The following is a 50562-nucleotide window of genomic DNA, read 5'->3' as shown; positions in this document are numbered from 1 at the left end:
GTTAAAAACTGTTACCTATGTGCTTGAACTGTTTTGTTACCTATGTGGGTGAGTCATACCGGCGAGACCTTTTGGTTCCTTTTGGGGCGTTTGCCAAAAGGGACTCGCCGTAAGGGCGAAACCATAAGCCGCCGTTACCGCAGCAACGGATATGTACACCACCCACAAGAACATGGTCGGCCCAAAGGCCGCCAAGACCAAAGGAATCAGCAACAACCAAAGGAGGTCCAAACTGACAGCGCCGTCAGTTACCAGTCACGCTCCTGACCGGCGAACAGGTTTATAAAGGAAGGTATAAACCTGACAAAACCAGACCACTCAGCCCGGCGCCCCACTCGCATGCGAATTCAGAAAAAAACCGCCCTGCTCGCCGCCCTTCTGATCGCCCTGGCAGCGACGGGCGTTTGGTACGCCACCAAACCCGCCACCACCAAACTGGTCGCCCCCACCGCCATTCCCGTGCGGGTGGTCAGCGTCGTCGAAAAAGATGTGCCCCGCTACGTCAGCGGCATCGGCTCGGTGTTGTCCTTGCACAGCGTGGTCGTGCGCCCGCAAATCGACGGCATCCTCACCAAACTGCTGGTCAAGGAAGGCCAACTGGTGAACCAGGGTGACCTGCTGGCCACCCTCGATGACCGCTCGATCCGCGCCAGCCTCGACCAGGCCCGGGCGCAACTGGGCGAAAGCCAGGCGCAACTGCAAGTGGCCCAGGTCAACCTCAAGCGCTACAAATTGCTGAGGGTCGACGACGGCGTGTCCAAGCAGACCTACGACCAGCAACAAGCCCTGGTCAACCAACTCAAAGCCACCGCCCAAGGCAATCAGGCATCCATCGACGCCGCTCTGGTGCAGCTTTCCTACACACAGATTCGCTCGCCAGTCACCGGTCGCGTTGGTATTCGCACAGTCGATGAAGGCAACTTCCTGCGCATGACCGACACCCAAGGTCTGTTCACGGTGACCCAGATCGACCCGATCGCCGTGGAGTTTTCCCTGCCGCAGCAAATGCTGCCGACCCTGCAAGGCCTGATCAACAATCCACAGCAAGCACCGGTCAAGGCTTACATCGGCGCCGACACTGACGGTGAAACCGGCAACCTGCTGGGCGAAGGTCACCTGACCCTGATCGACAACCAGATCAACGCCAACACCGGCACCATCCGCGCCAAGGCCGAATTCGCCAACCCCGCACAGAAACTCTGGCCGGGCCTGCTGGTGACGGTAAAGATTCAGACGGCGCTGGATAAAAATGCGCTGGTGGTGCCGCCCACGGTCGTACAACGCGGGCTCGATCAACATTTCGTGTACAGGGTCAACGGCGACAAGGTCGAAGCCGTGCAGGTGCAAATGGTCTATCAAGGCAGCGGCCAGGACATTATCAAAGGCGTTAAACCGGGCGACGTGCTGGTCAGCGACGGCCAATCGAGGCTCAAGCCCGGCTCGACGGTTCAGGTACTGAGCGAGCCACCGCAAGTGGTCCAATCGGAGCCAAAACCATGAAGGGCCACGGTTCCATTTCCGCGTGGTGCATCGATCATCCGGTGGCGACGGTCCTGCTGACCTTTGCCCTTATATTGCTCGGCGTCATCGCCTTCCCGCGACTGTCGATTGCGCCACTGCCGGAAGCGGAATTCCCGACCATTCAGGTGGCCGCGCAACTGCCCGGCGCCAACCCGGAGACCATGGCCTCATCGGTGGCCACGCCGCTTGAAGTGCAATTCAGCGCCATCCCCGGCGTGACCCAGATGACCTCGAGCAGCGCCCTGGGCTCGACCATCCTGACCCTGCAATTCACCCTCGACAAAAGCATCGACACCGCCGCCCAAGAGGTCCAGGCCGCGATCAACACCGCCGCCGGCAAACTGCCCAAAGATATGCCCAACCTGCCAACCTGGCGCAAGGTCAACCCGGCTGACAGTCCGGTGCTGATTCTCAGCATCAATTCACCGCAAATGCCCGGCACCGAACTCAGCGATCTGGTAGAAACCCTGCTCGCCCGTCAGATCAGCCAGATCGACGGTGTAGGCCAAGTGAACATCACCGGTCAGCAACGTCCGGCGATTCGCGTGCAGGCCTCGGCGGACAAACTCGCCGCCATTGGCCTGACCCTGGCGGACATTCGCCTGGCGATCCAGAAAACCAGCCTCAACCAGGCCAAAGGTGCGTTGTACGGCGAGTCGAGCATCTCGACCCTGTCCACCAACGACCAGTTGTTCCACCCCGAGGATTACAGCCAACTCATCGTTTCCTACAAGAACGGTGCCCCAGTTCATCTCAAGGACGTGGCCAAAGTGGTCAACGGTTCAGAAGATGCCTACATCCAGGCCTGGGCTGACGGCCAGCCGGGGGTGAACCTGGTGATTTTCCGGCAACCGAGCGCCAACATCGTCGAGACCGTTGATCGAATTCAAGCGGCCCTGCCGACACTGAATGCCATGTTGCCGGCTTCGGTGCAGGTCAAGGTGTTGATCGACCGCACCCAGACCATCCGCGCCTCGCTGCATGAAGTGGAAGTCACCCTGCTGATCGCGATCCTGCTGGTGGTGGCGGTGATGGCGCTGTTCCTGCGGCAACTGTCGGCGACCCTGATCGTGACAGCGGTGCTCGGTGTGTCGCTGACTGCCAGTTTCGCCCTGATGTACATCATGGGCTTCAGCCTGAATAACCTGACGCTGGTGGCGATCGTGGTGTCCGTCGGGTTTGTGGTCGACGATGCGATTGTGGTAGTGGAAAACATTCACCGGCACCTGGAGGCCGGCGACGGCATGCGCGAGGCGGCGATCAAAGGCGCCGGCGAGATCGGTTTTACCGTGGTCTCGATCAGTTTCTCGCTGGTGGCGGCGTTCATTCCGCTGCTGTTCATGGGCGGCGTGGTCGGGCGGCTGTTCAAGGAGTTCGCCTTGACCGCGACCTCGACCATCCTGATTTCGGTGGTGGTGTCCCTGACCCTGGCACCGACGCTGGCCGCGCTGTTCATGCGCGCACCGGCGCATCATGCCCACAGCAAACCAGGTTTCGGCGAGCGCTTGCTGGCGCTGTACGACAAAGGCCTGCGCCGCGCCCTCGCCCATCAGACATTGATGATCGGTGTGTTCGGCCTGTCGCTGGGGCTGGCCATTGCCGGTTACATTTTCATCCCCAAAGGCTTCTTCCCGGTACAGGACACCGGATTCGTCCTCGGCACCACCGAAGCAGCTGCAGATATTTCCTACGGCGACATGGTGAAAAAACACTTGGCGATGGCCGAAATCGTCGCCGCCGACCCCGCCGTCGAGACGTTCTCGCACTCGGTCGGCGTTTCGGGCAGCAACCAGACCATCGCCAACGGCCGCTTCTGGATTTCGCTGAAAAAGCGTGGCGACCGCGATGTGTCCGCCAGCCAGTTCATCGACCGGATTCGCCCGCAACTGATGAAAGTCCCGGGCATCGTGCTGTACCTGCGCGCCGGGCAAGACATCAACCTCAGTTCCGGCCCGAGCCGCGCCCAGTACCAATACGTGCTCAAGAGCAACGACGGTGCCCTCCTGAGTACCTGGACCCAGCGCCTGACGGAAAAACTGCGCAGCAACCCGGCGTTCCGCGACATTTCCAACGACTTGCAACTGGGCGGCAGCATCACCCACATCAGCATCGACCGCAGCGCGGCGGCACGTTTCGGCCTGACCGCCAGCGATGTCGACGAAGCGCTGTACGACGCCTTCGGCCAGCGGCAGATCAATGAATTCCAGACCCAGACCAACCAGTACAACGTGATTCTGGAACTGGACACCAAACAGCGCGGCAAGGCCGAAAGCCTCAACTATTTCTACCTGCGCTCGCCGCTGAGTGGGGAAATGGTGCCGCTGTCGGCCCTGGCGAAATTCGATGCGCCGACCATCGGCCCGTTGTCCATCGCTCACGACGGAATGTTCCCGGCGGCCAACCTGTCATTCAACCTGGCTTCCGGCGTGGCGTTGGGTGATGCGGTGATCATGCTCAACCAGGCCAAGGCTGACATCGGTATGCCGGCCGCCATCAGCGGTAACTTCCAGGGCGCGGCCCAGGCGTTCCAGAGTTCGCTGGCCAGCCAGCCGTGGTTGATTCTGGCGGCGTTGGTGGCGGTGTACATCATTCTCGGCGTGCTGTACGAAAGCTTCGTGCATCCACTGACGATCATTTCGACCCTGCCTTCGGCGGGGCTCGGGGCGGTGATCATGCTGTGGATCTGCGGCCAGGACTTTTCGATCATGGCGCTGATCGGGCTGGTGCTGCTGATCGGTATCGTCAAGAAGAACGGTATCCTGATGATCGACTTCGCGCTGGATGCCCAGCGCAACCGTGGCCTGCCACCGCTGGAGGCAATCCATGAGGCCTGCCTCACACGGTTCCGGCCGATCATCATGACCACGCTTGCCGCCCTGCTCGGCGCCTTGCCGTTGATGATCGGCTACGGCACCGGCGCCGAACTGCGCCAGCCATTGGGCATCGCGGTGGTCGGCGGTTTGCTGGTGAGTCAGGCGCTGACGCTGTTCACTACGCCGGTCATATACTTGTGGCTTGAGCGGATATTCCATAGACCCACACCAGCACAGCAGCCGGTGCTGGCGACCACAGACTGAGGCGGGGTCATGCGCGTTCTGATTATCGAAGACGAGGAAAAAACCGCGGATTATCTGCACCGCGGTCTGACGGAACAGGGTTACACCGTGGACGTGGCCCGCGATGGCGTCGAAGGCCTGCACCTGGCGCTGGAAAATGACTACGCGGTGATTGTCCTCGACGTCATGCTGCCGGGCCTCGACGGTTTCGGCGTGCTGCGCGCATTGCGTGCGCGCAAGCAAACCCCGGTGATCATGCTCACCGCCCGCGAGCGGGTGGAAGACCGCATCAAAGGCCTGCGCGATGGCGCCGACGATTACCTCGGCAAACCGTTTTCCTTCCTCGAACTGGTGGCGCGCCTGCAAGCGCTGACCCGTCGCAGCGGTGGCCACGAGCCGGTGCAGGTGAGCATCGCCGACCTGTGGATAGATTTGATCAGCCGCAAAGCCACCCGCGCCGGCACCCGCCTGGACCTGACCGCCAAGGAGTTCTCACTGTTGAGTGTGTTGGCGCGCAGACAGGGTGAAATCCTCTCGAAAACCGCCATCGCCGAGATGGTCTGGGACATTAATTTCGACAGCGACGCCAACGTGGTCGAAGTCGCGATCAAACGCCTGCGGGCCAAGCTCGACGGGCCGTTCGACGAGAAATTGCTGCACACCATTCGGGGCATGGGTTATGTGCTGGAGAGCCGTGGTGTCCAGTAATTCCATCGCGCTGCGCCTGAGCGGGATGTTTACGCTGGTGGCGCTGCTGGTGTTTCTGTTGATCGGCGGCGCGCTGTATCAACAGGTCGACAAGGGTTTGGGCCTGCTGCCCGAAGCCGAGCTCGATGCCCGCTATAGCGTGCTCGAATCGGCGCTCAACCGTTACGGCACGCCCGAGCATTGGGTGAAGATCAACGCCAAGCTCAAACTGCTGAGCGAAGAAGACAAGCGCATTCGCTTTTGGGTGGTCAGCGGTAATCCCGGTTATGAATACGGCCAACCCGACGCGTCGATCCGCGCGTTCGCCCAAGGCCCATTGGGCATGCGCGACATGGAATTGCCCGACCATCCGTACCCGCTGAAAGTGCTGCTAACCGAGTTGCCGGCCAAGGACCAGCGCCCACCGCTGCGCTTCATGATCGGCATCGACACCGAAACCTTTTACGAGACGCAGCACCACTTGCTGATCGCCCTGATCAGCCTGGCGATCATTGGGGTATTGCTGGCCTCGCTACTCGGTTATTGGGTGGCGCGGATCGGCCTCAAACCGCTGATCAAGTTGTCGCAGGAAGCCCAGCGCCTGGCACCACCGAGGCTGTCCGGGCGCCTGCAATTATCGCCATTGCCCCCGGAGCTCGATCAGTTCGTCAGTTCGTTCAACGCCACCCTGGAACGGGTGGAACAGGCCTACTCGCGGCTGGAATCGTTCAATGCCGATGTGGCCCATGAACTGCGCTCGCCGCTGACCAACCTGATCGGTCAGACCCAGGTTGCACTGACACGCGGGCGCTCCGCCGAACACTATTTCGAAGTGCTGCAATCGAACCTCGAAGAGCTGGAGCGGCTGCGCTCGATCATCAACGACATGCTGTTCCTCGCCAGCGCCGACCAAGGCAGCAAGGCCACCCAACTGACGTCCACCTCACTGGCTGATGAAGTGGCGACGACGCTGGAATATCTGGATTTCATTCTTGAGGATGCGCAGGTTCAGGTCGAGGTCAGTGGCGATGCGCAGGTGCGAATCGAGATCGCACATCTGCGCCGGGCGTTGATCAACCTGCTGAGCAACGCGGTGCAGCACACCGCGCCTGGGCAAGTGATTCAGGTGCGGATCGAAGTCGAGGAGCACCAAGTGAGCATCGGCGTCGCCAACCCGGGGTCGCCGATTGCCAGTGACCATCTGCCGCGCCTGTTCGAACGCTTCTACCGGGTCGATGCGTCACGCAGTAACAGTGGCAACAACCATGGCCTGGGGTTGGCGATCGTCAAGGCGATTGCGCTGATGCATGGCGGGGATGTGTTTGTGCGCACTGATCATGGGATGAATACCTTCGGCATTCACCTTCCAGTCTGATAGGACGGAACCCTGTGGCGAGGGGGCTTGTCGGAGCGCCGCATCGCCCCGTTGGGCTGCGAAGCGGCCCCTGAAACATCCAACCGCATTTCGTCATACACACCACACAAACCGGTTTTACGACTGCTTCGCAGCCGAACGGGGGCAAGCCCCCTCGCCACAGGACGTCCTTCTGCGCTCAAGGACTGTTACTTTTAGCGCAACAGTCCTTTATGCAATCCACTCTTTTTCCCCTCGCCCAAGCCCCTTATCGTTGCCCCATCAAACAGCACTTGCCAAGCAAGAAGGTTCAAAAGATGTCCAACAGTATGGGTATTGCCAGCGCTTTCGTTTTGTCGTCCCTGTTCCTGTCTCCGTTCGCCATGGCTGAAGAGTCGCAGACATTCGTCGCACAAAATGCCGAACGCGCCAAGGCCTACGAACAGTATCAAAACGAACTGACAGCCAAGGCCCAAGAGGCTGCGCAAACCCCTCAAGCGTCGAGCACTCAAGCCCTGCCACGGGTTGAGAAAGACAGCTGATCCATACGTATCGCTCTGTTTCCCTCGACACTTTTCATCGGCTCTTCCCTTTGAAAAGTTGTCTTCAAAGCCGCTGCTATCAGCGGCTTTTTTTCGTGGTGGTTTTCAACCCCTTCAGTTCATCTTCCCTGACAACAAACATCCGCACTTCAAAACAATGAAGTACTTAGTTGACCCAAGGAGCTTTACCGCACGTGCGTTTCCCTCTCAGATTCAGTCCGCTGTTCATTGCAATCACTGCAACGATGGCCAACAACGCGCAGGCCGACGACGAATCCAGCCGCGAAGGCTTTGTCGATGGGGCGAGCCTCAACCTCAATGCCCGCAACTACTACATGAACCGCAATCGCCTGCAAAAGGCTGATGACAACATCGAGTGGGGTCAGGGCTTTCTTGGCCGCTTCGAATCGGGATTCAGCCAGGGCACCATCGGTTTCGGCGTTGATGCCCACGCGATGCTCGGGCTCAAGCTCGACGGCGGTGGTGGCACCGACGGGTCGAGCATCCTGCCGATCAGCGATGGCAACGGCAAGGCACCGGGCTCGTTTTCCACCGCTGGCGGCACCCTGAAAATGCGTGCCTTCGATACCGAATTGAAGGCCGGCGACCTGTTCCTTGCCAACCCGGTGATCGCCGGTGGCGAAACCCGCATGCTGCCGCAGACCTTTCGCGGCGTCAGCCTGACCAACCACAGTGTCGACGGGTTGATGATCGAGGGCGGTCAGGCCAGCTTCACCAAACTCTACAACCAGAGCGGCCACACCCGCATCGGCACGTCCTATGGCAGCCTGGCCGATGGCGATGAAAGCCGGCATTTGAATTGGGCCGGCGTGGCCTGGAGCGGCCTGCCGGGCCTGACCAGCAGCCTGTATGCGGCCGAACTCAAGGACATCTGGAACCAGTACTACTACGACCTGGACTACACCTATTCGCTGAATGACTTGGTCAGCCTCAACCCGGGCCTGCACTTCTATCACACGCAAGACACCGGCGATGCACTGCTGGGCAACATCGACAACAACACCTACAGCCTGCATTTCACCGTCGACGTGGGCCATCACAGCGTCACCGCCGCCTACCAGCGGGTCAACGGCAACACGCCGTTCGATTACATCAGCCAGGGCGACAGCATTTATCTCGACAACTCCCAGCAGTATTCGGACTTCAACGGTCCGAATGAGCGCTCGTGGAAACTCAAGTACGCCTACGACTTTGCTGGCCTCGACATGCCCGGCCTGACCTCGGCGGTGTCCTACTCACGGGGTGAACTGGACCTGACCAAGGTCGATCCGGACAGCCGCGGTTACGCCTCGTGGTACAGCGCCGACGGCAGAAACGCCAGGCATCGGGAACGAGACATCGAGCTCAAGTACGTGGTCCAGGGTAGCAAGGCCAAAGACCTGGCGATGCGTCTGCAATGGGCGTCTAACCGTGGCGGCAACGGTTACGGTGCGCTGGATCAGGACACGGATGAATACCGGGTAATTGTCGACTACCCGGTGAATGTCTTCTAAGCTTCAATTAGCAAAAGGCCAGCATGTTTTGCTGGCCTTTTTATTATCCGGGATTTATATAGGCGCGCAGGACGCGACCGGTTTCTGGGACTCTGCCCGATTCTTGTAAAAGCACTTTCATAACGCCTTATTTGCAGAAGTCAGAACCATGAGTGTGAACAGTGCGAAATCCGGTGATCCGATCCGTTCGACACGCTCGGAGCGGCTTCTGGTTCTCAGTAGTGTGTTGTTGGTGATCGCAATACTGAGCATCGTCGCGTTCCTGCTGATCCGCGAACACGCCAATGCCAAATTGTCCGCCGCTCGCGCCGCCAACAATATCGTGCAATTGATCGACGCCGACGTGCTGCGCAATGTCGAACTCTATGACGTGTCCCTGCTGGGTTTGATCGCTGCCTCCCAGCGGGAAGACCTCAAGAGCGTTTCCCCGGCCATTCGTCACCTGGCCTATTTCGACCGCGCCACTGCCGCGCCGTACAAGGGCAACATCTTGTTGCTCGACAACAAGGGCTATGTGATCGCCGACTCGGCCTCGGTGGAGCCCAGAAAGGGCAACTTTGCCGATCGCGAATACTTCCAGGCCCACATCAACAATCCGGACCCGGGCATGTTCATCAGTCGCCCTTTCAAGGCCCGGCCGCCGGAACAGGATTGGCGGATCAGTTTCAGCCGCCGGGTGAACGGCACCCAGGGTGAGTTCCTCGGCGTGGCCGAGGCCGCCATGCATTTGAGCTACTTCGATCAGTTGTTCAACAGCTTGAGCATCGGCCGCGACAGTACGGTCAGCCTGATCAGCAAGGACGGGATTCTCCTGGCCCACCAACCCCACCTGGCCGAAGAGCTGATCGGCAAGGATTTCAGCAACCGCCCCAATTTCCAGCGCATCGTCAAAGAAGGCAACGGCAGCTTCACCGGCATGTCCAGTCGATACAACGATGAGCGCTTGTACACCTTCTCCAAGGTCGGGAATTTGCCGTTGATCGTCATCGTTGCGCTGTCCAGCGATGAAGTCTTTGCGGCCTGGAAGCGCACCGCGGTGGTAGTCACTTCTGCGACCGTTGCCCTGTGCGTGAGCCTGCTGTGGCTGACCTGGTTGCTCTGCCGGGAGCTGCGTCGACGCCAAAGCGCCGAGCAGGAACTGGCACAACTGGCCGCCACCGACCCCTTGACCGGTCTGGCCAATCGCCGAAGCCTGGATCAGGCTCTGCACCATGAATGGTTTCGTGCCCAGCGTTCCGGTCAGCCGTTGTCGCTGTTGATGATCGATATCGATCACTTCAAGGCGTTCAATGATCGCCACGGCCACCGAGGGGGCGACGATGCCTTGCGCTCGGTGGCCAAGGTGATCGACACCCATGTTCGACGGCCGGCGGACCTGGTCGCCCGGTATGGTGGCGAGGAGTTTTCAGTGATCCTGGCTGAAACCGACAGCGCCGGAGCCCGACAGATTGCCGAAAAAATCCGTATGGCGGTGGAGCAATTGCCGTTGGTGGGAGGTGATGTGTCACCGATTACTGTCAGTATTGGTATCAGTACCTGGACGACAGCAACCGACATCAGCCTGGAACAGTTGCTGTTTGCAGCGGACAAGGCGCTGTATCAGGCCAAGGAAAACGGGCGGAACCGGGTGGTCGCTGCGGATTGATCGTTCCCGCTGGCATAAAAAAAGGCCACCCGAAGGTAGCCTTTAAAAAACTAGAGAGGTTTTTTGCTTACACGGCCGCAACAGGACGCATGTAAGAGATCGGTGCGGTGCTGGCGTCTTCGAACGTCACGACTTCCCAAGCATCTGTCTGCTCAATCAACTTGCGCAGCAGCTGGTTGTTCAATGCGTGTCCGGACTTGAAGCCCTTGAACTCACCAATCAGGCTATTGCCCAGCAGGTAGAGGTCACCAATCGCATCGAGGATTTTGTGCTTCACGAATTCGTCTTCATAGCGAAGGCCGTCTTCGTTCAGTACACCATCCGCGTCGACCACAATTGCGTTTTCAACGCTGCCGCCGAGTGCGAGGTTGTGCTTGCGCAGGTACTCGATATCACTCATGAAACCAAAGGTACGCGCGCGGCTGACTTCTTTTACGAACGAAGTGCTGGAAAAATCCACGCTTGCACTTTGTGTGCGGTCACGGAAAACCGGGTGATCGAAATCGATCTCGAAGCTCACTTTGAAACCTTCGAAAGGGACGAAAGTGGCGCGCTTGTCGCCGTCTTCCACTGTCACTTCCCGCAGGATCCGGATGAACTTCTTGGCGGCGTCCTGCTCTTCCAGGCCGGCCGATTGAATCAGGAATACGAAGGGTCCAGCGCTACCATCCATGATCGGGACTTCGGACGCGGAGAGCTCGACGTAGGCGTTATCGATGCCCAGGCCAGCCATGGCCGAGAGCAGGTGCTCCACCGTGTCCACTTTGACGTCACCGTTAACAAGCGTGGTCGACATAGTGGTTTCGCCAACGTTTTCCGCGCGGGCAGGAATCTGCACCACAGGGTCGAGGTCAGCACGACAAAACACAATGCCGGTGTCGACAGGCGCTGGCTTGAGGGTCAGGTAGACCTTCTCCCCGGAGTGCAGGCCGACACCTGTGGCACGGATAATATTCTTCAGGGTGCGTTGTTTAATCATGGCATGGGCCGCTTCAGCGCAAATTGCGAACTGGTATCAACAAAGGCTGGCGATGATAGCAGACCAGACCTTTGCTGAACACCAATCACCCTAATACCCCTGATACATTTCATCAATCGGCCTGACGACGCAGGAAAGCCGGGATGTCCAGGTAGTCCAGATCATCTTGCGGGTTCATCTTCGCGGCAGTCGCAGCACCGGCCTGAGCCTGGTTGCGCATGACGGTCGGACGGTCCAGGTCACGGTAATTCACCGCTGGCTGTTCCTGACGAACAGGGGCTTGTTGTTGTGGCTGGGAGGCCATCGAGGTGTGAACGGTATTGTCGATGACCTTCACAGGCTTCTCGATTTTAGCGCCCAGACCAGTGGCAACCACGGTCACGTGCAGTTCGTCGCGCATGTCCGGATCGATAACGGTACCGACCTTGACCATTGCGTGCTCGGAAGCGAAAGCTTCGATGATGCTACCCACGTCGGAGTACTCACCCAGAGACAGGTCAGGACCGGCGGTGATGTTCACCAGGATGCCGCGTGCACCTTGCAGGTTCACGTCTTCGAGCAGCGGGTTGCGAATGGCCGCTTCGGTCGCTTCACGTGCACGGTTCGGACCGCTGGCGCAGCCAGTGCCCATCATCGCCATGCCCATTTCGCTCATCACGGTACGTACGTCGGCGAAGTCGACGTTGATCATGCCCGGACGCTTGATGATGTCGGAGATACCGCGAACGGCACCGGCCAGTACATCGTCGGCCTTGGCGAAAGCCGACAAGAGGCTTGCGTCTTTACCGAGGATGGTCAGCAGCTTCTCGTTGGGAATGGTGATCAACGAGTCGACGCTTTCAGACAGCAGACGGATACCTTCGTCGGCGAGCTGCATGCGCTTGCGGCCTTCGAACGGGAACGGACGGGTCACCACCGCAACGGTGAGGATCCCCATTTCCTTGGCCACTTCAGCAATGATTGGCGCTGCACCGGTACCGGTACCGCCGCCCATGCCGGTAGTGATGAACACCATGTTGGTGCCCTGCAGGACTTCGGCAATGCGCTCACGGTCTTCGAGAGCGGCCTGACGACCTACTTCAGGGTTGGCGCCAGCGCCCAGACCTTTGGTCACGCTGGTACCCAGTTGCAGAATGGTGCGCGCGCTGATGCTTTTCAGCGCCTGGGCATCAGTGTTGGCGCAGATGAATTCAACGCCTTCAATGTTGCTCTTGACCATGTGATTGACAGCGTTGCCGCCGCCTCCGCCAACACCGATAACTTTAATAACCGGGCTTGCGGGGATGTTGTCTACGAGTTCGAACATTTTCCCTCTCCTTACATTCTCTAGTTTTTTCGCCTACTGCTTTTGAAGCGGTGTTGCGGTAAAGCTTTAGAAATTGCCTTGTACCCAGCTCTTGATGCGATCGAGCAGAGCGGCTTTCGGTTCGTCATTGCTGTAGCTGTCGCGGCTGCCGATGCCCGAGAACGAAATCCCGTCGGACTGCTTCTGCAGGCCGTACATCAACAGGCCAACGCCGGTGGAATAGATCGGGTTGCGGACCACGTCGTCCAGACCCTTGACGCCATGGGGCACGCCCAGGCGAACCGGCATGTGGAAGATCTCTTCGGCCAGTTCGACCGCGCCTTCCATCTTCGAGGTACCGCCGGTCAGCACGATGCCGGCCGGGATCAGGTCTTCATAGCCGCTGCGACGCAGTTCGGCCTGGATCAGGGTGAACAGCTCGTCGTAACGCGGCTCGACCACTTCGGCCAGGGCCTGGCGGGACAGTTCGCGCGGTGGACGGTCGCCGACACTCGGCACCTTGATGGTTTCGCCGGCACCGGCCAGTTTGGCCAGGGCGCAGGCATAGCGAATCTTGATTTCTTCGGCGTACTGGGTCGGGGTGCGTAACGCCATCGCGATGTCGTTGGTCACCTGGTCGCCCGCAATCGGGATCACTGCGGTGTGGCGGATCGCGCCTTCGGTGAAGATCGCGATGTCGGTGGTACCGCCGCCGATGTCCACCAGGCACACGCCCAGTTCTTTCTCGTCGTCGGTCAGCACCGAATACGCCGAAGCCAGTTGCTCGAGAATGATGTCGTCGATTTCCAGGCCGCAGCGACGCACGCACTTTTCAATGTTCTGTGCGGCGTTGACGGCGCAGGTGACCACGTGAACCTTGGCTTCCAGACGCACGCCGGACATGCCCAGCGGCTCGCGCACGCCTTCCTGGTTATCGATCACATAATCCTGCGGCAGGGTGTGCAGCACGCGCTGGTCAGCCGGGATTGCCACAGCCTGGGCGGCGTCGAGGACGCGTTCAAGGTCGGCGGAGCTGACTTCGCGATCACGAATCGCCACGATACCGTGGGAGTTCAGGCTGCGGATGTGATTGCCGGCCACGCCGACGAACGCCGAGTGGATCCGGCAACCGGCCATCAGCTGCGCTTCTTCGATAGCGCGCTGGATCGACTGGACGGTGGACTCGATGTTCACCACTACGCCTTTTTTCAGGCCGCGGGACGGATGTGTACCGATCCCGACGATTTCGAGCGTGCCGTCGTCCGCGACCTCGCCGACCAGCGCCACCACCTTGGAGGTGCCGATATCGAGACCGACGATCATTTTGCCGCTTTGCACGTTTGCCATGGGTCCTGCCTCTTCTTAATTCTTTGCGACAGCGGGTTGGGCTGTCGTCGGCGCTACAGGTTCCCGCCAGCCAACGGCAAGGCCGTTGGCGTAGCGCAGATCGATGCGCGCAATGTTCGTAATCTGCTCTTTGAGCGTCTTGTCATAGATGGCAATGAAGCGGCGCATCTTTTCCACCAGGTTGCCGCGTCCCAGCAGCAGTTCGATTCCGGGACCCGCGCTGCCTGCGCCGGTGGTCAGGAACCAGCTGCCTCGTTCACGCAACTCCAGGCGTGCAATCGAGAAGCCCAATGGCCTGAGCATCTGGCTCAGCACCTGGTATTGCTGCATCACTTGCTGCTGGGCCCGCTGCGGGCCGAACAGCTGTGGCAAGTGTTCGTAGTTCGCCAGCTCGCGCGGGGTGAACGCCTGTCCCTGGTTGTTCAACAGCGACTCATCGCCCCAACGGGCCACCGGCAGTTGTTCTTCCAGGCGAATCACTACCTGATCCGGCCACACCCGACGCACTTCGGCGTGGGCAATCCATGGCATCTGTTCCAGCTCGGTGCGCATGCTCGCCAGGTCGATGGTGAAGAAGCTCGACGCCACGTACGGGGCGATCCGCTGCTGCACCGCTTGCTGGCTGATGTAACTCAAGTCGCCCTGCACGGCGATTTTGGTGATCGGCCGGTCGGCGTACGGCAGCAAACGCTGTGCGCCTTCGTAAGTACCGAACCCCAACGCCACCAGCAGCACGGGCCAGAACAAGCTTTTCAGAAAGCCGAAGTTGGCTTTCGGCAGGCGCACGGACATCGGCTCTTTGGCCACCATTCGGCTGGCACCCCGCGGCACCGGCTTGCGGCCGGGTGGTGCGGAGGGCTGATGTCTCAGCTGTGCGCCTTGCATGGTCTTACCCTCGTGGCTCGATGCTTGCGGCCAGAATCGCCAGAACCAGTTGCTGGAAATCCAGGCCGGCGGCACGGGCCGCCATTGGCACCAGACTGTGATCGGTCATGCCCGGTGCGGTGTTGACTTCCAGGAACCAGAACTGCCCGTCGGCGTCCTGCATCACGTCCGCCCTGCCCCAACCGGCGATACCCAGCGCCTCACAGGCTTTGGCCGTGAGGTCCATGAGTTCCTTTTCTTTGTCGCTGTCCAGGCCGCACGGAATGCGGTACTGGGTATCGTTGGCGATGTACTTGGCGTCGTAGTCGTAGAAACTGTGCGTCGTGCCCAGGGCAATCGGTGGCAACACCTGGTCACGCAGGGTGGCGATGGTGAACTCCGGACCGTGAATCCATTGCTCTACCAACACTTGCGAATCGTAGGTACTGGCCGCTTTCCATGCCTCGATCAACTCGGGCGCGGTCGTCACTTTGGCCATCCCGATACTGGAACCTTCATGGGCCGGTTTGACGATCAACGGGAAGCCCAGTTCCGTGGCCGCCGAAATACAATCGGCCTCGGAGCGCAGTACCGCGTGGCGTGGCGTTGGAATGCCGAGACTGTGCCAGACCTGCTTGGTACGCAGTTTGTCCATGGCCAGTGCCGAGGCCAGAATGCCGCTGCCGGTGTACGGAATTCCTGCGCATTCGAGCAGGCCCTGCATGCTGCCGTCTTCACCGCCACGACCGTGGAGGATGATGAAGGCGCGGTCGATTTTTTCGTTCAGCAAGCGTTGCAGCAGGTCATCGCCTACATCAATACCGAACGCGTCCACGCCGGCGCTTTGCAGTGCTTCGAGCACCGCGTTACCCGACTTCAGGGACACTTCACGCTCGGCACTCTTGCCGCCGAACAGCACGGCAACGCGACCGAAATCCTTCGGCGCTACAGTGGAGACGAGGTTGGCGTAAGCAGCAGTCATTTCAACTTCCCCTCTACCGGTGCGGCAACGGCCCCGGCGAACAACGGACTGTTCAACAGTTTGGGTGCGAGACCGCCGATATCACCGGCGCCCTGGCACAGCAGAATGTCGCCGGCACGCAGCAGCGGCTTGACGATCGGCGCGAGATCGATGCCGCGCTCGATGTAGATCGGGTCGAGCTGACCGCGCTGACGAATGCTGTTGCACAGTTTGCGGCTGTCGGCGCCCGGAATCGGCTCTTCGCCGGCCGGATAGACTTCCATCAGCAGCAGCACGTTGGCGTCGGCCAGCACATTGACGAAGTCGTCGTACAGGTCGCGGGTGCGGCTGTAACGGTGCGGCTGGTAGACCATCACCAGACGGCGCTCCGGCCAGCCACCGCGCACGGCTTTGATCACGGCCGCGACTTCGGTCGGGTGGTGACCGTAGTCGTCCACCAGCATCACGTTGCCGCCTTCGACCGGCAGTTCGCCGTACACCTGGAAGCGACGGCCAACACCCTGGAAGCCGGACAGGCCCTGGACGATGGCTTCATCGCTGACGCCTTCGTCGGTGGCGATGCAAATGGTCGCCAGCGCGTTCAACACGTTGTGGTTGCCCGGCATGTTCACCGAGACATCCAGCGGCTCGCGATCAGGGCGCAGCACGGTGAAGAAAGTCTGCATGCCTTGTTGGCGTACGTTGATGGCGCGTACGTCGGCGTCATCGCCGAAGCCGTAAGTGACCGTCGGACGCTTCACCAGCGGGAGGATTTCACGCACCACCGGATCGTCCAGGCACACCACCGCCAAACCGTAGAACGGCAGGTTGTGCAGGAACTCGACGAAGGTTTTCTTCAGCTTGTTGAAGTCGCCGTCGTAGGTCGCCATGTGGTCGGCGTCGATGTTGGTGACCACGGCCACCAGCGGCTGCAAGTGCAGGAAGCTGGCATCGCTTTCGTCGGCTTCGGCGATCAGGTAGCGGCTGGTGCCAAGCTGAGCATTGGTGCCCGCGGCATTCAGGCGGCCACCGATGACGAACGTCGGGTCCAGGCCACCGGCGGCGAACACCGAAGCGATCAGACTGGTGGTGGTGGTTTTGCCGTGGGTACCGGCGACGGCGATGCCGTGGCGGTAGCGCATCAGCTCGGCGAGCATCTCGGCACGCGGCACCACCGGAATCCGGCGTTCCAGCGCGGTCGCGACTTCCGGGTTGGACGTGTTGACGGCGCTCGACACCACCAGCACGTCGGCGGCTGCGGCATTCTCGGCACGGTGGCCGATGAAAATATGCGCACCAAAAGATTCCAGGCGCTCGGTCACCGGCGAAGCTTTCAGGTCGGAACCGGACACTTGATAGCCCAGGTTCAGCAACACTTCGGCGATACCGCACATACCCACGCCGCCAATTCCGACGAAGTGGATACGACGGATACGGCGCATTTCCGGTTGTGGCATGGCTTTCTTGTTCTCAACCATGGGCCACCTCAAGGCAAGTATCGACCACGTTACGAGTGGCATCGGGTTTGGCCAGGCGGCGTGCCGCGCTGGCCATGTCGTTGAGTCGTTGCGGTTGCATCAAGACCTCTGTCAGGCGAGCGGCAAGGTCCGCTGCGCCAGTCGTTCTTTGCGGCATCAGGAAGGCAGCGCCTTCACGGGCCAAATAATCGGCGTTGCGGGTCTGGTGATCGTCGATCGCGTGGGGCAAAGGCACCAGCATCGAGGGCAGACCGGCGGCCGCCAGTTCACTGATGGTCAGCGCTCCTGCGCGGCACACCACCAGGTCGGCCCAGCCATAGGCTTGGGCCATGTCTTTGATGAATGGCTGCACTTGCGCCTCGACGCCAGCCGCGCGATAGCGCTCTGCAGTCACTTCATCGTGGTTTTTGCCGGCCTGATGGAACACGTCCGGGCGCAGGTCGGGGGCGACTTGCGACAGGGCTTCAGGCAGCAACTTGTTCAACGGCTCTGCGCCCAGGCTTCCGCCCAGGATCAGCAAACGCGCCTTGCGACCGGCCAGGGCAGGTCGCGGTGTTTCGAGGAACAGCTCGGTGCGCACTGGGTTACCGGTGGTCCGACGGCTGTCCGACAGGGTAAAGGTGTCGGGGAACGCTTCACAGACTCGGGCGGCCAACGGCACCAGCAACCGATTGGCGGTACCGGCCACGGCGTTCTGCTCGTGAACGATGACCGGCACGCCGGCCAGTCTGGCTGCAACGCCGCCAGGGCCAGTCACAAAACCACCAAAGCCGACCACACAGACTGGCCGCAGCTGACGAATGATCGCCCGCGCCTGCCAGATCGACTTGAGCAACATGACCGGCGCCTTGAGCAGGGACAATTTGCCCTTGCCGCGCAAACCGCTGGCGTGGATCCGATGCAATTCAATACCGGCCGCCGGCACCAGATCGTTTTCGATCCCGCGGGGCGTGCCGAGCCAGTGCACGGTGTAGCCGCGGGCCTGGAACTCACGCGCACAGGAAAGTGCCGGGAACACATGGCCCCCGGTGCCGCCAGCCATGATCAGTACGTTAGCGCCCATGGTTCGGCTCCTCGGCGAAGTCGCTCTCATGGAATTCCATTTCTTCGCTGCCCAAATGGGTTCGACTCTCCCACTCGATGCGCAGCAACAAGCCAAGACAGGCACAGCAGATCACCAACGAACTGCCGCCATAACTGAGGAATGGCAGGGTCAGACCTTTGGTCGGCAACAGGCCGACGTTCACGCCGATGTTGATCAGGAACTGGCCGATCCACAGGAACGACAAGCCGTAAGCAACGTAGGCGGCAAAAAACTGTTTGGCTTTCTCGGCCCACAGGCCGATGTACATGCCACGAATACACACGAAGACGAACAGCGCCACCGTGCACAAGGAACCCACGGCCCCCAGCTCTTCAGCCAGCACCGAAAACACGAAGTCGGTATGGGCTTCCGGCAGGTAGAACTGTTTCTGCACGCTGTTGCCCAGGCCGACGCCCAGCCATTCGCCGCGACCGAAAGCGATCAAGGCCTGGGAGAGCTGATAGCCGGCACCGAACTGGTCGGCCCACGGATCGGCAAAGTTGGTCAGACGCGCCATTCGATACGGCTGCATCTGAATCAACAACACCACCGCCGCGACGGCCAGGACCACCATCAGGGAAAACCGGAACAGCCCGACCCCGCCGAGGAACAGCATCGCCGCAGCTGCCCCCATCATCACGACGGTGGCACCAAAGTCCGGCTCCATCAGCAACAGACCCGCCATTGGCAACAGCACGATGAACGGCTTGAAGAAGCCCATCCAGCTTTCACGCACTTCTTTCTGGCGACGCACCAGATAACCGGCGAGGTAGATCACCACGAACACTTTGGCGATCTCGGAAGGCTGAACGTTGAAGAAACTGAAGCCGATCCAGCGCATCGAACCGTTCACTTCCCGGCCGATCCCCGGGATGATCACCATCACCAGCAAGCCGAATGCACCAATCAACATCAGCCAGCCCAAGCGTTGCCAGGTGGCAATCGGAATCATCATGGTGACGACGCAGGCACCCAGGCCCAGCACAACGTAAACAAGGTGGCGAATCATGTAGTACAGGGCGCTGCCCGACTGCACCGCCCCCACCTCGGTCGATGCCGAGGCAATCATGATCAGCCCCAGGCCGAGCAGTGCCAGGCAACCGGCGAGCATCGGGAAATCGAGGTCGATACCGCGCCCGGTGATCAGCGGCGATGGATACGGCTTGATGATGTTTCTCAAGCTCATGCCAGATCCTCCACGGCGCGGACGAACTGGTGACCACGGTCTTCATAGTTCTTGAACATGTCGAAGCTGGCGCAGGCCGGCGACAGCAGCACCGCGTCGCCCTTTTCGGCGATGGCGCGGCATTGCTCGACCGCTTCGATCAGCGAGCCGACGCGAATCAGTGGCACGGCATCGCCGATGGCCTCATCGATCTTGTCGGAATCACGGCCCATCAAAATGACGGCGCGGCAGTTGGCCGCCACCGGATCATGCAAATCCTTGAATTCGGCGCCCTTGCCATCGCCACCGGCGATCAGCACAAGCTTGCCGTCGATGTCCGCCCCCAGGCCCTCGATGGCCGCCAATGCGGCGCCGACGTTGGTGGCTTTGGAATCGTTGTAGTAGCTCACGCCATCAAGGTCGCGGACCCACTGGCAGCGATGCTCGAGCCCGGCGAAATTGCGCAGGGCTGAAAGCATGGCGTCGAACGGCAGGCCGACGGCGTGGCCGAGCGCCAATGCCGCGAGGGCGTTGGACTGGTTATGCGCACCACGAACTTTCAGCTCGCGTACCGGCATCAGGTTCTGGAACTCGAAGGCCAGGTATTTCTCGCCGTTCTCTTCTCGAATGCCGAAGGCCTTGAAGTCGGGTTTGTTCAAACCGAAGGTCCAGCACGGCTGACCTTCACCCATCAGCGGACGGCTCAGGGCGTCCTGACGGTTGACCACAAACTGCCTGGCGCCCCGGAAGATCCGGTGCTTGGCCAAGTGATAGGCCGGCAGACCGCTGTAGCGGTCCATGTGGTCTTCACTGATGTTGAGCACGGTCGCCACTTCGGCGTTGAGCTGATCGGTGGTTTCGAGCTGGAAGCTCGACAGTTCCATCACGTACAGCTCGATGTCGTCGCTGAGCAAATCCAGCGCCGGCGTGCCGAGGTTGCCACCAACGGCAACACGCTTGCCGGCCGCAGCCGCCATCTCGCCGACCAGGCTGGTGACGGTACTTTTGGCGTTGGAACCGGTAATGGCGACAATCGGCGCTTTCGCGTTACGCGCGAACAGCTCGATGTCTCCGGACATTTTCACGCCACGGGCGGCGGCAGCCTGCAGGGCCGGGGTCGCCAGCGCCAGGCCGGGGCTCACGTAGAGCTCGTCGGCACGGCACAGGAATTCGACGTCCAGCTCGCCACAACGCACTTCCACGTGCGGATAGTCACGCTTGAGCGTGGCCAGTTCCGGTGGAGTTTCCCGCGTATCGGCGACAGCAAACGACACGCCCCGGTTCGCCAGGAAGCGAACCAGGGACATGCCGCTCTTGCCGAGGCCGACAACGATGCGGAAGTGGTCAGAAGCGATCAGAGACACTCGTTCTACCTCAGCTTCAGGGTGGCAAGGCCGATCAACACGAGAATCACGGTGATGATCCAGAAACGGACGATCACGCGCGGCTCGGGCCAGCCCTTGAGTTCAAAGTGGTGGTGAATCGGTGCCATGCGGAACACACGGCGACCGGTCAGCTTAAAGGAGGCAACCTGAATGACGACTGACAGGGTCTCCATCACGAACACACCGCCCATGATGAACAGGACGATTTCCTGACGGACGATCACTGCGATGGTGCCCAGGGCCGCACCCAGCGCCAGCGCGCCAACGTCGCCCATGAAGACTTGTGCCGGATAGGTGTTGAACCAGAGGAAGCCCAGGCCAGCACCGATCAAGGCGCCGCAGAACACAATCAGCTCGCCCGCGCCCGGTACGTAAGGAATCAGCAGGTATTCGGCGAACTTCACGTTACCCGACAGGTAGCAGAAGATCCCCAGGCCGCCGCCGACCATCACGGTGGGCATGATCGCCAGACCGTCGAGGCCGTCGGTCAGGTTGACCGCGTTGCTCGAGCCGACAATCACGAAATAGGTCAGGACGATGAAACCTGCGCCCAGCGGAATGCTGTAGTCCTTGAGCATCGGCAGGATCAGGGTGGTTTCCACCGGCGTCGCGGCAGTCATATAAAGGAAGATCGCCGCGCCCAGGCCGAACACCGACTGCCAGAAATACTTCCAGCGGCTCGGAAGGCCGCGGGAGTTTTTCTCGATGACTTTGCGATAGTCGTCAACCCAGCCGATGGCGCCGAACAGCAGGGTCACCAACAACACGACCCAAACGTAACGATTGGTCAGGTCAGCCCAAAGCAAGGTGCTGACGCCGATGGAGGAAAGAATCAGCGCGCCGCCCATGGTCGGGGTGCCCGACTTCGACAGGTGCGATTGCGGGCCGTCGTTGCGAACGGATTGACCGATCTGACGGTTCTGCAGAGTGCGGATCATCCACGGGCCATAGCACAGCGACAAGACCAGCGCGGTCAGTACACCGAGAATCCCGCGCAGGGTCAGGTACTGAAAGACCGCGAAGCCTTTGTAGAACTGTTGCAGATACTCCGCTAGCAGCAGCAGCATTAATGTTTCTCCAGACTGGTCCCGCACAAAGCGGCAACGATGTTTTCCATCGCAGCGCTGCGCGAGCCCTTGATCAAAAAGGTAGTGTTTGTGTCCTGCTCGGCTTCCAGGGCCTTGATCAGTTCAGCCTGTGTGCTGAAGTGAAAGGCCTGCTCGCCGAAAGCGTTCACGGCGTGAGCCATCATTGGCCCGACGGCGTAAAGCGCGGAAACCTTGCCGCGGGCGTAATCGCCCACATCGCGGTGCCCCTGCTCTGCCCACGCGCCCAACTCGCCGATATCCCCGAGCACCAAAACGGTGCGGCCGGAAAAGCCGGCGAGTATATCAACGGCGGCGCACATAGAGGTGGGGTTCGCGTTGTATGTGTCATCGATTACGCGCATGCCGTTAGGCGCCAGTTGCGCGACGGTGCGTCCCTTGACCGGTTGCACCGCGCCAAGGCCGGTGGCGATGCCGAACAGCGACACACCCAAAGCATGCGCGGCAGCGGCAGCGGCCATGGCATTGGCGACGTTATGGGTGCCGAGCAGATTCAGCTGAACCCGCTCCACACCTTCAGGGCTGTGCAGGTTGAACGCCGGGCAACCGCGGGCATCGCGATCCAGGTCGCTGGCATGGAAATCGGCGTTGACGTTGCTCAGGGCAAAAGTCAGCACTTTTCGACCGGCGGCACGGGTCTTCCAGATGTCGAAGGCCTTGTCGTCGAGATTCAGCACGGCGATGCCATCGGCATCCAGCCCTTCGAGAATCTCGCCCTTGGCTTCGACGATTTTTTCCGGCCCGCCGAACTCACCAACGTGGGCAGTCCCGGCGTTGTTGATGATGGCCACGTGGGGTTTGGTCATGGCGACGGTGTAGGCAATCTCGCCGATTCGCGAAGCGCCGAGTTCGATCACGGCGGCGGTGTGTTCCGGTGCCAGTTCGAGCAGGGTCAGCGGAGCACCGAGGTCATTGTTCAGGTTGCCACGGGTCGCCAGCACCGGACCGCGTGTGCGCAGGATGCTCGCCAGCATTTCCTTGACCGTGGTCTTGCCGCTGGAGCCGGTAACGGCCGCGACCGGCTGAGTGAACGCGGCACGGTTGATCGCACCCAACTGGCCGAGGGCCTGGCGGGTGTCCTTGACCAGCAGTTGCGGCAGCGAGCTGTCGGCCACTTCGCGCTCGACCAGTGCACCCACGGCGCCTTTGGCGGCGACGTCATTCAGGTAGTCATGGCCATCGAAACGCGGACCGGCCAGAGCAATAAACAGCTGGCCGGGCTTGATCGCGCGGCTGTCGATGCTGACACCATCGAAGCTGGCATCGACGGAGATCAGACGGGCATTCAGTGCGCCGGTCAGTTCGCTCAGTTTCAAGGCTTTAAGCATGGGCCACCTCCCACGCGGTCAGGGCATGATCGGCCTCGACCAGATCGGAGAAAGCGAGACGCTCACCGTTGATTTCCTGATAGTCCTCATGACCTTTACCGGCCAGGACAATCACGTCATCCGCCGAAGCGCTGGCGATCAACTGGGCAATCGCCTGGCCACGACCGGCGACGAAGGTGACTTTATCCACAGCGGTGAAACCGGCGCGGATGTCGTCGAAAATAGCGGCGGGGTCTTCGGTGCGCGGGTTGTCGTCGGTGACCAGCACACCATCGGCCAGGCGCTCGACCACTTCAGCCATCAGCGGACGCTTGCCGCGATCGCGATCACCGCCGCAACCGAACAGGCACAGCAACCGGCCTTTGGCGTGAGGACGCAGGGCCATCAAGACTTTTTCCAGCGCATCCGGTGTGTGGGCGTAATCGACCACCACCAACGGCTGAGTGCCGCCGCCCAGACGCTGCATGCGACCGGCCGGGCCTTCGAGTTTCGGCAGCACGTTGAGGATTTCGTCCAGCGTGTAGTCCAGACCGAGCAAGGCACCGACCGCGGCCAACACGTTGCTCAGGTTGAAACGGCCGAGCAAGGTGCTGCGCAAATGGTGTTCGCCCTGCGGCGTAACCAGCGTGGCGCGCACGCCTTCGTCACTGAACTGCGCTTCGCGGCAATACAGGTAAGCGCGGGAGTCTTCCAGGCTGTAAGTGATCAACCGCGACTCACCCTCATCAGCCGCCAGTTGCCGGCCAAAATCGTCGTCGAGGTTGACCACCCGGCACTTCAGATCATTCCAGGCAAACAACTTGGCCTTGGTTTCGCCATAGGCCTGCATGGTGCCGTGGTAATCCAGATGATCGCGCGACAGGTTGGTCATCACCGCCACATCGAAGGCCAGCGCGGTTACGCGGCCCTGATCCAGCCCATGGGAAGAGACTTCCATGGCCACGGCTTTGGCACCGGCCTTTTTCAGGTCGGCGAGGGTTGCTTGCAGCGCAATCGGGTTCGGCGTGGTGTGCAAGCCGCTTTCCAGCGCGCCATGGAAACCGGAGCCCAAAGTGCCAACGATACCGCAGTGTTGACCGAGCAAATCCAAGGCTTGCGCGACCAACTGGGTCACGCTGGTTTTACCGTTGGTGCCGGTCACGCCGATCAGGTTCATGTGACGGCTCGGGTCGCCGTAAAAGCGCCCGGCGATATCCGACAGCTGCGCCGCCAGGCCTTTGACCGGAATCAGCGGCACGTCGGTAATCGGCAGCACGGTCGCGCCTTCGACTTCATAAGCCACGGCGGCAGCACCGCGCTGCAAGGCGTCGGCGATGTGCGCACGACCGTCGAACTTGCCACCAGGGACCGCAAGGAACAAATCACCTGCCCGTACGTTACGGCTGTCCAGCGCCAATTCGCGGATCAATAGATCATGGCCGGCGTGGGCGAAAATCTTGTTCAGGCTCAGCGACATCAGCCGCGCCCTCCATTAGCTTTCAGCGGAACGACCGGTGCGGCGTTCGCTTGTTGAGTGGCTGGCAGGTTGTCCGGGGTGATGTTCATCAGGCGCAAGGTCCCGGACATCACTTTGCTGAACACCGGCGCCGATACCAGACCACCGAAGTAACCGGCCTTGGTCGGTTCGTCGATCACCACCACGATCGCGTAACGCGGGTCGCTCATCGGGCCGAAACCGGCGAACAGCGAGCGGTAGGAGTTCTCGGCGTAGCCTTTGGTTCCGACCGACGTCTTACGCGCAGTACCCGACTTGCCGCCCACGTGATACGCCGGCACCTGCGCACGGAATACGCCGCGCGGGGCTTCGATCACTTGTTGCAGCATGCCTTGCATGGTTTTCGCGACGGCTTCCGGCAGCACCTGAGTGGTTTGCGGCGCCTTGTCGGTTTTGATCAGGGTCAACGGCGCGAGGCGACCATTGTTAGCCAGGGCCGAGAAGGCGTGGACCAACTGGATCGCGGTCACGGAAATACCGTAGCCGTAGGACAGCGTGGCGGTTTCAGCCTTGCGCCATTCGCGGTAGTTCGGCAGGTTGCCGACGCGCTCACCCGGGAAACCCAAGCCGGTGTCCTGGCCGAGGCCAACTTTCTGTGCCAGACGGAAAATCGTTTCGCCGCCGATATCGAACGCGACCTTACTCATGCCGACGTTACTGGAATTGATCAGGATACCGGTCAGGTCGAGCACCGGACCTTCGGTCTTGGATACGTCCTTGATGGTGTATTTACCAATCTGCAAACTGCCCGGGTACACCTCAACGGTGTCGCTCGGTTTCCAGCGCCCGGTTTCAATCGCGGCGCTCATGGAGATCGCTTTCATGGTCGAACCCGGCTCGAACACGTCGATCATCGCGCGGTTGCGCATCATCGCCGGTTGCAGGTTGCGACGGTTGTTCGGGTTGTAGGTCGGCTGGTTGACCATGGCGAGAATCTCGCCGGTCTTCACGTCCATGATCACCAGGCTACCGGCCTTGGCGCCGTTCTCGATGATCGCGTTGCGCAGTTCGCGGTTGGCCAGGTATTGCAGGCGCAGGTCAATGGACAACGCCAAGGGCTTGCCGGCCTTGGCGTTTTTGGTGACCTGGACATCTTTGATCAGCCGGCCGCGCCGGTCCTTGATGACCTGTCGCTTGCCGGGCACCCCGGCCAGCCATTCGTCGTAGGCCAGCTCGACGCCTTCGCGTCCGTGATCGTCGATGTCGGTAAAGCCGACCATGTGGGCGGTGACTTCACCCGCCGGGTAGAAACGCCGGAACTCTTCGATGCCATAAACGCCCGGCACTTTCAGATCGAGCACAGCCTGGCCCTGCTCAGGGGTCAGCCCGCGCACCAGGTAGATGAATTCTTTGTTGGCCTGGGCTTCGAGACGTTCGGCCAGGGCTTTGGGATCCTGCCCCAAGGCAGCCGCCAGTGCCGGCCATTTCTCTTTGGCCAGCTGCATTTCCTTGGCGTTGGCCCACAGGGTGGTGACCGGGGTACTCACGGCCAACGGCTCGCCGTTACGGTCGGTGATCAGACCACGGTGAGCCGGGATTGGAATATGACGAACACTGCGCGCGTCGCCCTGACCTTTAAGGAAGTCACGGTCGACCACTTGCAGATCAATGATGCGCCAGGAAATCGCCACCACCATGATGCCGAGCAAGCCCAGCACCAGACGGAATCGCCACGGGAAAAGTGCACCTTCGAGTTTCATCATGGCGCCACCATCTGCACTTCAGCAGCGCCAGGAATGCGCATCTTCAGTTGTTCGGTCGCCAACACTTCGATACGGCTGTGGGCGGTCCAGGTACTTTGTTCGAGAATCAACCGGCCCCACTCCGCCTGCGCCTTGTCGCGCACGCTCAATTCGTTGTACAGCGAATTCAACAGCTGACGGTTCCAGTGCGCGCTATAGGACACGCCGATGGCCGACACGAGCACACCGATAAACAGCAGCAGCATGAAAAAGCTTCCGCCGGGAAGTGGTTTGGCGAAAAGCTTGCTCACCGCAGTTTCTCCGCGACGCGCATGATGGCGCTACGGGAACGTGGGTTGGCTTTGAGTTCGGCCTCGGAGGCGGACTGCGCTTTGCCATGGACTTTGATTTTCGGTTCGAAGGCGACGTGACGGACCGGCAAGTTGCGCGGCAGGTTGTCGGCTTCGCCTTTCACCAGTTTACGCATGAACAGTTTGACGATGCGGTCTTCCAGCGAGTGGAAGCTGATCACCACCAGGCGACCGCCGACTTCCAGGCACTCCAGAGCGGCTTCGAGACCGGCTTCCAGATCGCCCAGCTCGTTGTTGACGTGAATACGCAGCCCCTGGAATGCACGGGTGGCCGGGTTCTTGCCCTTTTCCCATGCAGGGTTGGCGACTTTCAGCACTTCTGCCAGATCGGCAGTGCGCTCGAACGGCTTGATGTCGCGACGTTCGGCCACGGCACGCGCCATGCGGCCGGAGAAACGTTCTTCGCCGTATTCCTTGAACACCCGGGCGATTTCCTCCACCGGCGCGGTATTGACGAACTCGGCGGCGCTGATCCCGCGGGACGGGTCCATTCGCATGTCCAACGGGCCGTCGTTGAGAAAACTGAAGCCGCGCTCAGGGTCGTCGAGCTGAGGCGAAGACACGCCCAGGTCAAGCAGAACACCGCTGACCTTGCCGGTCAGACCGCGTTCGGCGACTTCCGAACCGAGCTCGGCAAAGCTGCGCTGTACAACGACAAAGCGGCCGTCTTCGGCCGCTAGCGTTTGCCCGGTGGCAATCGCTTGAGGATCTTTGTCGAACCCGAGCAACCGACCATCGGGCCCGAGCTTGCTGAGAATCAACCGGCTATGTCCGCCGCGTCCGAACGTGCCGTCCAAATAGCAGCCATCAGGACGTACGGCGAGAGCCTCGACGGCTTCGTCAAGCAGTACGGTGATGTGGTTAAAGCCGCTATCAATAGTCACAGGATCAAATCACGCAGTTCATCAGGCATGGCGCCCGGTTGTTGAATAGCAGCCAGGTCAGCGGCAGAAACCGCATTCCAGGCATCCTCGTCCCACAATTGGAACTTGTTCAGTTGGCCTACCAACATTGCGCGCTTATCCAACTTGGCATATTCGCGAAGACGCGGCGGGACCAGAAAACGACCACTGCCATCGAGCTCGAGGTCGACGGCATTACCAATCAGTAAACGTTGCAGGCGGCGGTTTTCTTCGCGAAGCGAAGGCAGTGCACGCAGTTTGGTTTCGATAATTTCCCACTCATCGAGGGGATAAACACACAAACACGGATCAACGGCATCGATGGTGACGATTAATTGACCGGAACTACGCGAAACGAGCTCGTCACGGTACCGGCTCGGCATGGCGAGACGGCCCTTTGCATCGAGACTGATAGCGTTAGCTCCGCGAAACACGTCAGCGTTTCTCCAAATATTAGCGTTTTGCGCTCAAAAAACCCACTTCATGCCACTTTCCGCCACTTGCGCACACTATAGGAATGCGCCCACCACACCGTCAAGGCGCGGATAGAAGGAAAAGCCTTACAGAACGGAGATTTAGGAGTGTAAAAGGAGGGGAAACGAGAATCTGGCGGATGAATTCGTTCAATAACTTGAATCAGCACAGAAGGCTGCGTTCAGAAGTTAAAGTAGTTTGTTAAGAGTAAGATTTTTTCGGTATTACAAAAGCGCTTCTGCTATTGATTCAGCAGGGAGGGAAACTGCCATTACGCATATCGCTGCCAATGATTGAAGCAGAGAGAAAAAAAGGTGGAGAGTCGATCTGTAAGCCGGGTTCTGTCTTGAACAGTCATTCGTCTACGATGGCCATCACTGGACATCTTTAGCAACCTACCCGGTCCCAGCGCGGGCCACGCCTTGGGACCCTATTTGGTCTTGCTCCAAGTGGGGTTTACCTAGCCACGAACTGTTGCCAGACGTGCGGTGCGCTCTTACCGCACCTTTTCACCCTTACCGGCGCCGAAGCGCTTAGGCGGTTATTTTCTGTGGCACTTTCCGTAGGCTCACGCCTCCCAGGCATTACCTGGCACTTCGCCCTATGGAGCCCGGACTTTCCTCCCCCCCCTAATTTTCATAGAGGGCAGCGACTGTCCGATCGACTCTCCGCCGCGAAGATTAACGGCAGAGCGGTCGAAGAACAAGCTCTAAAAGCCTCTGGCCGGCGCTGCGCGTCGCTTTTTTACTCGCCCTTCTGCTTATCCAGCGCAACCTGATAGAGCACATTCTTGCGCTCGCCAGTAATTTGCGCCGCCAATGCCGCCGCACGCTTGAGCGGCATTTCTTCAAGCAGCAGATTGAGAATACGCATGGCTTCGCTGCTGACAGCGTCCTCAGTCTCGGGAGCAGACCAGCCAGCGACCAGCACTACGCACTCGCCGCGCTGCTGGTTGCTGTCCGATTCGACGAACTCGCGCAGCTCGGCCAGCGGCAAGCCTTTAAGGGTTTCGAAGGTCTTGGTCAACTCGCGCGCCAGCAATGCCGGACGATCGGCGCCGAATACCAGCTCCATGTCTTGCAGGCATTCAAGGATGCGGTGTGGAGCCTCATAAAAAATCAGCGTGCGCGGCTCTTCTTTTATCAGTTCCAGGCGAGCGCGTCGGCCGACAGCCTTGGCCGGTAGAAACCCTTCGAAGATGAAACGGTCCGATGGCAACCCCGCCGCCGAGAGCGCCGCAATCAATGCACAGGCCCCCGGAACCGGCACCACATTGATCCCTGCGGCACGGGCCTGACGCACCAGGTGATAACCCGGATCGGAAATCAGCGGTGTCCCGGCATCGGAGATCAATGCCACATCGTCGCCAGCGAGCAAGCGAGTGATAAAGCGACTGCCTTCATCCCTCTCGTTGTGTTCATGGCAGGCCGCCAGCGGCGTGGGGATACCGAAGTGCTGCATCAATCGCTGGGAATGGCGAGTGTCTTCGGCAGCAATCAACGAAACCTCGCGCAGGATCTTCAGCGCACGCGCACTGAGGTCGTCCAGGTTGCCGATGGGCGTCGCCACCACATAAAGCGAGCCAGCAGCGGAATTCAAAGCACCTGGAGCAGTCAAAGCGCACACCTCATGATCGGTAAAAGCCGCCATTGTAGCGCGTAGCGACATTCGCGATACCTGCAAGCAACCCTCGGTTTTCCAGCCTTTTGTGCAGTGTCGCAACATTTGCATGAGCTAAATTGATCGATTCACGCCAGTAACATCGCGCCCCGGCCAGCGCTTGGGTACAATTCCACGCTTATTTGATCGAGTATCAGGAACACTTACATGATCGCTTGCCTGCGGCTGTTCTCTGCCCTCTGCCTCGCTGCCTTGCTGGCGGCTTGCGCCAGCTCGCCCTCCTCCAGCCTTGGCGAACTTCCACGGACCCCGGATGCCAGTGTCGAGCAACTGCTCGAACAGGCCACTCAAAGTAAAACGCCGGACAAGGCAGCCTTGCTGCGCTTGAGCGCGGCAGACCTGGCTTATCGTCAGGGCAATGCCGGCCAATCCGCGCAAATTCTGCAACAAGTACCGATGGAACAACTCAAGCCTGGCCAACAGGTCTTCGCCAGCACCCTGGCGGCTGAATTGGCCATGGCGCGCAATCAGCCCAAAGCGGCGCTGACGGCCCTGAGCCATCCGAGCCTGCAACGCCTGAGCGAACTGCCAGCCGAACAACAGGTTCGCACCGGCACCGTCCATGCCCGCGCCCTTGAGGCCGACGGCCAGACCCTGGCCGCCGCACGGGAGCGCATTTTCATCGCCCCCATGCTGAGCGATCAAGCTGCGAGCAAAAACCACGAAGCGATCTGGACCCTGATCGCTTCACTGCCGACCGATCAATTGCAGCCGACCACCGACGACGACCTCGGCGGCTGGTTGAGCCTGGCCCGGGCAGTGAAAACAGCCGGCACCCTGGAACAGCAGCAAGCCGCGATCGACAACTGGCGCGCGAACAATCCAAAGCACCCGGCCGCCATCCAGTTGCCGCTGCCATTGACCAAACTCAAGGATCTGGCCAGCCAGCCCCTGAGCAAGATTGCCCTGCTGCTGCCGCAAGACGGTCCGCTGGCCTCAGTCGGCAAAGCATTGCGCGAAGGTTTCATGGCCGCACACTACCAGGCGCAACAAGCCGGGCAGAAGCCGCCAGCCATCGAGTTCTATGACAGCTCGCGCCTGACCTCCCTTGACGAGTTCTATCGCAAGGCCCAGGCCGACGGCGTGCAATTGGTGGTCGGGCCGCTGGAAAAACCGCTGGTCAAACAGCTCAGCGCTCGCCCGCAACTACCGATCACCACCCTGGCGCTGAACTACAGCGAAGGCGAACAAGGTCCGGCCCAGCTGTTCCAATTCGGCCTTGCCGCTGAAGACGAAGCCCGCGAAGTATCCCGTCGTGCGCGCGCCGATGGCCTGCATCGCGCCGCCATCATGGTGCCGAAAGGCGAATGGGGTGACCGCGTACTCAGAGCATTCAGCCAGGATTGGCAAGCCAACGGCGGCAGCATTGTCGCGACCGAGCGCGTCGACCAACCGGTGCAACTGGCCCAGCAAATTGCCGACATGTTCCAGCTGCGTCAGAGCGAAGGCCGCGCCAAGAGCCTGCAAAACACCGTTGGCTCACAGGTAGCCGCACAGCCTTCGCGTCGTCAGGACATCGAGTTCATCTTCCTGGCCGCGACGCCGCAACAGGCTCAACAGATCAAACCGACCCTGAACTTCCAGTACGCGGGTGACGTGCCGGTTTACGCCACCTCCCACGTGTTCAGCGCCAGCGGCGACCAGAACCAGTACAACGACATGAACGGTATTCGCTTCTGCGAAACCCCATGGCTGCTGGATGCCAACGACCCGCTGCGCAAACAGGTCACCGCACAATGGCCACAAGCCGCTGGCAGCCTGGGCCGTCTATACGCGATGGGCGTTGACGCCTATCGCCTGGCACCACGCCTGGGGCAACTCAAGGCCTTGCCGGACAGCCGCATCGAAGGTCAATCGGGCAGCCTGGGCATGACTCAGAATCAACGGGTCGTGCGTCAGTTGCCATGGGCAGAGTTCGTCAACGGTCAGGTTCAACGCCTGCCGGACACCTCGCACTGATGCCCGACAGGTCACGCCAGCAAAGCGGTAAGGATGCCGAGCGCCATGCGCTCGAGCATCTTCAGCAACAAGGTCTGCGCCTGCTGGCGCAGAACTGGTTATGTAAACGCGGCGAGCTTGATCTGGTCATGCTTGATGGCGATACAGTAGTATTCGTCGAAGTCCGCTACAGAAAAAACACCCAATGGGGTGGCGCGCTCGATAGCATCGATGGGCGCAAACGGCAGAAACTGATTTTCGCCGCGCAGTATTTTCTTCAGCGCGAGTCGCGTTGGGCCGATTCCCCCTGCCGCTTCGACGTGGTTGCCATCGACAGCAGCCTCGATCAGTTGAACTGGATGCAAAATGCCTTCGACTGCTGATCGCTTGCGCCCCGAACCGGACACCTACACCCAACACTTTTGCTCTTTGCTTTGCGGGCTGCACATTCATGTGCCAAGTAGCCGCGCTAATTAAGGTCACACAGATGGACATGCAATCCCGAATTCGCCAGCTTTTTCAGGCCAGTATCGACACCAAGCAAATGGCGATGGACGTACTTGCACCGCACATCGAGCAAGCCAGCCAGGTGATGGTCAACGCCCTGCTCAACGAGGGCAAAATGCTTTCGTGCGGCAACGGTGGCTCCGCCGGCGATGCACAGCACTTTTCGTCCGAGCTGCTCAATCGCTTCGAGCGTGAACGTCCGAGCCTGCCAGCCATTGCGCTGACCACCGACAGCTCGACGATCACCTCGATTGCCAACGATTACAGCTACAACGAAATCTTCTCCAAACAGATCCGCGCCCTCGGCCAGCCGGGCGACGTATTGCTGGCGATTTCCACCAGCGGCAACTCGGCGAACATTATTCAAGCGATCCAGGCCGCACATGATCGCGAAATGATTGTCGTAGCATTGACGGGTCGCGATGGCGGCGGCATGGCATCGCTGCTATTGCCTGAAGACGTCGAGATTCGCGTACCGGCCAATGTCACTGCACGTATTCAGGAAGTCCACCTGCTGGCGATCCATTGCCTTTGCGATCTGATCGACAGCCAACTGTTCGGGAGTGAAGAATGACCCCTAATCGCCTAAGCCTTCTGGCCTTGACCCTGTGCCTCGGCATCAGCGGCTGCACATCAGTGGTTAACGCCAGCCGTGAAGCGCCGATCGAAGATGACCGCGGTACGCGCACCTTCGGCAGCAAGATCGACGACTCTCTGATCGACACCAAGGTCGGCGTGAACATCGCCAAGGCCGATCCGGCCCTGGACAACGATTCGCACATCGTCGTAACCAGCTTCAACGGTGTTGTGTTGCTCGCCGGGCAAACCCCGCGCGCCGACCTCAAGGCCAAGGCCGAACAGGTCGCCGCCTCCGTTCAGCGCGTGAAGAAGGTGCACAACGAACTGCAAGTGCTGCAGCCCTCCTCGCTGCTGGCACGCCAGAACGACACCTGGCTGACCACCAAGATCAAGACTCAGATGCTCACCGACCCCTCCATCCCGGGCTCGCGCATCAAGGTTGTGACCGAGAACGGCATCGTTTATCTGCTCGGCCTGCTGACCAAGCAGGAAGCGGCGCAGGCGACCAATCTGGTGCAAGGCGTTTCTGGCGTGCAGAAGATTGTGAAGCTGTTTGAGTACATCGACTGATACTTGCTTACGCGATGGCATCCTTGAGATCGCCTTCGCCGGCAAGCCTGGCTCCAACAGTAATAAAAAAGGCGATCCTTGCGGATCGCCTTTTTTATTACTTCACCACCTTCAAACTGGGTCGACCGCTGGGACGCGGTGGCTCGCTGTCGGGTGGCGGGATATCATCATCCGGCTCGATGTCTTCCTCGTCCTCTAGCGGCGATTCCATATCGAACACCATGCCCTGGCCGTTCTCCCGAGCGTAAATGCCCAGGATCGACGCGATAGGCACGTACAGGGTGTGCGGCACGCCACCGAAGCGCCCTTCGAAACTGACCGCCTCGTTATCCATGTGCAAATGACGCACGGCTGCCGGGGATACGTTCAGGACAATCTGCCCGTCACTGGCAAAACCCTGAGGCACCTGTACCGACGGATACTCGGAATTGACCAGCATGTGCGGGGTGCAATCGTTGTCCACAATCCACTCGTAGAGCGCGCGGACCAGATAAGGTCGACTGGAGTTCATAGCGGCTCCTTAAGCCTTAGCGCATATCGCGTTCGACACCAGACAGACTCGCCTGGAAAGCCTCACGCGCAAACTGGCGCTCCATGTAATCAAGCAGCGGCTTGGCAGGCCGCGGCAGTTCTATACCCAAAATCGGCAATCGCCAGAGTATTGGTAGTAGGCAGCAATCCACCAGACTTTGTTCCTCACTGAGGAAAAACGGCTTGTCGGCGAATAGCGGCGACACGCCTGTCAGGCTTTCGCGCAGCTCTTTACGAGCCACCACGCGAGCTGCTTCCTTGGTCCGCGAATCCAGAATCAGATCCACCAGGCCACACCAATCACGCTGAATGCGATGAATCAGCAGGCGACTGTTGGCACGCGCCACAGGATAAACCGGCAGTAGTGGCGGATGCGGGTAACGCTCATCCAGATATTCCATCACCACGGTCGACTCCCACAACGCCAAGTCACGATCGACCAGGGTGGGCAGGCTTCCGTAAGGGTTCACTTCAATCAGTTTAGGCGGCTGACGACCAGCCTCCACGTAAATGATCTCGGCGCTGACACCCTTCTCTGCAAGTACGATGCGCACTCGGTGGGAATAGTGGTCGGCGGGGTCGGAGTAACAGGCCAACCGATTGGTCACGCCCATGGCGGTCCTCCTCGCTTGTTGAAATTATCGAAAACGGAAAAACACGCGCGCCCAGAGGGCGCCTCCCGTAACGCCTGGATCACCAGACTCGTTACACCTTCAGAGACGCCCCTGGGCGCGTGCGATTAACAGCAATGGCTTACAACGTTATCAATGGACGTCTTTCCAGTATTCACGCTTGAGCAAGTAAGCGAATACGAAGAAGAACGCCAGGTACAGCAACACATAGGTACCGATGCGCTGATGCTGCAGCTTCACCGGGTTGGCCGAGTAGGCCAGGAAGGTCACCAGATTCTTGACCTTCTCGTTGAACTGCTCTTCGGTCAGCGTGCCGGTTTTCGGCAATACGGTCAGTTGATCGCAGGCTTCATGAGTCAAAGCGGTGCCGGTCAGCGGATCGAACTGCTTCTTGCCGTCATCGACGACTTGAACCTGTTTACAGCCTACCACCTGGCGACCCTGCAAGCCGACCAGAACGTTAGGCATGCCGACGTTCGGGAACACCTTGTTGTTCACGCCCCATGGACGCGACGGGTCTTCATAGAACGAACGCAGGTAGCCATAGAGCCAATCTGTGCCACGAACGCGAGCCACCAGTGTCAGGTCGGGTGGCGCCGCACCAAACCAGGTCTTGGCGTCAGCCGGCTGCATGCCGATGCTCATGTGGTCGCCGATCTTGGCGCCAGTGAACACCAGCTTCTCGAGCATCAGCTCGTGAGGAATGCCCAGGTCATCGGCGACACGCTCGTAGCGCTGGAACTTGGCACTGTGGCAGCCCATGCAATAGTTGGCGAACGTACGTGCGCCATCCTGCATGGCAGCCTTGTCGGAAACGTCGATGTCGACTTTTTCCAGCTCTGGGCCGCCGTGTTCGGCCGCGAAGGACAGTGCTGGCAGAGCAGCAAGAATCAGTACAGCAAATAGTTTTTTCATCAGCCAGTCACCCTTTCCGGAACCGGTTTGGTCTTCTCGAGCCTGGTGTAGAACGGCATCAGAATGAAGTAGGCGAAGTACAGGAAGGTACAAACCTGCGACAGCAACGTACGTTCCGGGGTAGGCGCCATGACGCCCAGCCAGCCAAGAATCACGAAGGAGATGCAGAATACCCAGAGCCAGATCTTGCTCAGCCAGCCCTTGTAGCGCATGGACTTGACCGGGCTACGGTCAAGCCAGGGCAGGACGAACAGCAAGGCAATCGAAGCACCCATGGCAACAACACCCAGGAGCTTGTCCGGAACTGCCCGCAGAATCGCGTAGAACGGCGTGAAGTACCAGACCGGAGCGATGTGCTCAGGGGTCTTGAAGGCGTTCGCCACTTCAAAGTTCGGCTTCTCGAGGAAGTAGCCGCCCATTTCCGGGAAGAAGAACACGATCGCACAGAAGATGAACAGGAACACCACCACGCCGACGATATCTTTCACGGTGTAGTACGGATGGAAAGCAATGCCGTCCAGCGGTACGCCGTTTTCGTCTTTGTGTTTCTTGATGTCCACGCCGTCCGGGTTGTTCGAACCCACTTCGTGCAACGCCAGAATGTGCAGCACCACCAGGCCAAGGATCACGATCGGCAAGGCAACCACATGCAAGGCGAAGAAACGGTTCAGGGTAATACCGGAAATCAGGTAGTCACCACGGATCCACTGGGTCAGGTCGTTTCCGATGACCGGGATCGCACCGAACAGCGAGATGATCACCTGGGCGCCCCAGTAGGACATCTGGCCCCACGGCAGCAGGTAACCCATGAAGGCTTCAGCCATCAGCGCCAGGTAGATCAGCATGCCGAACACCCACACCAGCTCACGCGGCTTCTGGTACGAACCGTAGAGCAGGCCACGGAACATGTGCAGATAAACCACGATGAAGAACGCCGAAGCGCCAGTGGAGTGCAGCAGACGCAGGATCGAGCCGTACTCGACGTCGCGCATGATGTATTCGACGGAAGCGAATGCTTCTTCCGCCGACGGGGTATAGCTCATGGTCAGCCAGACACCGGTAACGATCTGGTTGACCAGAACGAGCAGCGCCAGGGAGCCAAAGAAATAGAAGAAGTTGAAGTTCTTCGGGGCGTAATACTTGCTGAGATGGTCTTCCCACATTTTGGTCGCGGGGAAGCGCGCATCAACCCAATCCATGAACTTGCTCATCACGCTTTCTCCGTATCGACGCCAACGACAATGATGTCATCGGTCTCATAGGAATGCGGGGGAACTGGCAGGTTCAAAGGCGCGGGTTGCGACTTGTAGACGCGGCCAGCCAAATCGTAGTGGGAACCGTGGCAAGGGCAGAAGTAGCCCCCGACCCAATCCTTGCCCAGATCGGCAGGTGCCACTTCTGGACGGAAGGTCGGCGAGCACCCCAGGTGAGTGCAGATACCGATCAGCAGCAGGACTTCTGGCTTGATCGAACGCGTCTGCGGGTCGACATAGGTCGGTTGCGTCGAGTTCTTGGAGGCGGGGTCAGACAGCTGGCCCTCAATCTTTTTCAGATTCCCCAGGATTTCCTCGGTACGGCGGACGATGAACACCGGCTGGCCGCGCCACTCAGCAATCATTTGCTGGCCTGGCTCGATTTTGCTGACATTCACTTTCACCGGTGCACCTGCGGCTTTCGCCTTGGCACTGGGAAACCATGACCCCACGAACGGGACCGCAGCCCCCACCGCTCCTGCAGCACCCACCACGGATGTGGCTGCTACCAAGAAGCGACGCCGGCCTGCATTCACGCCGTCATTGCTCATTCAGTCCTCTCCCATCAGCTTTGTGGCCTGTTAAATCAGGCGTCTACTAAGTAAAAATCTGAACTTATAAAAATTTTGCCGAATGGTAATGAAAAGCCCCAATTCTGACAAGGTAATTACCGAAGGGCTCCACTGCCAAGCCTTGTAGTATAGGGCCTCTGCGGATGTGGCAAGTTGTCACAGCGCAATTCGTTGATAAATAGCGCCCATAAAAAAACGCCCAGCTTCGCAAGGAAACTGGGCGTTCTTTTTGAACGTGAAAGCGAATTAACGCTTCGAGTACTGCGGACGCTTACGCGCTTTACGCAGACCGACTTTCTTACGTTCAACTTCACGTGCATCGCGGGTTACGAAGCCAGCTTTGCGCAGAGCAGAGCGCAGAGTTTCGTCGTAGTCCATCAGAGCGCGAGTGATACCGTGGCGGATTGCGCCAGCTTGACCACTTACACCACCGCCGATCACGGTGACGTAGATGTCGAACTTCTCGACAGTCTCAGTCAATTCCAGCGGCTGACGAACTACCATGCGGGCAGTTTCGCGGCCGAAGAAATTATCCAGCGAACGGTTGTTGATGGAGATGTTACCAGTGCCCGGACGCAGGAAAACGCGTGCGGTTGCAGTCTTGCGACGGCCAGTGCCGTAATTTTGAGTCGCCGACATAATGAACTATTCCGTTAAAACTTCAGTTCTTGGGGCTGCTGAGCAGTATGAGGGTGAGCAGCGCCCGCATAGACTTTCAGCTTACGATACATGTCGCGACCCAGCGGGTTCTTAGGCAGCATGCCTTTGACCGCGGTCTCGATCACGCGCTCAGGGGCTTTAGCGATCAGCTTTTCGAAGTTGATCGACTTGATGCCGCCCGGGAAACCGGAGTGGGAGTAGTACATTTTGTCAGTGGTTTTAGCGCCAGTAACACGTACTTGCTCAGCGTTGATTACGACGATGTAGTCGCCGGTATCAACGTGAGGAGTGTACTCAGCCTTGTGCTTGCCACGCAGACGGCTCGCGATTTCAGTGGCCAGACGACCCAGGGTCTGACCAGCAGCGTCGACGACAAACCAGTCGCGCTTTACTGTTTCCGGTTTAGCAGTAAAAGTTTTCATTCTTTATAGCCTCAGGGGCCGCCCTGTAAATTAGACGGCGGATCTTACTGAATAGTGCGTACTTTGACAAGTCAAAGGCAGCCGGATACAGACGCTTTCGGGGGCTCGGGTCGGCGCGTCCGTTCAACGGCAAGATTCTTCGGCGGCGGCGCATCACTTCCACTGCAGAAAGAGGTGCGCAATTATGCAGATTGCGAAAAATATTTCAACCTGCTTTTATGATTGTTTTGCCCAAGGAGCACCCGATGGACTATCGCCAGCTAGGCCGTACCGATCTGAACGTGAGCGCCATCTGCCTCGGCACCATGACCTGGGGCGAGCAAAACAGTGAGGCTGAAGCCTTCGCCCAGATCGAACGCGCCAAGGGCGCCGGGATCAATTTCATCGACACCGCCGAGATGTACCCGGTGCCGCCCAAGGCCGACACCTACGCCACCACCGAGCGCTACATCGGCAACTACTTCAAAAGTCGCGGCGATCGCGCCGACTGGATCCTGGCGAGCAAGATCGCCGGCCCCGGCAACACCATCGACTACATTCGCGACAAAAACCTGCGGCACAACCGCCAACACATCAGCGAAGCCGTGGACGCCAGCCTCAAGCGCTTGCAGACCGATTACATCGACCTCTATCAACTGCACTGGCCGGAACGCAGTACCAATTTCTTTGGCCAGCTCGGTTACAAACACAAGATCGAAGCCAATCTGACGCCACTGGAGGACACCCTCGAAGCGCTGGACGAACAGGTCAAGGCTGGCAAGATCCGCCATATCGGCCTGTCCAACGAAACCCCGTGGGGCACCATGCGCTTCCTTGCCCTCGCCGAAGCCCGTGGCTGGCCCCGCGCGGTATCCATCCAGAACCCCTACAACCTGCTCAATCGCAGCTTCGAAGTCGGCCTGGCGGAAATTGCCATCCGCGAACAATGTGGCTTGCTGGCCTACTCGCCACTGGCGTTCGGCTTTCTGTCGGGCAAGTACGAAGGTGGCGCGCGTCCGCCAAAAGGTCGCCTGAGCCTCTACAGCCGCTTCAGCCGCTATTTCAACCCGCAGTCGGAAGCAGCGTGCAGCCGTTACGTGGCACTGGCTCGTGAACACGGCCTGGACCCGGCGCAGATGGCACTGGCGTTCGTCACGCAGCAACCGTTCGTAACCAGCAACATCATTGGCGCCACCACGCTTGAGCAACTGGACAGCAACATTGCCAGCGTCGATTTGAAGCTGTCGGATGAAGTGCTGGCAGGCATTGAGGCGATACACCAGGATCAGCCGAATCCGGCACCGTAACTTACGTCGACGATCGTTCCCACGCTCTGCGTGGGAACGATCACGCTGCATTACAGCGACCGCGCAATAATCTCCTTCATGATTTCATTGGTCCCGGCATAAATCCGCTGCACCCGCGCATCCGCCCATGCCCGGGCGATCGGGTATTCCCACATGAATCCGTAACCGCCATGCAACTGCACGCATTCGTCGAGCACCTTGCATTGCAGGTCGGTGCCCCAGTACTTGGCCATCGCCGCCGTCGGCACGTCGAGCTTGCCTTGCAGATGCAGTTCCAGGCAGCGATCGACGAAAACCCGGCCGATCTGGATCTCGGTCGCCATTTCAGCGAGCTTGAAGCGGGTGTTCTGGAAGTCGGCGATGGCCTTGCCGAAAGCCTTGCGCTCACGGGTGTAATCCAACGTCCACTGCAACGCCGCTTCGGCTGACGCCAAGCCTCCCACCGCGACCGTCAAGCGCTCCTGCGGTAATTCCTGCATCAGGTAAGCGAAGCCCATCCCCGCTTGGCCCAATAGGTTTTCCTTGGGCACCCGAACGTCCTGGAAGAACAGCTCCGAGGTGTCTTGAGCCTTCATGCCGACCTTCTCCAGGCGCTTGCCCTTGGCGAAACCCGGCGTGTTGGCCTCCACCAGAAACAGACTGGTGCCCTTCGCCCCCGCTTTCGGATCAGTCTTGGCCACGACGATCACCAGGTCAGCCAGAAAGCCGTTGGTGATGAAAGTCTTCGAACCGTTGATCACGTATTCGTCGCCCTCCAGCACCGCAGTAGTCTTCACCCCCTGCAGGTCGGAGCCAGCACCCGGCTCGGTCATGGCGATCGCAGTGACCATCTCGCCAGACACCAGCTTGGGCAGGTATTTGTGTTTCAGCGCCTCACTGCCGTAATGCAGGATATAAGGCGCAACAATGTCCGAATGAAGAGAAAATCCGATCCCGGTCAGCCCCAGACGACCGACCTCCTCGATCACCACTGCGCTATAGAGAAAGTCTGCCCCCAGCCCGCCGTATTCTTCCGGCAAATGCGAACAGAGCATCCCCGCCTCCCCCGCCTTGTTCCAGAGATTGCGGTCGATATAGCCTTGTTTCTCCCATTGCCCATGGAACGGCACGGCCTCTTTTTCGAGGAACGTTCGCACGCTGTCGCGAAAAAGCTCGTGCTCGGGGCTGAACAAGGTTCTGGGGATCATGCGTCACCTGTCGTTATTGTCAGACGGAATTGATCTTCAGAGACTAAGCCTCGCTTCCGATACAGGACACTGGACACATCCGACAAAAAATAAGACGATCCAGCCGTCTGGTGACCACTTTCCCCTATAAGAATAAAGTTGAATTATGTCTAACCAAGCCTCCAAGCCCTTGCGGCGCGTCAGCATCCTGGCTATCGACCGGGTTTTCGCTTCCACCCTCATGCAAGCCAAGGATTTCTTCCATCTGGCCAGCCTGCGCTATGGCAAACAACTGGGCCACGGCCTGACACCGGCGTTCGAAACCCGACTGGTCAGCCCCGACGGCAAACCGGTGAACAGCTTCAGCGACGTGATCATGCCGGTGGACGGCGGCCTGGAAAATGCCGACGTCATCATCCTCCCCGCCTTCTGGGACGATTTCGACACGCTCTGCAAACGTTATCCACAGGTCCTGCCGTGGCTGCGCGAACAACACGCCCGCGGGGCAGTGCTGTGTGGCGAGGCCACGGGGGTGTTCTGGCTCGCCGAAGCCGGGCTGCTCAACGGCAAGGAAGCGACCACGTACTGGCGCTTCTTCAATGCTTTCGCTGAGCGCTTCCCGCAGGTTCATCTCAATCAGGACAAACACCTGACCGACGCCGACAACCTGTATTGCGCCGGCGGCACCACCTCGGCCTGCGACCTCTACATTTACCTGATCGAGCGCTTTTGCGGTGCCAACGTGGCCCAGGCCGTGGCTCGCGACATTCTCTACGAAGTGCAACGCAGCTATGCGCCGGGGCGGATCGGTTTCGGCGGGCAAAAACTGCACCAGGATGTGATCATCCTGCAGATCCAGCATTGGCTCGAAGAACACTTCGCCGATAAATTCCGCTTCGAAGACGTGGCCCGCGAACACGGCATGAGCATCCGCAACTTCATGCGACGCTTCCAGACCGCCACCGGCGATAAACCGCTGCATTACCTGCAACGCCTGCGCATCGAGACCGCCAAGGGCTTGTTGTCCGGCAGCCGCAAGAGCATCAAGACCATCAGCTATGAAGTCGGATACGACGATGCGAGCTTCTTCGCCCGGCTGTTCCGCCAGCATACGGAGTTGTCACCGAATCAGTATCGGCAGCAGTTTCAACAAGCAGCTTAAGGGCTGGACACCAATCCAGATTGGCTCTTCAGCGCGCATAAAAAAGGGCCTGCAATGCAGGCCCTTTTTATTTTCCGAAATGTCCTACGGCTTGTGCGCCCGGGACAGGAATTCGTGAGACTGCATTTCCAGCAAGCGGCTAAGCGTGCGCTGGAACTCGAAGGTCAGGCGACCGCCGGTGTAGAGGTCTTTAAGCTCGACTTCGGCGGAGATGATCAGCTTCACGTTGCGGTCGTAGAACTCGTCGACCATGTTGATAAAACGTCGGGCGATGTCGTCGGTGGTGACGCTCATCTGCTCGACGCCGCTGAGCAACACGGCATGGAAGATCTTGCCCAGTTCGATGTAGTCGTTCTGGCTGCGCGGGCCGTCGCACAGTTCGCGGAAGTCGAACCAGGCCACGTCATCGCAAGTGCGCACGGCGCGGATTTCACGGTTCTCGATCATCAGCACGTCGTTCTCGACGGCAGCCGTGCATTCCGGCGTCAGGGCCCGGAAACTCTTGCGCAGGCTTTCCTGGGCGGCTTCGTCCAGCGGGAAGTGGAACAGCTCCGCTTGCTCGAGGTGACGCAGACGGTAATCGACGCCGCTGTCGACGTTGACGATTTCGGTGTTCTGCTTGATCAGCGCAATGGCCGGCAAGAAGCGCGCACGTTGCAGGCCGTCCTTGTACAGACCGTCCGGCACGATGTTCGAGGTCGCGACCAGGGTCACGCCGTTCTTGAACAGTTCTTCCATCAGCGTGCCAAGGATCATGGCGTCGGTGATGTCGGAGACGAAGAATTCATCGAAACAGATCACTCGCGTTTCGTCGGAAAAGCGCTTGGCGATGATCGTCAGCGGGTTTTTCTCGCCGCCCAGAGTCTTCATCTCTTCGTGCACGCGCTTCATGAAGCGGTGGAAGTGAGTGCGGGTCTTTTCCTTGAACGGCAGCGCTTCGAAGAAGGTGTCGACCAGGTAAGTCTTGCCGCGACCCACGCCCCCCCAGAAGTACAGGCCCTTGACCGGCGCCTGGTCCTTCTTGCCAAACAGTTTGCCGAGCAGGCCCGGTTTGTTCTGCGAAGCCGCGACCAGATCGTCGTACAGGCGCTGCAAATGACGCACTGCCGTTTCCTGCGCAGCATCGTGGAAGAATTCCGGGCGTTTCAGATCAGCTTGGTATCGTTCTAGGGGCGTCATAATTCGTTAGCAAGGCAACAAAAACGGGCCGTCACTGTAGCGACGGCCCGTGGGAATGGCAATCGGCCCTTGGTCGGACCGAACCGTTGTTTATTCCTGAACCGGTGTCAGTGCAACCCGCAATTCGCCGATGGCAGCATCGCGAGCAGCACTGTCGGCGAAGGCCGGGCTGTCGGCCACGCACTCGCCTTCCAGCCAGACGCTGAAGCTCAGGTCTTCACTGCGCACGTCCAATGGCTGGCCGGATTGCAGTTGTTTGGTCACCTGACCTGCGGTTTTGCCATCGGCGAAGTGGCGCGACAGCAGCAGCTGCTCGCCATCGGCCGCCAGCAGACGGAAGCGGAAACTGCCATCGTCTTCACGGAAGCTGACGAAGCGCGCGGCTTTCGCGGCTTTCTTCTTGGTGGTGGCAGCGACTTGAGTCTGGGCGACGAAAGAACGCAGGCCGACCGCTTCACGCAACTCGTTGAGGAACGGCGTGGCCACGGCACGCGCCTTTTTGGCGCCGAGCTGCAGGATGTCTTCCAGGTCTGCCGGGCGGCCGATCAACTGGTGATAACGATCGCGGGACTCGCCCAACTCGTTGTCCAGCAACTGGAACAGGCGATTCTTCGCCTCGCCCCAACCCAGGCCCTGGAGCAATTCGCTGCGGAACTCGTCGGCTTGTGCCGGTGTAGCGAAAGCCTGGAACAAGGTGAACAGGTGCGAATTGTCCGGATCTTTGGCTTCGCCCGGGGCACGGGAGTCGGTCACGATCCGCGAAATCGCGTCTTTCATCTCTTTGGCGCTGCTGAACAACGGAATGGTGTTGTCGTAGCTCTTCGACATCTTGCGACCGTCGAGGCCTGGCAGCGTGGCGACGCTTTCCTCGATCAGCGCTTCGGGCATGGTGAAGAACTCCTTGCCCTGGCCGAACAAGTGGTTGAAGCGCTGGCCGATGTCACGGGCCATTTCCACGTGCTGGATCTGGTCACGACCGACCGGCACCTTGTGGGCGTTGAACATCAGGATGTCCGCGGCCATCAGCACCGGGTAGCTGTACAGGCCCATGGTGATGCCCGCATCCGGGTCTTCGCCATTCTCGACGTTCTTGTCCACCGACGCCTTGTAGGCGTGGGCGCGGTTGAGCAAGCCCTTGGCGGCCACGCAGGTCAGCAGCCAGGTCAGCTCCGGGATTTCCGGGATGTCGGACTGGCGATAGAACGTCACCCGGTCCACGTCCAGGCCACCGGCCAGCCAGGTCGCGGCGATTTCCAGACGCGAGCGCTGGATGCGCAGCGGGTCATCGCATTTGATCAGGGCGTGGTAGTCGGCCAGGAAGTAGAACGAATCGGCATTGCTATCGCGGCTGGCAAGAATCGCCGGGCGGATAGCCCCCGCGTAATTGCCCAGGTGCGGCGTGCCGGTGGTGGTGATGCCGGTGAGGATACGGGTACGAGTCGTCATGGGTAATCGCTTGTCAGACTGCAATCAATTCGAAAGACGCGGCAGGATCAGATCCTTGAGATCGGTCAGCTTGCCATGAAAAAAGTGTCCGCATTCTGCCACTTTCAGCAGCTCATGGGGGCGATCGAGTGCGTCGGACCAATCGTAAACGAGTTGCGGATCGATCACTTCGTCGGTTTCCGGCTGGATCACGGTCAATGTACCTTGGTGCGGCAGTTGATCCTGATCGCCCAGACGCATGACCGCAGGCGCGACCATGAACAGATGCTTGATCTGCTCACCCTTGGCCTCCAGCCGTCCGCCGAGACTGGCTGCAACAAAACCGCCGAAGGAGAAACCGAACAGGGTCAAAGGTAATTCAGGATGTTTGGCCCGCAGCCACTCGGCCGCTGCCTGGGCATCGTCGACTTCGCCGGAGCCCATGTCGTGCGAGCCTTCACTGGCACCGACGCCACGGTAGTTGAAACGCAAGGTAATCAAACCGGCGTCCCGCGCGGTGCGCTGCAGGGTCGAGACGACTTTGTTGAGCATCGTGCCGCCCTGCACCGGGTTCGGATGGCAGATCAGCGCCAGGCCGCGGGGCTGCTCATTGTCCGGGCTCATGTTTTCCAGATACAGGGCTTCCAACTGACCCACCGGGCCATCAATCACTACAGGGGTTTCGCGCATAAGCAAGGAAGGAACTCCGTGACCTCGAATCGGGTCGACTCGTCTAGCAAATTGTCTGTGCCAATCTATTGCGAGTGAATCGCGGTATACAGCGCAGGTTCGAGCCGTTAACGTAAAGCAAAGCCGTTTATAGAGGAAGGACTCGTGGAACACTCGCTCTTAGTTTGGTTGTTGCCGACTCTTGCCCTGGTTGTGGGTGTCGCCATTGGATTCCTGATCGCTCGCCTGGTGCCGAATGCCGCTCCGAGCAGCACGCAACGTCAGCTGGATGATATTCAGGAACGTTTTGACAAGTATCAGAACGAAGTGGTCACCCACTTCAACAGCACTGCATCCCTGGTCAAGAAACTGACTCAGAGCTATCAGGAAGTGCAGGATCATCTCGCCGAGGGTGCCAACCGCCTGGCCCTGGACGAGCAGACTCGCCAACGCTTGCTGGCTGCCCTGCACGCTGACGCGGTGCAGGCTCCACGGGAACGCCTGACGCCACCGCGCGATCAGGAACCGCCTCGCGATTACGCTCCCAAAGCCCCGAACGCGCCGGGCATGCTCGATGAGCATTACGGCCTGAAGAAGTAATCAGGTTTCGCGCGACACCAAAAGCCCTCGGATGAGTGATTGTCCGGGGGCTTTTTTAATTCTGAAGCTTTCATCGCCTGAACAAGCGGCACAAAAAATGCCCGATCCTTTCAAGGATCGGGCATTTTCATTTCAGGGGAAGGTCAGCCTCTTATGGGTACTGCTGAACAGTGCCTTGCTGTTGCTGACCGCCATATTGCTGACCCGGAATCGCCTTCAGGTTGACCTCGACGCGGCGGTTCTGTGCCCGGCCATTGGCATCACCGTTGCTGGCAATCGGGTTATCCGGCCCGGCACCACGTGCCGACAGATTGGCGCCGCTGACACCCTGTGAGGTCAGGTAAGTCGCCACGCTCTGGGCGCGACGCTGGGACAGGTCCATGTTGTGCTGGCGGCTGCCGGTGCTGTCGGTGTAGCCGACGATCTCGATCTGGTTCTGGTTGAACTCCTTGAGCGAGCCCGCCAGGTTGTTCAGCGGCTGGTAGAAGCTTGAGGCAATGTTCGCCGAATCGGTGGCGAACGTGATGTTGCCCGGCATGATCAGCTTGATCTGATCGCCCTGGCGCTGCACCTCAACCCCGGTGTTGGCCATGCTGGCGCGCAGCTTTTTCTCTTGCTGGTCGGCGTAGTAACCGTAACCGGCAGCAGAAGCACCCACCACGGCGGCGCCAATCAGCGCGCCCTTGCCACGGTTATCGTGACTGATGGCAGCACCGGCCAGCGCACCGGCCAGGGCGCCGAGGCCACCGTATTTGGCGGTATTGCTCATGCCCGTGGAGCTGCCATCGGCCTGACCCTGGTTGTCATAAGGGTTCGGCGATGCACAACCGGACAACAGAGCCACTGCAGTAGCGACAACGATCAAACGACGCGAGGTGAACATGGAGGAGCTCCTACTTTTTTGCATTCTGTGGTGCAACGGACTTAAGCAATGAACCTTTGCGGGCGTTGGATCACTGGCAATGACAAAAATTCCGTCAGAGCCCTTCAAGCTCTTACAAAGGGGTTACCGCGCATTTCATCGCCCAGACAGGTGTCCGGGCCATGCCCGGCCACCACGGTTGCCTCTTCGTCGAGGGTATACAACCGCTGCTTGATCGATCGCACGAGTGTTGCCTGATCACCACCCCACAAATCCGTGCGCCCTACCCCACGCTTGAACAGCGTGTCACCGGCAATCAGCAGCTTAGCCTCTGAAAACCAAAAGCTCATGGAACCCGGCGTATGACCCGGCGTGTGCAACGCCACGCCACACCCGCACGCCAACTCTTCATCATCGGCCAACCAGCGATCCGGCGATGGCACCGGGGTGTAAGGCACACCGAACATCTGGCACTGCATCTCCAGGTTGTCCCAGAGAAATTGATCTTCTTTATGCAGGTGCAGGGTCGCGCCGGTTTTCTCCTTCAACTGACCGGAGGCGAGGAAGTGATCGAGGTGTGCGTGGGTGTGAATGATGCTGACCACCTTCAGGCCCAGGGCGTCGAGCCGCGCCAGGATCAGCTCGTGATTGCCGCCTGGGTCGACGACGATGGCTTTTTTAGTGATGGGGTCGCCGATGATTGTGCAGTTGCACTGCAAAGGGCCGACGGGGAAGGTTTCGCGGATGAGGGTGGGGGTCGGAGCGTTCACGGGAGGCCCTGATAAGTCGATTTCGAACAGGATACCAGCGCGCATTCCTCAAGACTCACTGGCGCACGTCGACACAGATTTACTGGCCAGTTTTTTGACGCCATTATTAAAAAAATAGTGGCCATGTAATATCAATTGACGCTGACTCTGGTGCAAAATCGCGTCCTTGTAGCGGCCACATACAGGACGGTCGCAGCCTTCTCAGGATATTTAGAATGTCGTCTCCTCTTGGTTACATTTTAACAAAGCCATCTGTTCTAACCGGTAACCAACAAGTCGACAGCCTGATCTATGGCACCTCCTGGCTGAGCCCTGACTTCGGCGCAGACATCTTCGCGACAAGGCTGACCTATAGTTTCGTCACCCCCGGCCAATCGTATTTCTCTGCCAAATACAGCTTAAAAAATGAATTCCTGAACAGCTTCGCTCTGACATCGGCTCAACAAAACGCCGTGACCGGTGCGCTTGGCGCCTGGAGCGCCGTGGCTAACGTCAAGTTCACTCTGGTCAGTGACAACATCAACACTGTGGGCGACTTGCGATTCGGCGGCTATTGGGACATGGACGACGACGCCGCTGCCTGGGCCTACTTCCCCGACCGGACACCGCTGGCCGGAGATGTATGGATCAGCCCGGATACGAACAACCCTACCCCCGTCAAAGGCACTTACGACTTCATGACGTTCGTGCATGAAATCGGTCATGCCCTCGGCCTCAAACATCCATTCGAGTCGAGCCAATCCAACAGTACGCTGATCTCGCCTCTGCTCGATGATACGCATTACACGATCATGAGCTACAACAATGCGTACTCCTATCAGCCGACGACACCGATGCTGCTGGATATTCTCGCTATCCAGAAAATTTACGGCGCCAACATGCTTTGGCAAACCGGTGACAACGTCTATCGCTGGGCACCCGACCAATCAGTATTCGAAACCATCTGGGATGCCGGCGGAAACGATACGATCGATGCCAGCAACCAGCAGGCGGCTGTCAGACTGAACCTGAATGAGGGTGAGTTCAGCAACATCGGCAAGGCATTCGTCGACATCCCGAACCTGCAACTGGTCAATGACGGGCTGGCGATCGCCTTTGGCGCCAAAATCGAAAATGCCACCGGTTCGGCTTTTAACGATGAGCTTATCGGCAATGCGCTGGGTAACGTTCTCGATGGTGGTGCCGGCCAAGACGTCATGATTGGCGGTGCAGGCAACGACGTTTACGTTGTGGATAACGCTGATGACGTGGTGGTGGAAACCAGCACCTCGCTGAGCGAAATCGACACGGTGCTGTCGTCGATCAGCTACACCCTGGGCAGCAACCTCGAGAACCTGACCCTCACCGGCAGCGACCAGCTCGACGCCACCGGCAACGCCCTGAACAACGTGCTGATCGGCAACAGCGGCAACAACGTGCTGGACGGTGGCCTCGGCGCCGACGTGATGATTGGCGGCTTCGGCAATGACACCTACGTCGTCGACAACCTCAAGGACGTGGTCACCGAGACCAGTACCCTGGCGAGCGAAATCGACACCGTACGCGCCTCGGTGAGCTGGACCCTGGGCGCCAACCTGGAAAACCTCACCCTCACTGGCAGCGACAACCTCACCGGTGTCGGCAACGCCCTGAACAACGTGCTGACCGGCAACAGCGGCAACAACGTGCTCAACGGTGGCGCGGGGCTGGACACGCTGATCGGCGGCGCCGGCGACGACACCTATATCCTCGACCAGGCCGGTGAACTGGCGCTGCTGCAGGAAACCGTCGACCAGGGCCATGACCTGCTGAACATTGCCTACGCCTCGACCCTGGCCAGCAGCACCGTCGACCTCAGTCAAAGCAACCTGCAGAACGTCGAAGATGTCACCGTCACCGGCCTCGGCAACTTCACCGTGATCGGCAACGACCTGAACAACATCCTGATAGGCAACGCCTACGACAACACCCTGCTAGGCGGGGCCGGCAACGACTGGCTGGATGGTTGGGCCGGCGCCGACAAGCTCATTGGCGGCAGTGGCGATGACACCTATGTCATCTACAACAACGGTGTACAAGTCACTGAACTGGCTGACGAAGGCCACGACCTGATCCAGACGGCAGTAAGTTACTATTTGGAAGACAACGTCGAAGACGCTGTGCTGCTCGGTTCTGCAGCGCTGAGCCTCACGGGCAACAAGCTCGACAACCGTCTGACCGGCAACGCCGCCGCCAATATCCTCGACGGCCGGGGCGGGGCCGACACCCTCGACGGCGGTGCCGGTAACGACACCTACTACGTCGATAACGTCGGCGACACAGTGATCGAACGCGGTACCTCGCTGAGCGAAATCGACACGGTGCTGTCGTCGATCAGCTACACCCTGGGCAGCAACGTCGAGAACCTGACCCTTATCGACTTCAACGACCTGAATGCTACCGGTAATGCCCTGAATAACCGCATCGTCGGTAACTACGGCGACAACACCCTGGACGGAGGACTTGGCGCCGACGTCATGATCGACGACCGCGGCAGCGACACCTACATCGTCGACAACCTCAAGGACGTGGTCATTGAGACCGGCTCCTCGCTGTGGGATATCGACACCGTGCGCTCCTCGGTCAACTGGACCCTGGGTGCCAACCTGGAAAACCTCACCCTGACTGGCAGCGACAACCTCAACGGCGTCGGCAATGCCCTGAACAACGTGCTGACCGGCAACAGCGGCAACAACATCCTCAACGGCCAGACCGGCCTGGACACCATGAGCGGCGGCGCCGGTGACGACACCTACGTCCTCGACCAAGCCGGCGAACTGGCGCTGCTGCAGGAAACGGCCGACCAGGGCCGCGACCTGCTGAACATTGCCTACGCCTCGACCCTGGCCAGCAGCACCGTCGACCTCAGTCAAAGCAACCTGCTGAACGTCGAAGATGTCACCGTCACCGGCCTCGGCGCCTTTACCGTGATCGGCAACGA

The 50562-nt window shown here is 59.6% G+C and carries 45 protein-coding genes and 1 other RNA gene; 15 read left to right on the top strand and 31 right to left on the bottom strand.

Annotation, left to right across the window (positions count from 1 at the left end):
* Positions 1-339 precede the first annotated feature (339 nt).
* The 7 genes from AC07VO_RS29120 (at position 340) to AC07VO_RS29090 (ending at position 10319) form a co-directional block, all read left to right on the top strand.
* Positions 340-1500 carry an efflux RND transporter periplasmic adaptor subunit gene (locus AC07VO_RS29120; RefSeq protein ID WP_086946154.1) on the top strand — a complete coding sequence of 387 codons (1161 nt, stop codon included), beginning with the start codon at positions 340-342 and terminating at the stop codon, positions 1498-1500.
* A complete protein-coding gene (locus tag AC07VO_RS29115) occupies positions 1497-4598 on the top strand; it encodes a multidrug efflux RND transporter permease subunit (protein WP_018930142.1) in 3102 nt (1033 codons plus the stop codon). Before AC07VO_RS29120 ends, AC07VO_RS29115 begins: the two co-directional genes overlap by 4 nt.
* A 9-nt stretch (positions 4599-4607) precedes the next feature.
* Positions 4608-5285, top strand: a complete 678-nt coding sequence (locus tag AC07VO_RS29110) for a heavy metal response regulator transcription factor (protein ID WP_018930141.1) — start codon at positions 4608-4610, stop codon at positions 5283-5285.
* A complete protein-coding gene (locus AC07VO_RS29105) occupies positions 5275-6639 on the top strand; it encodes a heavy metal sensor histidine kinase (protein ID WP_495007727.1) in 1365 nt (454 codons plus the stop codon). Before AC07VO_RS29110 ends, AC07VO_RS29105 begins: the two co-directional genes overlap by 11 nt.
* Positions 6640-6935: 296 nt before the next feature.
* Positions 6936-7160: a hypothetical protein gene (locus tag AC07VO_RS29100; protein ID WP_019020950.1), complete on the top strand. Its 225-nt coding sequence runs from the start codon at positions 6936-6938 to the stop codon at positions 7158-7160.
* Between the two features lie 194 nt (positions 7161-7354).
* On the top strand, positions 7355-8674 hold the full coding sequence (locus tag AC07VO_RS29095; protein WP_086946155.1) for an OprD family porin: 1320 nt from the start codon (positions 7355-7357) through the stop codon (positions 8672-8674).
* A gap of 148 nt (positions 8675-8822) precedes the next feature.
* Entirely contained in the window at positions 8823-10319 is a 1497-nt protein-coding gene (locus AC07VO_RS29090; protein ID WP_028939844.1) for a sensor domain-containing diguanylate cyclase, read from the top strand.
* 67 nt (positions 10320-10386) lie between these two features.
* Here AC07VO_RS29090 and lpxC read toward each other — a convergent pair whose 3' ends face one another.
* From lpxC to rsmI, 18 genes are all read right to left on the bottom strand, one after another.
* On the bottom strand, positions 10387-11298 hold the full coding sequence (gene lpxC, locus AC07VO_RS29085; RefSeq protein WP_007939852.1) for a UDP-3-O-acyl-N-acetylglucosamine deacetylase: 912 nt from the start codon (positions 11296-11298) through the stop codon (positions 10387-10389).
* A gap of 112 nt (positions 11299-11410) precedes the next feature.
* Positions 11411-12604: a cell division protein FtsZ gene (gene ftsZ / locus AC07VO_RS29080; RefSeq protein ID WP_007939850.1), complete on the bottom strand. Its 1194-nt coding sequence runs from the start codon at positions 12602-12604 to the stop codon at positions 11411-11413.
* Positions 12605-12670: 66 nt separating this feature from the next.
* The gene (gene ftsA, locus AC07VO_RS29075) at positions 12671-13930 is read right to left on the bottom strand and encodes a cell division protein FtsA (RefSeq protein ID WP_007939849.1); all 1260 of its coding nucleotides are present in this window, start codon (positions 13928-13930) and stop codon (positions 12671-12673) included.
* Between the two features lie 15 nt (positions 13931-13945).
* Positions 13946-14815 carry a cell division protein FtsQ/DivIB gene (locus AC07VO_RS29070; RefSeq protein WP_007939848.1) on the bottom strand — a complete coding sequence of 290 codons (870 nt, stop codon included), beginning with the start codon at positions 14813-14815 and terminating at the stop codon, positions 13946-13948.
* Between the two features lie 4 nt (positions 14816-14819).
* Positions 14820-15776, bottom strand: coding sequence for a D-alanine--D-alanine ligase (locus AC07VO_RS29065; RefSeq protein ID WP_086946156.1), 957 nt, complete (start codon positions 15774-15776; stop codon positions 14820-14822).
* On the bottom strand, positions 15773-17233 hold the full coding sequence (murC, locus tag AC07VO_RS29060; RefSeq protein ID WP_018930135.1) for a UDP-N-acetylmuramate--L-alanine ligase: 1461 nt from the start codon (positions 17231-17233) through the stop codon (positions 15773-15775). Before murC ends, AC07VO_RS29065 begins: the two co-directional genes overlap by 4 nt.
* Entirely contained in the window at positions 17226-18296 is a 1071-nt protein-coding gene (gene murG / locus AC07VO_RS29055; RefSeq protein ID WP_018930134.1) for an undecaprenyldiphospho-muramoylpentapeptide beta-N-acetylglucosaminyltransferase, read from the bottom strand. The genes murC and murG overlap by 8 nt, the downstream gene beginning before the upstream one ends.
* Complete coding sequence (gene ftsW / locus AC07VO_RS29050; RefSeq protein WP_064616204.1) at positions 18286-19503, bottom strand: putative lipid II flippase FtsW; 1218 nt, start codon at positions 19501-19503, stop codon at positions 18286-18288. The genes murG and ftsW overlap by 11 nt, the downstream gene beginning before the upstream one ends.
* Positions 19500-20846: a UDP-N-acetylmuramoyl-L-alanine--D-glutamate ligase gene (gene murD, locus AC07VO_RS29045; protein ID WP_086946157.1), complete on the bottom strand. Its 1347-nt coding sequence runs from the start codon at positions 20844-20846 to the stop codon at positions 19500-19502. The genes ftsW and murD overlap by 4 nt, the downstream gene beginning before the upstream one ends.
* Before the next feature lie 5 nt (positions 20847-20851).
* A complete protein-coding gene (gene mraY / locus AC07VO_RS29040; RefSeq protein WP_008016698.1) occupies positions 20852-21934 on the bottom strand; it encodes a phospho-N-acetylmuramoyl-pentapeptide-transferase in 1083 nt (360 codons plus the stop codon).
* Positions 21934-23301 (bottom strand): UDP-N-acetylmuramoyl-tripeptide--D-alanyl-D-alanine ligase, encoded by a 1368-nt coding sequence (locus AC07VO_RS29035; RefSeq protein ID WP_028939846.1) that lies wholly within the window; start codon positions 23299-23301, stop codon positions 21934-21936. The genes mraY and AC07VO_RS29035 overlap by 1 nt, the downstream gene beginning before the upstream one ends.
* On the bottom strand, positions 23294-24757 hold the full coding sequence (locus tag AC07VO_RS29030) for a UDP-N-acetylmuramoyl-L-alanyl-D-glutamate--2,6-diaminopimelate ligase (protein WP_086946158.1): 1464 nt from the start codon (positions 24755-24757) through the stop codon (positions 23294-23296). The genes AC07VO_RS29035 and AC07VO_RS29030 overlap by 8 nt, the downstream gene beginning before the upstream one ends.
* Positions 24757-26496: a peptidoglycan D,D-transpeptidase FtsI family protein gene (locus tag AC07VO_RS29025; protein ID WP_018930129.1), complete on the bottom strand. Its 1740-nt coding sequence runs from the start codon at positions 26494-26496 to the stop codon at positions 24757-24759. The genes AC07VO_RS29030 and AC07VO_RS29025 overlap by 1 nt, the downstream gene beginning before the upstream one ends.
* Positions 26496-26789 (bottom strand): cell division protein FtsL, encoded by a 294-nt coding sequence (gene ftsL / locus AC07VO_RS29020; RefSeq protein WP_003205353.1) that lies wholly within the window; start codon positions 26787-26789, stop codon positions 26496-26498. The genes AC07VO_RS29025 and ftsL overlap by 1 nt, the downstream gene beginning before the upstream one ends.
* Positions 26786-27733 (bottom strand): 16S rRNA (cytosine(1402)-N(4))-methyltransferase RsmH, encoded by a 948-nt coding sequence (gene rsmH / locus AC07VO_RS29015; protein WP_370741162.1) that lies wholly within the window; start codon positions 27731-27733, stop codon positions 26786-26788. Before rsmH ends, ftsL begins: the two co-directional genes overlap by 4 nt.
* The gene (mraZ, locus tag AC07VO_RS29010) at positions 27730-28185 is read right to left on the bottom strand and encodes a division/cell wall cluster transcriptional repressor MraZ (RefSeq protein ID WP_003205355.1); all 456 of its coding nucleotides are present in this window, start codon (positions 28183-28185) and stop codon (positions 27730-27732) included. Before mraZ ends, rsmH begins: the two co-directional genes overlap by 4 nt.
* 354 nt (positions 28186-28539) lie before the next feature.
* Positions 28540-28893, bottom strand: an RNA gene (gene rnpB / locus AC07VO_RS29005) — RNase P RNA component class A.
* A gap of 76 nt (positions 28894-28969) precedes the next feature.
* Positions 28970-29875, bottom strand: coding sequence for a 16S rRNA (cytidine(1402)-2'-O)-methyltransferase (gene rsmI, locus AC07VO_RS29000; protein WP_173861188.1), 906 nt, complete (start codon positions 29873-29875; stop codon positions 28970-28972).
* A gap of 177 nt (positions 29876-30052) precedes the next feature.
* On the opposite strand from rsmI, the gene AC07VO_RS28995 reads away from it, so the two are divergent.
* The 4 genes from AC07VO_RS28995 to AC07VO_RS28980 all read left to right on the top strand — a co-directional run bounded on the left by AC07VO_RS28995 (position 30053) and on the right by AC07VO_RS28980 (position 33499).
* Complete coding sequence (locus AC07VO_RS28995) at positions 30053-31864, top strand: penicillin-binding protein activator (protein WP_086946159.1); 1812 nt, start codon at positions 30053-30055, stop codon at positions 31862-31864.
* Positions 31864-32226: a YraN family protein gene (locus tag AC07VO_RS28990; RefSeq protein WP_018930123.1), complete on the top strand. Its 363-nt coding sequence runs from the start codon at positions 31864-31866 to the stop codon at positions 32224-32226. The genes AC07VO_RS28995 and AC07VO_RS28990 overlap by 1 nt, the downstream gene beginning before the upstream one ends.
* 104 nt (positions 32227-32330) lie before the next feature.
* On the top strand, positions 32331-32924 hold the full coding sequence (locus AC07VO_RS28985; RefSeq protein ID WP_008025961.1) for a phosphoheptose isomerase: 594 nt from the start codon (positions 32331-32333) through the stop codon (positions 32922-32924).
* The gene (locus AC07VO_RS28980; protein ID WP_018930122.1) at positions 32921-33499 is read left to right on the top strand and encodes a BON domain-containing protein; all 579 of its coding nucleotides are present in this window, start codon (positions 32921-32923) and stop codon (positions 33497-33499) included. The genes AC07VO_RS28985 and AC07VO_RS28980 overlap by 4 nt, the downstream gene beginning before the upstream one ends.
* Before the next feature lie 97 nt (positions 33500-33596).
* On the opposite strand, the gene AC07VO_RS28975 is transcribed toward AC07VO_RS28980, so the two are convergent.
* From AC07VO_RS28975 to rplM, 7 genes are all read right to left on the bottom strand, one after another.
* On the bottom strand, positions 33597-34010 hold the full coding sequence (locus tag AC07VO_RS28975) for a ClpXP protease specificity-enhancing factor (RefSeq protein ID WP_064616201.1): 414 nt from the start codon (positions 34008-34010) through the stop codon (positions 33597-33599).
* Positions 34011-34026: 16 nt separating this feature from the next.
* Positions 34027-34644, bottom strand: a complete 618-nt coding sequence (locus tag AC07VO_RS28970) for a glutathione S-transferase N-terminal domain-containing protein (RefSeq protein WP_007939828.1) — start codon at positions 34642-34644, stop codon at positions 34027-34029.
* 150 nt (positions 34645-34794) lie between these two features.
* The gene (locus AC07VO_RS28965) at positions 34795-35577 is read right to left on the bottom strand and encodes a cytochrome c1 (protein ID WP_018930120.1); all 783 of its coding nucleotides are present in this window, start codon (positions 35575-35577) and stop codon (positions 34795-34797) included.
* The gene (locus AC07VO_RS28960) at positions 35577-36788 is read right to left on the bottom strand and encodes a cytochrome b (protein ID WP_018930119.1); all 1212 of its coding nucleotides are present in this window, start codon (positions 36786-36788) and stop codon (positions 35577-35579) included. The genes AC07VO_RS28965 and AC07VO_RS28960 overlap by 1 nt, the downstream gene beginning before the upstream one ends.
* Positions 36788-37381, bottom strand: a complete 594-nt coding sequence (petA, locus tag AC07VO_RS28955) for a ubiquinol-cytochrome c reductase iron-sulfur subunit (RefSeq protein ID WP_007939825.1) — start codon at positions 37379-37381, stop codon at positions 36788-36790. Before petA ends, AC07VO_RS28960 begins: the two co-directional genes overlap by 1 nt.
* A gap of 267 nt (positions 37382-37648) precedes the next feature.
* Positions 37649-38041 (bottom strand): 30S ribosomal protein S9, encoded by a 393-nt coding sequence (gene rpsI, locus AC07VO_RS28950; RefSeq protein WP_003228056.1) that lies wholly within the window; start codon positions 38039-38041, stop codon positions 37649-37651.
* 14 nt (positions 38042-38055) lie between these two features.
* Positions 38056-38484, bottom strand: coding sequence for a 50S ribosomal protein L13 (rplM, locus tag AC07VO_RS28945; RefSeq protein ID WP_007939824.1), 429 nt, complete (start codon positions 38482-38484; stop codon positions 38056-38058).
* A gap of 245 nt (positions 38485-38729) precedes the next feature.
* On the opposite strand from rplM, the gene AC07VO_RS28940 reads away from it, so the two are divergent.
* A complete protein-coding gene (locus AC07VO_RS28940; RefSeq protein ID WP_064616200.1) occupies positions 38730-39770 on the top strand; it encodes an NADP(H)-dependent aldo-keto reductase in 1041 nt (346 codons plus the stop codon).
* Between the two features lie 50 nt (positions 39771-39820).
* On the opposite strand, the gene AC07VO_RS28935 is transcribed toward AC07VO_RS28940, so the two are convergent.
* Complete coding sequence (locus tag AC07VO_RS28935) at positions 39821-40957, bottom strand: acyl-CoA dehydrogenase family protein (protein WP_018930117.1); 1137 nt, start codon at positions 40955-40957, stop codon at positions 39821-39823.
* A 244-nt stretch (positions 40958-41201) separates the two neighbouring features.
* On the opposite strand from AC07VO_RS28935, the gene AC07VO_RS28930 reads away from it, so the two are divergent.
* Positions 41202-42098, top strand: a complete 897-nt coding sequence (locus AC07VO_RS28930) for a GlxA family transcriptional regulator (protein WP_172901249.1) — start codon at positions 41202-41204, stop codon at positions 42096-42098.
* A gap of 84 nt (positions 42099-42182) precedes the next feature.
* Here AC07VO_RS28930 and zapE read toward each other — a convergent pair whose 3' ends face one another.
* From zapE to AC07VO_RS28915, 3 genes are all read right to left on the bottom strand, one after another.
* Positions 42183-43277 carry a cell division protein ZapE gene (gene zapE / locus AC07VO_RS28925; protein ID WP_019582361.1) on the bottom strand — a complete coding sequence of 365 codons (1095 nt, stop codon included), beginning with the start codon at positions 43275-43277 and terminating at the stop codon, positions 42183-42185.
* Positions 43278-43367: 90 nt separating this feature from the next.
* Positions 43368-44723: a tryptophan--tRNA ligase gene (locus tag AC07VO_RS28920; protein ID WP_086946160.1), complete on the bottom strand. Its 1356-nt coding sequence runs from the start codon at positions 44721-44723 to the stop codon at positions 43368-43370.
* A gap of 24 nt (positions 44724-44747) precedes the next feature.
* A complete protein-coding gene (locus AC07VO_RS28915; protein ID WP_086946161.1) occupies positions 44748-45392 on the bottom strand; it encodes an alpha/beta hydrolase in 645 nt (214 codons plus the stop codon).
* Positions 45393-45536: 144 nt separating this feature from the next.
* On the opposite strand from AC07VO_RS28915, the gene AC07VO_RS28910 reads away from it, so the two are divergent.
* Positions 45537-45971, top strand: a complete 435-nt coding sequence (locus AC07VO_RS28910) for a Z-ring associated ZapG family protein (RefSeq protein WP_018930114.1) — start codon at positions 45537-45539, stop codon at positions 45969-45971.
* A gap of 151 nt (positions 45972-46122) precedes the next feature.
* Here AC07VO_RS28910 and AC07VO_RS28905 read toward each other — a convergent pair whose 3' ends face one another.
* Positions 46123-46854, bottom strand: coding sequence for a YiaD family glycine zipper/OmpA-like lipoprotein (locus AC07VO_RS28905; RefSeq protein WP_064616197.1), 732 nt, complete (start codon positions 46852-46854; stop codon positions 46123-46125).
* Positions 46855-46958: 104 nt separating this feature from the next.
* On the bottom strand, positions 46959-47648 hold the full coding sequence (locus tag AC07VO_RS28900) for an MBL fold metallo-hydrolase (RefSeq protein ID WP_086946162.1): 690 nt from the start codon (positions 47646-47648) through the stop codon (positions 46959-46961).
* A 170-nt stretch (positions 47649-47818) separates the two neighbouring features.
* Between AC07VO_RS28900 and AC07VO_RS28895 the strand changes: the two genes are divergently transcribed.
* Positions 47819-50562: M10 family metallopeptidase C-terminal domain-containing protein (locus AC07VO_RS28895; protein WP_495007726.1), on the top strand; the 2744-nt coding region annotated here is incomplete at its 3' end.

This window comes from Pseudomonas sp. GW821-FHT03E01, assembly GCF_059420765.1.
Note: the sequence above shows the minus strand (reverse complement) of the source record. Positions and strands in the feature narration are given on the sequence as shown.

Excerpts from the sequence above, each read along its gene's own strand:
- AC07VO_RS29030 (WP_086946158.1), bottom strand. The coding sequence starts at position 24,757 with ATGTCGCTGAGCCTGAACAAGATTTTCGCCCACGCCGGCCATGATCTA.
- AC07VO_RS29115 (WP_018930142.1), top strand. The coding sequence starts at position 1,497 with ATGAAGGGCCACGGTTCCATTTCCGCGTGGTGCATCGATCATCCGGTG.
- murG (WP_018930134.1), bottom strand. The coding sequence starts at position 18,296 with ATGGGCGCTAACGTACTGATCATGGCTGGCGGCACCGGGGGCCATGTG.
- murC (WP_018930135.1), bottom strand. The coding sequence starts at position 17,233 with ATGGTTGAGAACAAGAAAGCCATGCCACAACCGGAAATGCGCCGTATC.
- AC07VO_RS28980 (WP_018930122.1), top strand. The coding sequence starts at position 32,921 with ATGACCCCTAATCGCCTAAGCCTTCTGGCCTTGACCCTGTGCCTCGGC.
- AC07VO_RS28915 (WP_086946161.1), bottom strand. The coding sequence starts at position 45,392 with ATGCGCGAAACCCCTGTAGTGATTGATGGCCCGGTGGGTCAGTTGGAA.
- ftsZ (WP_007939850.1), bottom strand. The coding sequence starts at position 12,604 with ATGTTCGAACTCGTAGACAACATCCCCGCAAGCCCGGTTATTAAAGTT.
- AC07VO_RS28990 (WP_018930123.1), top strand. The coding sequence starts at position 31,864 with ATGCCCGACAGGTCACGCCAGCAAAGCGGTAAGGATGCCGAGCGCCAT.
- AC07VO_RS29100 (WP_019020950.1), top strand. The coding sequence starts at position 6,936 with ATGTCCAACAGTATGGGTATTGCCAGCGCTTTCGTTTTGTCGTCCCTG.
- AC07VO_RS28970 (WP_007939828.1), bottom strand. The coding sequence starts at position 34,644 with ATGGGCGTGACCAATCGGTTGGCCTGTTACTCCGACCCCGCCGACCAC.
- AC07VO_RS28900 (WP_086946162.1), bottom strand. The coding sequence starts at position 47,648 with ATGCGCGCTGGTATCCTGTTCGAAATCGACTTATCAGGGCCTCCCGTG.
- rsmI (WP_173861188.1), bottom strand. The coding sequence starts at position 29,875 with ATGGCGGCTTTTACCGATCATGAGGTGTGCGCTTTGACTGCTCCAGGT.
- AC07VO_RS29035 (WP_028939846.1), bottom strand. The coding sequence starts at position 23,301 with ATGCTTAAAGCCTTGAAACTGAGCGAACTGACCGGCGCACTGAATGCC.
- AC07VO_RS29090 (WP_028939844.1), top strand. The coding sequence starts at position 8,823 with ATGAGTGTGAACAGTGCGAAATCCGGTGATCCGATCCGTTCGACACGC.
- rpsI (WP_003228056.1), bottom strand. The coding sequence starts at position 38,041 with ATGTCGGCGACTCAAAATTACGGCACTGGCCGTCGCAAGACTGCAACC.
- ftsA (WP_007939849.1), bottom strand. The coding sequence starts at position 13,930 with ATGGCAAACGTGCAAAGCGGCAAAATGATCGTCGGTCTCGATATCGGC.
- AC07VO_RS29070 (WP_007939848.1), bottom strand. The coding sequence starts at position 14,815 with ATGCAAGGCGCACAGCTGAGACATCAGCCCTCCGCACCACCCGGCCGC.
- rplM (WP_007939824.1), bottom strand. The coding sequence starts at position 38,484 with ATGAAAACTTTTACTGCTAAACCGGAAACAGTAAAGCGCGACTGGTTT.
- AC07VO_RS28920 (WP_086946160.1), bottom strand. The coding sequence starts at position 44,723 with ATGACGACTCGTACCCGTATCCTCACCGGCATCACCACCACCGGCACG.
- AC07VO_RS28935 (WP_018930117.1), bottom strand. The coding sequence starts at position 40,957 with ATGATCCCCAGAACCTTGTTCAGCCCCGAGCACGAGCTTTTTCGCGAC.
- zapE (WP_019582361.1), bottom strand. The coding sequence starts at position 43,277 with ATGACGCCCCTAGAACGATACCAAGCTGATCTGAAACGCCCGGAATTC.
- AC07VO_RS28975 (WP_064616201.1), bottom strand. The coding sequence starts at position 34,010 with ATGAACTCCAGTCGACCTTATCTGGTCCGCGCGCTCTACGAGTGGATT.
- mraY (WP_008016698.1), bottom strand. The coding sequence starts at position 21,934 with ATGCTGCTGCTGCTAGCGGAGTATCTGCAACAGTTCTACAAAGGCTTC.
- ftsW (WP_064616204.1), bottom strand. The coding sequence starts at position 19,503 with ATGAGCTTGAGAAACATCATCAAGCCGTATCCATCGCCGCTGATCACC.
- AC07VO_RS28905 (WP_064616197.1), bottom strand. The coding sequence starts at position 46,854 with ATGTTCACCTCGCGTCGTTTGATCGTTGTCGCTACTGCAGTGGCTCTG.
- lpxC (WP_007939852.1), bottom strand. The coding sequence starts at position 11,298 with ATGATTAAACAACGCACCCTGAAGAATATTATCCGTGCCACAGGTGTC.
- AC07VO_RS29065 (WP_086946156.1), bottom strand. The coding sequence starts at position 15,776 with ATGACTGCTGCTTACGCCAACCTCGTCTCCACTGTAGCGCCGAAGGAT.
- AC07VO_RS28940 (WP_064616200.1), top strand. The coding sequence starts at position 38,730 with ATGGACTATCGCCAGCTAGGCCGTACCGATCTGAACGTGAGCGCCATC.
- AC07VO_RS29120 (WP_086946154.1), top strand. The coding sequence starts at position 340 with ATGCGAATTCAGAAAAAAACCGCCCTGCTCGCCGCCCTTCTGATCGCC.
- AC07VO_RS28985 (WP_008025961.1), top strand. The coding sequence starts at position 32,331 with ATGGACATGCAATCCCGAATTCGCCAGCTTTTTCAGGCCAGTATCGAC.
- petA (WP_007939825.1), bottom strand. The coding sequence starts at position 37,381 with ATGAGCAATGACGGCGTGAATGCAGGCCGGCGTCGCTTCTTGGTAGCA.
- AC07VO_RS29110 (WP_018930141.1), top strand. The coding sequence starts at position 4,608 with ATGCGCGTTCTGATTATCGAAGACGAGGAAAAAACCGCGGATTATCTG.
- AC07VO_RS28965 (WP_018930120.1), bottom strand. The coding sequence starts at position 35,577 with ATGAAAAAACTATTTGCTGTACTGATTCTTGCTGCTCTGCCAGCACTG.
- AC07VO_RS28960 (WP_018930119.1), bottom strand. The coding sequence starts at position 36,788 with ATGAGCAAGTTCATGGATTGGGTTGATGCGCGCTTCCCCGCGACCAAA.
- AC07VO_RS29025 (WP_018930129.1), bottom strand. The coding sequence starts at position 26,496 with ATGAAACTCGAAGGTGCACTTTTCCCGTGGCGATTCCGTCTGGTGCTG.
- AC07VO_RS28995 (WP_086946159.1), top strand. The coding sequence starts at position 30,053 with ATGATCGCTTGCCTGCGGCTGTTCTCTGCCCTCTGCCTCGCTGCCTTG.